We start from the raw sequence: 43,634 nt of genomic DNA, 5'->3' as shown, positions 1-43,634 counted from the left end.
ATCCCCCCGAAGGGTTCGGATGACTTCCTGCGCTCGACTTGCATGTATTAGGCACGCCGCCAGCGTTCGTCCTGAGCCAGGATCAAACTCTCCAAAGAATTTGATATAGCTCTTGAAATGACGAAGCTTGCGCTTCATTCAAAAATTGTAAAACTTTTTTTGCCTCATCGTTCAGTTTTCAAAGTTCGTCTGTCGCTCATTGGCGACTCTTAAAATAATACAAGTCATCGACACAGTTGTCAACCACTTTTTTATTTCTTTCCGCTGCCATCAGCGGCAACGTTTATTAACTTACCGTATGTCGAACTGAAAGGCAAGTGTTTTTCAAAAACTTTTTAAAAATAATTTTAAAACGGATAAAAACACCCCCGGCCAGTCAAGCTGGGACGGGGGCAAAGCCACGTGAAGTCGGCATTTATTGCTGGTGACGCATTGTTGGGAAGAGTAAGACGTCACGAATTGATGGTGCATCTGTGAGCAACATGACAAGACGGTCAATTCCGATTCCGAGACCGCCAGTCGGTGGCATGCCATATTCGAGCGCCTCTAGGAAATCGTTATCGAGTTCGTGTGCTTCATCATTCCCCGCTTCTTTCTCAAGCAACTGTGCTTCGAAACGCTCACGTTGATCGATCGGGTCGTTCAACTCCGTGAACGCGTTCGCGTGTTCACGACGGACGATGAACAACTCAAAGCGGTCCGTGAAGCGTGGGTCTTGATCATTCTTTTTCGCAAGTGGTGACACTTCGACCGGATGGCCAGTGACGAAAGTCGGTTGAAGCAACGTCTCTTCTACTTTTTGTTCAAAGAATTCATTGACGATATGACCGAACGTCATATGATCTTGAACTTCGACACCGTGCTCTTTCGCAAGTGCGCGTGCTTCTTCATCCGACATCTGTTGCCAGAAGTCGACACCTGTCTCCTCTTTCACCAAGTCGACCATGTGGGCACGTTTCCAACCGATTCCGAGATGAATCGTATCTTCACCGTACTGGACATCTGTCGTGCCTAGCACTTCTTTCGCGACGTGCGCAACCAATTCTTCCGTCAAATCCATGATGTCGTTATAATCCGCATATGCTTCATATAGCTCAATCATCGTGAACTCTGGGTTGTGACGTGTCGAGATTCCTTCGTTACGGAAGACGCGTCCGATTTCATAGACGCGCTCAAGTCCACCGACGATGAGGCGCTTCAAGTGGAGCTCAATCGCAATTCGCATATATAGTTCCATATCGAGTGCATTGTGATGCGTCAAGAACGGACGGGCCGCTGCACCACCGGCAATCGTATGAAGCATCGGCGTTTCCACTTCAAGGTAACCGCGTTGATTTAAGAAAGTACGGATTTCCGAGATGATTCGGCTACGCAAAATAAACGTCTGACGTGAATCATTGTTTGTGATTAAGTCGAGATAACGTTGGCGATAACGTTGTTCGACATCTTTAAGTCCGTGGTATTTATCCGGAAGCGGTCGCAACGCTTTCGTCAACAGTTCAAACGCTTCAACGTGAATCGACAATTCTCCCACGTTCGTTTTGAACAATTTCCCTTTCACACCGACGATGTCACCAAGGTCAGACGATTTAAACAAATCGAACGCCTCGTCACCGACATCATTCTTGCGAACATAAATTTGAATCTGGCCAGTGACGTCTTGGATGTGGGCAAAGAAGACTTTCCCTTTCCCACGCTTCGTCATGATTCGGCCAGCAAGCGTCACGTCGACAGCTTGTTCAGCGAGCGCTTCTTTCTCAATCGCCTCATATTGTTCGTGCAATTCACCGGCATGGGCCGAGCGTTCGAACCGCTGACCGAACGGGTCTAAGCCGCGTTCGCGCATTTCCGTCATCTTTTCAAAACGCACCTGCATTTGGTCGTTCATTTCCAACTCGTGACTCACTACTCCATTCACTCCTCTATACGTATTGGGTTTCTCTCTAATAAAAAACTGTCGACCCGATGGCCAACAGCACAGCCTGAGCCGTTCGCTCATTGCGTAGCGCTTTTTCGCCAAACAAGCTTACCATAAATCACTTTTTTACACTAGTTCACACTTCTTGCATCTGTCGTTCGAGTTGCTCGACGAAATGGTACAAAATGATCCCGAACGTATCACGTGATTCAGCCTCATTGATTTGCTTGCGAACCGGGCCGCTCCCTTTCAATCCTTTCAAGTACCAGGCCGCGTGTTGACGCATTTCCCGCACTGCCGTCAGCTCGCCTTTGATGGCAATCAATCGATCGAGGTGAAGCATGCATATATCAATCTTCTCCCGCGCTGCCGGTTCTGGCGGGAGTTCACCTGTCTCTAAATATTGAACCGTCTGGTAAAGCATCCACGGGTTCCCTAAAGCGGCCCGGCCGATCATGACGGCATCGACGCCGTAATGGTCGATCGCGTGTTTCGCTTCTTGCGGTGTCGAGATATCGCCATTCCCGATAATCGGAACGGTCGCAATCTTTTTCGCTTCGCCAATCCATTCCCAATTCGCCGTACCTTCATATTGTTGGGAACGGGTCCGCCCGTGGATCGCAATCGCCGAGGCGCCACCCGACTGGGCCGCTCGGACGTTATCGAGAATGTAGATGTGATCCTCGTCCCAACCGAGACGCATTTTGACGGTGACCGGTTTTTCGACCGCATTCGAGACGGCATTTACCATCTCATACACTTTCTCCGGGTCGAGTAACCACTTCGCGCCCGCCTCACACTTCGTCACTTTTGGGACCGGGCAACCCATGTTGATGTCGATAATGTCCGCATTCGTATTTTGGTCGACGTACCTCGCCGCCTGTACGAGCGTCTCTTTCGACCCGCCAAAGATTTGAAGACTGAGTGGTTTTTCTCGCTCATCGACGTACAGCATCCGTAGCGTCCGCGCGTTCTCTAACAAAATCCCTTTATCGCTCACCATCTCGGCACAGACGAGCCCGGCACCGAACTCTTTCGCGATGAGACGAAATGCCGGATTCGTGACGCCGGCCATCGGGGCGAGCACGGCCCGATTCTTAATGTCCACGTTTCCAATCTTAAAACCTGACATAGCTCCACTTCCTTTTATAGACGTTAAACCGATTCAACGAGCGACTGTAACGATTCAAGCCGGACTACATCGCGCCGTTCCGCTTCCGGTAGCGCGAGGAGCAGGTCGTGAACCGTCTGGCCTCTCACCACGAGCGTCGGAGCGATTTCCGCGAGCGGGGCGAGGACAAAAGCGCGTTCATGCATCCGCGGATGCGGTACAGACAAGTGCTTCGATTGTATATCTTCGCCGTTATAAACCAAGATGTCAAGGTCGATTGTACGGGGGCCGTTCTTAAAGAGACGTTCCCGCCCAAGCTGTCGCTCGATGTGTTGTAACCGGTCGAGGACGTCTTCGGCCGAACGTGCCGTGACGACTGCAACGACCATATTATAGAACGAAGGCTGGTCCGTATATCCGACCGGTGCCGTCTCATAGACGGACGACCGACTCGTGACACGAAGCCCTTCCGCCTCCATCGCTTCAATCGCCTCGTGTAAGTAACGGGCCCGCTCACCGATGTTTGAACCGAGTGCGATATACATCATCCGTTTCGCCTCCGCGTCATCTCGATGGCGACCGAGTCGTAGTGTCCCGGAATCGGCGGGTCCGGTTTGATCACTTTGACGGTCACGCTTTGAATCTTATCGCTGTGGGCGAGCACGGCTTGCGTGATCCGTTCGCCGAGCGTCTCGAGCAGGTTGACCGGTTCGCCCGTGACGATCGCTTCTGTCACTTGATACAAACCGGCGTAGCTGACCCCGTCATCTAAATCATCCGAAAATCCGGCCGGTGCCAGGTCGAGTTCACACATCAAATCGATATTAAATCGCTGCCCGAGTCGATTTTCTTCTTCAAACACACCGTGATACCCGTAAAAGCGCATCCCGTTCACAAACATTTTATCCATGTTGTCCGCCTCCTAACATCACGTCCATCATCCGCGCGGCCCGTTTATTCGCACGTACGTCATGCACCCTTACCCAAGCGCAACCTTTCATAATGCCGAGACACGTCGTCGCAATCGTCCCTTCTAGACGTTCCTCGGTCGGTAAGTCGAGCGCCTGTCCGATAAACGACTTCCGGGACGTCCCGAGCAGAACCGGGTACCCGAGGTTCGTGATGACATCAAGCCGGTTCATCAGTTCAAGGTTCTGTGCATAGTCTTTCGCGAAACCGATGCCCGGGTCGAGCCAAATCAACTCGTCCGACAAACCTGCCTCGTGCGCGAGCTCAATCGATTCTTGAATGTCGCCGACGACTTCTTCGATGAAATGTCCGTAATTCCGATTGTCCCGGTTGTGCATCAAAATAATTGGGACGCCATACGCGTTGGCCACCTGCACCATCGAGCGGTCGCCCCATTTCGATCCCCAGACATCGTTGATGATATCCGCCCCGGCTTCGACGGCCGCTCGCGCGACTTCCGGCTTGTACGTGTCAATCGAAACCAACACGTCGAGCTCTGCTTTTAATCGGCGAATGACCGGGACGACCCGTTCAATCTCTTCTTCAGCTGATACGAACTGCGCCCCTGGCCGTGTCGACTCGCCGCCGACATCAATCGCATCGGCCCCATCCTCGACGAGTTGCCTCGCATGCGCAATCGCATCGTCAAGCACCGTATAGCGGCCACCATCCGAGAATGAATCCGGTGTCACATTCAAAATCCCCATCACGTTCGTCATGTCGCACTCTCCTTTTCAATCGTCTTCAATACACGTTGCCACACCTCCGTGAAGCGCGCTCCTTCTTTACCAGGGAAACGACGGCCAGAAAAATCGGTCACCGGCGCAATTTGTTGAATCGAGTTCGTCAGCCAAATCTCTTCGGCCTCGGCCAACTCTTCAAACGTGACAGCCCGCTCCGATACGTAAAACGTCTCCATCACCCATTTTCGGGTCACACCGGCGAGCGCGCCCGATGAGAGCGGTGTCGTAAAGAGACGACCGTCCCGTTCCGTCCAAAACACGTTCGAGACGAGCCCTTCTACGACACTTCCACTCTCATCCGCAAACAACCCTTCGGCCTCACGGTCAATCAAGGCACGTTTCCCGAGAATATTGTTCATATAATGATGCGACTTCAAACGAAACGCGGCTTCAGGTCGGCTTCGCGGAAACGGCAACGCCTCGAGTCGCTTTTCAACCGGTGCGAACGCTTCGGCGAGCGGCTTGACGAGGAGCGTCACGTTCGGCCGCCCATACCGTCCGTCGTGAAGCCCGAGTGGTGCGACGCCCGCCGATACGTTGAGGCGAATGTAAAGGTTTGGGGCATCGTTTTGTCGAACGACGTCTTGAATCGCTTGTTCGATGTCTCGCTTTCGATAAGGCAAGTCGATCCACAGCGCGTCTAAACTGTCAGTGAGTCTCTCCCAATGCGCATCGAACAAGAACGGCTTCCCGTCAAACGTCCGAAACGTTTCAAACAACCCCATTCCGTACAGGAAACCGTGATCGGACACGGGGATGCACACTTCATCGCTTCCACGTAACTCGCCGTTATGCCATAGCCACATGACGATACACCTCGATAAAGTTTCGAATCATCTCTTTGCCATGCTCCGTCAAAATCGCCTCCGGATGATATTGCACCCCTTCAATCGGCAACGTCTTGTGGCGGAGCGCCATAATCTCACCTTCCCGCGTCTCGGCCGTCACGTCGAGACAGTCCGGGAGCGACGCACGGTCAACGGCGAGCGAATGATATCGCGTGACGACCGTATCTTGGGGGACGTCTTGAAAGAGCGTCTTGCCGTCATGCCGAATGTTCGACGTCTTCCCGTGCATGAGCCGCTCGGCATGGACGACTTCGCCACCGAACGCTTGCGCGATCGCTTGATGACCAAGGCAGACGCCAAGAATCGGAACTTTCCCGGCAAACGTACGAATCGCCTCCACACTGATGCCGGCCTCATTCGGGGTACATGGTCCCGGCGAGATGACGAGATAGCTCGGAGCCAGCGCCTCGATTTCCTCGAGCGTGATGTCGTCGTTCCGGCGGACGACGAGTTGTTCGCCGAGCTCACCGAAATATTGCACCAAGTTATATGTGAATGAATCATAGTTGTCGATGAGTAAAATCATGTTGTCTCCTCCGCTTTCGCTTTCGCCGCCCAGAGCGCTTTCGCCTTTGACAACGATTCTTCATATTCGGCGACCGGGTCCGAGTCGATGACGATGCCCGCGCCGGCTTGAACGTGTGCCACCCCGTCTTTGACGACCATCGTCCGAATCGTAATGTTGAAGACGAGGTCGTCGGCCCAACTGAGCCAACCGTACGAGCCGGTATAAATGCCGCGCCGAACCGGTTCGAGTTCCTCGATAATCTCCATCGTCCGAATTTTCGGCGCCCCTGTAATCGTTCCGCCCGGGAACATCGCCCCGAGCGCTTCAGCACCGGAAACATCGTCCCGAATCAGACCGCGGACGTTTGAGACGATATGTTGGACGTGCGAGTACTTTTCGATGACCATCAACTCGTCGACGTGGACGGTGCCGTACGCCGCCACTTTCCCAAGATCGTTTCGTTCCAAATCGACGAGCATGACATGTTCGGCCCGCTCTTTCTCGTTATCTAACAACGTTCGGGCCAGTTCCATGTCTTCCGCCTCGTCACGTCCCCGCGGCCGCGTCCCGGCGATCGGGCGTGTCGAGATGGCAGAACCGTGCTTCTCAATTAACAGCTCGGGCGACGCCGATACCATCGTCAAAAAATCGTCTTTGAAGTAACCCATATACGGTGACGGGTTCATCTCACGAAGCGTGTCATAGACGTGGCGCGGGTCGGCGAGGAGCGGCTCGGATTGTCTGACGCTCAAGTTGACTTGGAACACGTCGCCTTCCACGATATATGCTTGAATCGTCTGCACCGCCGCGACGAACTGTGCTTGCGATAGGGACCGCGCCCGCTCCACGTCACGATCGACGACGGGTGCGAAAGCGTAATGTGTCTCCGTCTGCCAAAGTGCCGCGAACCGATCAAGCCTTGCCTCGACATTTCCTTCTGCCGTGACCATGACGTACAAGAGCGACTCGGCTTCATCGAAGACGGCCACTTCATCGAACAACAAGAACGAAACGTCCGGCGTCGCCAAGTCATCGGCCGCTTCACGTGGCAACCGCTCGAGCGTCCGCGCGACGTCATAGCTCACATAGCCGATCATGCCGCCAAAGAACGGGGGTGCCCCGTCCGGACGTTCGACCGCATAACGCGAACGGACCGCTTCGACGATGTCGAGCGGGCGACCGTTTAACGTTTCAAGCCCTGCTTCCGTCCTCAACGTCCCGATGTGATCTTTCACGTGAAGCGTCCCGAACGGCTCGACGCCCGCCATCGTGTACCGACCGGCCCGGCCGCTCTCGAGCCACGCATGGTGGGACTTCCCTTCTGTCAACGTTAAGTATGTGTCGTACATCTTCTGTTTTGTCATATGGATTGTTTTGAACGCTGTCGTCCGCACATCCGATTCCCCCGTTCCTCTAGTTCATGCCTCTAATTGTACACAAGAAAAGGCAGTTCCCGAAAGAAGTTGTCTTCTAGGAACTGCCTCATACATTATGAACGGACACTGTCCGATTCTTCGTCGAATTGGTAGAGCGGCGTGCTCAAGTAGCGTTCTCCGTTTGATGGGATGATCGCAAGCACGTTTTTGCCTTTGCCGAGTTGTTTCGCCGTATCGACCGCTGCTGCGATGGCCGCGCCTGACGAGATGCCACCGAGGACCCCGTTCGTCCGTGCCGCGAGTCGAGCGTATTCGAACGCTTGGTCCGTCGTGATTTGCAGGACACCTTCATAAATCTCCGTATCGAGAATCGATGGGACGAACCCTGCGCCGATGCCTTGGATTTTATGCGGCCCCGGCTTTCCGCCTGAAAGGACCGGCGAATCAACAGGTTCAACTGCCAAGATTTTCACGTCCGGATATTTCGCCTTCAATACTTTACCGGCACCTGTAATCGTGCCACCCGTTCCAACACCAGCGATGAACGCATCGACGTCCAATCCTGAGGCCTCGAACGCGTCGACAATCTCAGGTCCCGTCGTCATCTCATGGACGTTTGGGTTGGCCGCATTGTTGAATTGTTGAGGCAGGAAGTATCCGTTCGCTTCCGCTTCTTCGGTCGCGCGACGAATCGCGCCGCCCATTCCTTCAGGACCTGGCGTCAAGATGAGCTCCGCCCCGTAACCGCGAAGCAAGTTGCGACGCTCCATGCTCATCGTCTCCGGCATGACGAGAATCGCTTTATAGCCTTTCGCTGCGCTGACCATCGCGAGTCCGATCCCCGTGTTGCCACTTGTCGGTTCGATGATGGTATCGCCCGGCTTCAAGATGCCTTCTTTTTCAGCTGCCTCGATCATGGCAAGTGCAATCCGGTCTTTTACACTCGAGCCCGGATTCATGTACTCCAACTTCATATAAACCGTTGCATCTTCCGGACCTGTCAGCCCGTTCAACTTCACAATCGGTGTCTTCCCAATCAAGTCTGTCACTGAATCTACGATACGCATGTTACTTCCTCCTCATAATTCCGACTATTCCGATAATGTAATCATACCCTATCGAATTGAAAATATGCAATTTGGAACGAAGCCGTTTAACGCGCTTGTTGTTTCATTGCCTCGAGCTGTTCTGCCGAGAAGTGATACTTTTCACCACAGAAGTGACAAACCGCTTCCGCGCCGCCGTCTTCTTCAATCATTTGACGAATCTCTTCGGCGCCGAGCCCGATAATCGCACTTTCCATGCGGTCACGGCTACACGTGCAGTTAAATTGGACCGGTTTTTGGTCAAGTAGTTCTAGACTATCGCCAAGAAGCATCTCGAGCATCTCTTCCGGTGTCTTTTCTTCTCCGATTAACACCGATACCGGCGGGAACGTCTTCAATGCGGTTTCGAGTTTTTGAATCGTCTCTTCTGACGCGTTTGGCATCAATTGAACGATGATGCCACCTGCTGCGAGAATCGACTCGTCTTCAGGAAGAACGAGAACGCCGGCACCGACGACTGACGGCACTTGTTCCGAAGTGGCGAAGTAGTACGTGAAGTCTTCACTGATTTCACCCGTTTGAATTTCAGATGACCCACCGACGTAATCTTTTAAACCGAGGTCTTTAATGACCGAAATTGTCCCACGTCCGACCGCTTCGCCGACTTTGAGCTTTGTAAGGCCATGGTCGTTGACGAACGTGCCACCTTCGACACGCGGATGCGAGACGTATCCACGCACATCTCCGGCCGTGTCGGCATCGACGATGATTTTACCAATCGGTCCGTCGCCTTCGACTTTGAGCGTGACGCGGGCGGCGCCTTTTTGCATCGCCCCGATCATCGTCCCAATCGTCATCGTCCGACCGAGCGCCGCCGAGGCGACAGGTGTCGTCTGATGGCGGAGCTGCGTCTCAAAAATCGTCTTCGTCGTGCGGACGGCGAAGGCGCGGACTTCCCCGTTGAACCCGAGGGCACGAACGAGGTAATCGGCTTTCATTTGGTCAAGTAATGCTTGTTGTTCTGGTTGAATCATATCGTGTAACTCCTTTATGGTCATTTCTGGTTGCGTTCATAGATGAGGCGAAGCCCGTCGAGCGTCAAGAACGAATCAACGGCATCGATCGTCTCCGCGTGTTCGCTAATCAAACGCGCGAGTCCGCCCGTGGCGATGACGGTCGCTTCCCCGACTTCGCGCTTGATGCGGCTGACGATGCCATCGACTTGGGCGACGTACCCGTAGTACGTCCCGGACTGCATCGCTTGAATCGTGTTCTTTCCGACGACAGTCGGCGGGGTCGCGAGTTCGATGCGCGGCAACTTCGCCGCACGTTGATAGAGCGCCTCGACCGAAATCATGATGCCCGGCGAGATGATGCCGCCGTGATAGCGTCGGTTCGCATCGATGTAACAGTACGTCGTCGCCGTCCCAAAATCAACGATAATGAGCGGTCCGTCGTATTTGGCAATCCCGGCGACCGCATTGACGATGCGGTCCGCACCGACTTCCCGTGGATTGTCGACGTGGATGTCGAGGCCCGTCTTCACACCGGGACCGACGACAATCGGGCGGACGTTGAAGTAGCGTTGTGACATCTGTTCGAGTGGAAAGATGACCGGCGGGACGACGGACGAGAGAATCACGCCATCAACTTGGTCGAACGAGACGTTCGAATGATCAAACAGTGACTTGATGAGCATTCCATACTCATCGGTCGTTTTTGTGCGGTCCGTCGAGATGCGCCAATGGTGGACGAGCGTCTCACCGTCATACATCCCAAGAACAATATTTGTATTCCCAACATCAATCACTAAAATCATGATAGCGTTCCTCACTTTGTTGTCAATTACAGTTCGCTCGAATTATAACACGAAAAAAGACGAATGCCTCATGAAGGGCATTCGTCTCTAACACTTACCGTGAATCGTTGTTCGGGCGTTCTGTCGGTGTCGCTTCAGGCTTATCGCCTTCTGGGACGACGTCCGGCTTCACTTCTTGAACCGACTCCGGCTGGTCGATGACTTGTCCGTGCTTGACGGCCGCCTCATCTTTTTTCGCCTCGTCTGAATCATCCGTTGCATCCGTCGGCTCTGCCGGCTCGTGCGGGAGATATTCGCGTGTTTCAATCAAGTGACGAATCTGCTTCGAGTCGAGCGTCTCGACTTCAAGCAGCGTTTTCGCAACGAGTTCAAGATCGTCGCGACGATCGGTCAACACTTGCTTCGCTTTCGCGTAACAACGATTGATGATTTCGCGAATCTCAAGATCGATTTCTTGCGCGATGGCATCCGAGTAGTTCTGTTCTGTTTGGAAGTCACGGCCCAAGAACACTTGGCCACCATGATTTGAGCCGAGCTGGAGCGGTCCGAGCTTGTCGCTCATCCCGTAATCCATGACCATCTTCCGTGCGATTCCAGTCGCGCGTTGGAAGTCATTGCTCGCGCCCGTCGACACTTCCCCGAAGATGATGTCTTCGGCGACGCGACCGCCGAGGAGTCCGACAATCTTATCCTCAAGCTCAGGTTTCGTCATGAAGTAGCGATCTTCTTTTGGAAGCATGACGACGTATCCGCCCGCATTACCGCGTGGGACAATCGTCACTTTATGCACTTCATCGGCGTTCTCAAGTTCAATCCCGATAATCGTATGACCCGCCTCATGGTAGGCCACGATGTTTCGTTCTTTCTCCGAGATGACGCGACTCTTCTTCGAAGGGCCAGCGATGACACGGTCAATCGCCTCTTCCACATCGACAATCGAAACAGCCGCACGGTTCGAGCGGGCTGCGACGAGCGCCGCCTCGTTGAGCAAGTTCTCCAAGTCCGCACCTGAGAAACCAGGTGTCCGCTGCGCGATCGACTTCAAGTCGACCGTCGAATCGAGCGGCTTGTTGCGTGCATGGACTTTTAAGACTTCTTCACGGCCTTTCACGTCAGGGCGGTCGACCGTGATTTGACGGTCAAAACGTCCCGGACGGAGAAGGGCCGGGTCAAGAATGTCCGGACGGTTCGTCGCGGCAATCATGATGATGCCTTCGTTATCACTGAATCCATCCATTTCAACAAGGAGTTGGTTAAGCGTCTGCTCACGCTCATCGTGGCCGCCACCGAGACCGGCACCACGTTGGCGTCCGACCGCATCGATCTCATCGATGAAGATGATACACGGTGCGTTCTTCTTCGCGTTCTCGAACAAGTCACGGACACGTGATGCCCCGACCCCGACGAACATCTCGACGAAATCAGAACCTGAAATCGAGAAGAACGGTACGCCGGCTTCACCCGCCGCTGCACGAGCGAGGAGTGTCTTACCTGTCCCTGGAGGACCGACAAGAAGGACACCTTTTGGAATCCGTGCGCCTAGTTTCGAGAACTTGCGCGGGTCTTTCAAGAACTCAACGACTTCAATCAGTTCTTGCTTCTCTTCGTCCGCTCCGGCAACGTCTTGGAACGTCACACGGCGCTTCTCTTGGTCGTACAGTTTCGCCTTCGATTTCCCGAAGTTCATCACACGACCGCCACCGCCGCCACCTTGGGCTTGGTTGAGCAAGAAGAAGAACAAGATGAAGATGATGATGAACGGTAAGATCGCAAATACGATACTGAACCAGTTCCCGCTCGACTCCGCTTCTTCGACACTAATGTTCGTATTCGCACGAAGTGACGAGAGCACTTCGGCATATTCGGCCTCGTTGGCCGGGATGTTCGTTTCAAAACGCTGGTCGTCATCTCCTGTTAAATCACCTGTAATCGAGATGGCACCCGGAATTTCTTGCACGGTCGCCGTTTCAATCCGACCTTCTTCCACATATTCCAAGAACTCCGAGTACGTGAGCGTCTCGCTCTGGCTACTCGGGTTTTGTAAATATTGAAGGAACAAGATCAAGGCTAGGAAAATCACACCGAAAACTAAGGTGTTTTTCACTGCACGATTCATTCTCTGCCTCCTATTCCGAGAAACGATGTTCTCGCCCATTCAGTATATGTGTATACTTTGGGTATTTCTTTTATCTTACCACGTCACATTTTCAAAAGAAAAACGTTAGCCCCCGTAAACGCTCGGCTTGAGCACACCGACGTAAGGGAGGTTGCGATATTTCTCTTCATAGTCGAGACCGTAGCCGACAACGAATTCGTGCGGGATAACGAAACCGCTATAATCTGCGGACAATCCGTTTTTACGGCCTGTCGGCTTGTCGAGTAACGTGACGATCTTCACCGACTTGGCTTTACGATACTTAAGGAGGTCGACGAGATAGGCGAGCGTGAGCCCGCTATCAATGATATCTTCTACAATCAAGATGTCACGACCTTCTACAGACGTATTTAAATCTTTCTCAATTTTCACTTCACCTGTCGATGACGTCCCGCCGTGGTACGTCGATACGTCCATGAAGTCCATCTCAAGATGAATGTCCATCTCTTTTACGAGGTCTGACATGAACGGCATCGCGCCTTTCAATACACAGACGAGAAGCGGAAACTCTTCTTTATATTCTTCGCTGAGTGTTGCCGCGAGTTCTTTCACTTTTTCTTGAATCTGTTCGCTCGAAATGAGCACCTTTTCCATATCGTTCTTTAATGACATCTTGAAATCCTCCTCTTTCTAATCCGACACAATCATCATTTTACCATTAATCGTGGGCATCTCGCATCCGACTTCTCCGGAAAATCGGAAACTCTTATTCCTACTATAGCGATAATTCGGCCAGTTGCGTCAACTAATAACGGGATGAGCGGTCGTTTTTCCTTCGGGACTTTTGCATCGATGAATACGCGAGCGACTTTCTTCGTTCCGACCGAGAGGCTGATTCGGTCACCCGGGCGCGGGGCGCGAACGTATAAGGGCCACTCGAGTGCATCGAGCGGGAAACCGCGACCACCATCCGTCACCTCGAGCGAAACGACGTGTTCACCAAACGTCACGCGTTCCGGGAGCGTCTCGACTCGTTGCGGCGACGGGATTGACAGTCGCCCCCGTTCCGTCAGAGCGAGGCTACCGTCACGCTTCTCTAAACGAAAATCCCCGCCCACATCGTAAACACCCGTCCCTCGCTTACTTCGCATGAGTCGCGTCATGCCTTCCGCTACCTGTACCCCAAAACGCTGTGATAAAAGCCGGCCGAGCACATGCCGCTCTTCTTCCGACAAGGTCGCAAGCGTCGGAAGTTTCACATGAAACGCTTTCATTTCAAACCGGACGTGACGCGCCATCCAGTCGGCCATGGCCACATACCGTCGCTGCCAAATTTCACGGTTCAGACGCGCCGCTGTGCATACATCTTGCACAAGCGTCGGCCATTCAGCTTGTAGCTCCGGAATGATCAGATGACGCATTTCATTGCGTAAATAATCGGTCTTCGCGTTCGTGGCATCTTCCCGCCATTCCAAGTTGTGGTGCTCCGCATACTCGATGAGCCGTTGTTTCGTCTCGTCTAACAACGGTCGGACGAGTGTTCCGCTACCGAACGGGCGACGTTCCGGGATGCCCGTCACTTCGATGACGTTACGGTGTAACTGAATGAGTACCGTCTCGACGACATCGTCGGCGTGATGGGCCGTCATCAACTCCCGATAGCCATGTTCACGCATGACCGTCTCGAAAAAGGCGTAGCGCGCTTCCCGAAAAGCGGATTGCGAGGCGGCTTCAAGTTCCAATCGCGTGCCGTGAAACGGGACGCCGTACGCGCACGCGAGTCGTTCCACGAATCGATATTCTTCATCGGATGCACGGCGCTGCCCGTGATGAACGTGCGCAATCGCGACGTCATGACCCTGCTGCACCATCCGATGAAGCAACACGACTGAATCCAATCCACCCGATACGGCAACCAATACGTTCGGCATCGTTCTTCCTCCTCGAGATAACAAAAAAAGCCACCTCAGATGAGATGACTTGTTCGCTTAGGTAAGTGACCCGTACGGGATTCGAACCCGTGTTACCGCCGTGAAAGGGCGGTGTCTTAACCGCTTGACCAACGGGCCTAAATAAAATGGTAGCGGCGGAGGGAGTCGAACCCACGACCTCACGGGTATGAACCGTACGCTCTAGCCAGCTGAGCTACACCGCCATGTTATTGTTGTGTCCTAAGCACATTTTCTATAATAACCAGTCACCACATTTGTGTCAATTCTTTTTTAAAAGTTTTTTATTAAAAAGAATCGTGCATAGTGTCGTCTTTCCCACTATACACGATTTCCTGTTCATTTTACATCATGCTTCTGCTGTCACGCCTCGATATTTTTTCTTCCACGCAATTCTAAAATAACTCCATAGAAGTCCAAAACAAGCAAGTGAGGCGAAGGCTAGATAAGTTGTTGCCGACTGTAAATATTGAATGCCGTCATTCGAGATAATCTCTTTGTATCCCGCGACCGTATATGTCATCGGCAAGAGCGTGTTAAATGGTTGAAGTGCGCTTGGAATCAACTCAAGCGGGAACGTTCCGGCCGACGTCGTCAATTGCAAAATGAGCAAGACGATGGCGACGAAACGACCCGGATTGCCAAGTGTCGTCACGAGTAATTGCACGATCAACAAGAACGTGATGCTGACGAGCCAACTGAACCCGAAGAAGCGAAGCGGTGCGTCCACCTCTACACCAAGGAGTTGAATCATCGCGACGTTCAAGACGAGCGCTTGGACGAACCCGACGACAACGAGCACACCGGATTTCGAGAGCAGCCAAGAGAGGCTGCGCTTCGGTTTTCCGGCTGGATCGTATAACGGGTACACGATGGACAATAAGAGCGCCCCGACGAATAGGCCGAGGGACATGAAGTACGGCGCAAAGCCGGTCCCATAGTTCGGTACGTGATGAATCGATGCGTCGACAACCTTGACCGGGCCGGCCATCATGTCGATGTTCTCGTCTCCAAGCTCGATGGACGCTTGCTCCGCACCTTCGGCCAACGCGTCACGTAGCGTGACGTTTCCCGATTCCAGTTCAGACAAGCCGTCTCTCAATTCACTGCTTCCTGACGCGACCGTCTTCCCGCCGTCGGCGAGTTGCATCGCCCCTTCAGTCAGCGTGCGTGTACCAGTCTCTGCGTCTTTTGCACCGGCAGCGAGCTGTTTACTTCCTTCTGTCAACGTGCCTGTCGCTTCCGTCAAACGTGTACTGCCGGATGCCAGTTCAGACGTCCCATCTCTCAACTGCCCCACACCCGCATTCAACGCCGTACTCGCTGATGCAAGCTCCCCCGAACTCGTCATAGCCGTTTTGGCACCTTGCTCGAGCCGTCCCGAACCCGTTGCGAGCGCCGCGGCCCCATCCGCTAACTCGGTTTGTCCTGAATCGAGTTCGGCCAGACCGGAAGCAAGTGCGTTCGCTCCCGCTTCTGCTTTCGTCAAGCCCGCACCAAGTTCGGTTTGTCCGTCTCGAATGCGTTCCGCACCTATCGTGAGCTCATCAAATCCGGCCGTTGTCGCCTGTTTACCTTCCTCAAGTCGACTGACCACTTGTTGAAGCACGTCTGGTGGAATCGGCTGACCGGATGCTACCAACGCCGAAAGCTGTTGCATCAACTCGTCTTGACTGGCGAGTAGCGTCGTCTTCATTTGATCGATCCCGTCAATCAGTTCAGCCTCCCCTGCCAAAAGTGCAGCATTGCCTTGTTTGGCGTTCGTCATCCCGTTCGCCAATTCGTTCGAACCGGCGACGAGCTGTGCACTTCCAGCCTTCGCCTGCTCGACTCCCGCCGCCAAAGTCTGTACACCATCGTCAAGCGACTTCGCACCCGCGTACAGTTCCTCCAGTTTCGAGGCGAACGTGGTCGTCCCTTCGACGAGTCGATTCGTCCCGTCTGAGAGGGCGGACGCTCCTTCGTCCACACGTCGTGCCCCGTCTGAGAGGGCCGCACTTCCTTCATACACTTGTTGACTTCCATCCGCCAAGTCGGTCGAACCGGTTGCAAGTTGGGACACACCCTCACCTAACTGCCCTGCTCCGTCTGCCAACTCTTGTTGTTTCGAAGCGAGAAGTGCAGTGCCATCGGCAAGTTCAGTCGCACCTTTCTCGGCCGTCTTGGATCCGTCGGCGAGTTTAGCTGCCCCATCTGCCGCATCTTCAAGACCAGCTGCTGCATCTTGGATGCCATCTCGCATGGCGCTGACGTACTGTTTGGCGACCTCGGTCGATAACTCCCCTTTTACTTGCTCCATCGCCGAGCCGCCGATTTGAGCCGCTAGAAAATTATATGACTCATTCGCAATATATTCGAGCTCGAGCTGTTCAGGATTGTCCTCGAGTGCTGTCGTCGCTTTTTTTGAAAAATCTTTCGGGATTTCAATCGCCATGTAATAATCATGGTCGTTTAATCCCGATTCAGCCTCAGCTCGAGTCGTCTCGATGAAATCGAACGCCTCCGAGGTGAGCAGCTTGTCGACGAGTTCGTCTCCGACAGCGAGCGAATCCTCATTGAACGTCGCCCCTTCGTCCTCGTTGACAATTGCGACAGGGAGATCCTTCATCTGACCATACGGATCCCAAAACGCCCATAAAAACATGCCCGCGTACATGAGCGGTACGAGTGCCACCGCCAAAATCGGAATCAAGACGCGAGGGTTTTTCGCGATGTTCCGCCACTCCGCTTTCCAAAGTTTCCATCCATTCATTTGTTTCTCCACCTTCACTTATAAAACATAACTATTTTTTCATGTTTCCTATTTTGCTCGCTCTTCATGAAAAAATCAACCCTTTTTAGTTATTTTTCATAACTTTAAACTAAAAAAACCACAGACGATGTTCGTCTGTGGTTCGTGCCTCTCCTACAGGAAGAGCTTAATATAATGAGTAGAAGCGAATTGGTGTTACGAAGGGTTACCCGCGCTTGGCGCCACGTCCACCGCGTTTTGAGTCGGTTTGACGTTTCAACGTTGTGAGACGCTCATCACTATCTTTCAAGAATTTGCTCATCAACGTGTCAAACGTTTCTGGTTCGCGTCGCACTTCACGACGTCCGCCACCACGTGGACCGCCGCCGCGTGGGCCACCGCCGCCGCGTGGACCGCCTTGGCCTTGACCCGGGCCGCCTGGACGAGGACCGCGAGAGAAACGCTCACCGGCTGGGCGTTCAGGGCGTTCGCTCACAGGGCGATCGACCGCTTTCTTGATGGACAACCCGATTTTGCCATCGTTTTCGACGTTCAAGATTTTGACTGTGACTTCCTGGCCGACTGTGAGGACTTCGTTGATGTCTTTGACGTAAGAATCCGCCACTTCACTGATGTGGACCAAACCTGTCTTCCCGTTTGGAAGTTCTACGAACGCTCCGAAATGCGTAATCCCTGTAACCTTACCTTGTACTTTGCTTCCTACTTCAATTGACATAAAATAATGTACTCCTTTTTTGATTGATTCCCTACAATTATACGAGTCGTTTCGTCAACGGTCAACGAACCGACTTATTCCTCTGGGGAGAAGTAAAAAATAATCTCGCCATCTTTCGAGAACAACAACTCATTGCGCGCGAGGTTGGCGATATATTCTTCATCTTGTAAACGTTCGACCTGCTCCTTCAACTCCGCTTGCTCACCTTTTACTTCATTTAACTCGATTTGCGCTTCGTTTTGTTTGCGCTCTTGCTCTGAGACATAACCGACTTTCGAGAAGTAACTTTGACCGATGAGCACGATCATCAACAAAAAGAGAAGGGAAGCCGCAGCCAGGCGGCGTCGAAGATGGATACGTCGCCGGCTCTGATCTTTTTCCAGCTGTTCTCTCCGTTCATCGAGAGCCCGAATTCGCTGCTTTCGCTCTGTCGGGGTACGTCCCTTCATCGAATCACCTTCCTCCTGTTCTGATACGTTCAGTATACCTTTTTTTACGCTTCCGTACCACTGTTGACCTTTTCTTCTTTAATCAGGCGATACATTTCTTTCGCGTCTTCTTTACGGGCATGTTCTGCAATCGAATCGATGACGACCGTGACGATTTTGTTCCCGAAACGGATTTTCAGCTCGTCCCCGACTTTAACGTCGGTACTCGCTTTTGCGACTTGTCCGTTCAATTCGATTCGACCTTGATCCGCTACTTCTTTCGCTAACGTCCGGCGTTTGATTAACCGAGACACTTTCAAAAATTTATCCAACCTCATAGCCCTTGCTCCTTCGCTTCATTCCAGAGTCGATCCATCTGCTCGAGCGTCATGTCCTCCACGGAACCGTTCGCCTCGATATATGCAAACCGTCTCTTGAATTTTTGATTCGTTCGTTCGAGCGCTTGCTCGGCGTTCAATTTATAATATCTAGCGACGTTGACGATTGAAAATAATACGTCCCCGAGCTCAGTCTCATCTTCCGGGTGTTCTCTCCACTCGCTTACTTCTTCTTCAAGTTTCGCGAACGCACCGCTCACATCATCCCATTCGAATCCAACGTGTGCAGCTTTTTTCTGCAGCTGTTCGGCTCGCATCAAACCTGGTTGTGTCATAAGTACGCCGTCTAGTTGCGATTTTCTCTTTTCCCCTTTTTCGGCCTTCTTAATCGCATTCCAGTTCGAAATCACATCATCGGCATCCGCGACCGTCACATTCCCGAAAACGTGCGGGTGTCGACGCACCATTTTCTCACTGATGGACCCGATGACGTCCCGGATATCGAAATAGCCCTCGTCCGCACCGATTTGTGCGTGAAGCATGACTTGAAGCAACACGTCCCCGAGCTCTTCGATGATGGCATCGTCGTCTTGTTCGTCAATCGCTTCAATCAATTCGTACGCTTCTTCAAGCAAATATTTGCGAAGCGACTCATGCGTCTGCTTCCGGTCCCACGGACATCCGTTTGGACCTCGGAGTGTTGCGATGATGTGGTGAAGCGTCGCAAACTCGCGAGCTAAATACGCTTCATCGGTCAACGGCGGCACGTATAGCGTCGTCAAGTTGTCGACTTCGGCGACCCGATCCATCTCATAGAGCGGCACTTCTCGAATCTGCTCGTGTTTCGTCCCGGCCGCCGTGACGAGCTTCACGACGTGTTCATCGGGATAGCGTTCCATCAATTGAACTTTCACGTCCCCGGCGACGAAGCCGTCGTACACTTGTCCGATGAGGACGTGTTGCGTCACTTGCAACCGTTCGATATCGAGCGCGGTCGCATCGAGCAACTGGAAGCCATTAATCGGATCGATGCGAAGCGCCTGAAACATCGCGTCCAGAAAGCTCTGTCCACCGAGAAACGTGACATCCGCGCCTCGTTCAACGAGCAACTCGACCGTCCGTTCGGCTACGAACGGATGACCCGGGACAGCATACGTAATAGCGAGCTCGTCACTTTTCTCGATGAGAGATGCGACGATTTGTTCGTAGACGTCTTCAAACGTTTCCGACGTCTCGTAGACCGAATCGAACGACTCGAAGTGCATTCCTTCCGCCTCGAGTTCGTCGACGACCGGATGGTTCTTTGTCCGTAACCAGACGAGCGGCTGTCGTTTCAAATGACGATATACGCCGAGCGGCAGTTGTTCAAGTTCGCCGGACCCGAGTCCGACGACGGTAATTCCAAAGCTCATATCAGTTCTCCTTTTTATCCATCAAATTGACGAAACGGTTGCCGAGCGGAATCATCTCCCACTCTCCGATTGAGAGGACGCGCTCGCGCCAAAGCCGCCACGCGTATAGGCCGGCCCCGATCAACACCATCCCCCCGAGCCAGACGAAGGCATCGAGGCGGTGCGTCATCCAATCGAGCGCGAGCACGTTCAAACCGAAGAGGACAAGACCCATCGGCGTGACCGTTTTGACGAGTAATCCATAATGTTTGAAGCGTAGCATGCCGAGCGGGATGACTCGGTCGAGCCGATTAAAGTTAAAGGCGGCCATCCCTAAAAAGGCGACAGACGTCCCAATGGCCGCCCCTTCAATCCCGTAGTTTGGAACGAGCATGAGATTGACCACGAGTTTCATTCCAATCGCGACAAGCATCCCGAACGCGGCCGTCCGCTCCCGGTCAATCGCCTGCAGACACGTCATGCTCGCGACGGCGAGGGACGCGGGGAACGTACTCGTCGAAAGGAGGACGAGCGCGAACGTCCCGTCCGCATTCTCGAACAACGCCACGTTCAGCGGGAGCATCACACCCATGAGTCCAATCGTTGCCGCGGCCGCGACAGCGGTCGTCACCCGAATCATCGAGCGAAGACCGCTCGCCGTCGCTTCAATCTGCCGGGCCCGGTAATGTCGTACAAGGCTCGGCACGTTTGCCATCCCGAGCGCGGTCGTGAACAGAATCGCGAATTGGACGAGCGGATAACCACGGTCGAACACGCCTTTACTCACTTTCGCCTCGAAATCGCCCCCCATCAAGTTGACGATCGTGAACGAGTCGACGAGTTGCATCCATAGAATGCCGAGTGAGGCGAAGCCGACCGCAAACCCAGTCGTCACGATGACACGAAATGCGGCCTGGAGCGTCACCTTTTGGACCGGGACGAGCCGTAGTCGCAAGCCTTTCGCCCACACGCTGAGGACGACGATTGCTACGATTCCGCCGACGAGCGTCGCCGCGTAAGCGTAGCGGCTCAAGGCGTAAGCATCGAGTCCGAGGTGCACGCCGATGACGAGTACGGCAAGTAGGACCGTGACGCGTACGAGGTTCTCTAGCACTTGCGACAAGGCACTCGGTTTTAAGTCGTCAATCGATTGGAATGATCCTCTCAGCACTGCGAGCGCCGGCATGAGCAAATAACTCAGGCTGATCACACGAAGTGTCGAGGAGAGGTTTGGGTCGCCGAGCCAGCCCGCAAGGAGCGGCGCGAGCGACCACATCCCTATGACAAGTACGACGGCGAGTCCGAGCAAAATATAAAAGCTCCCCCACAACACTTCGAGTTTCCGCTTCGGCCCGTTCGCCCCGACACCAATCTTTGCGATGACGACGGGCATCGCGTACATGCCGAGCGATGCGACGATTGCTGCGAACGGATAGACCGTCTGATAAGCATACAAACCGAAGTCTCCCGCAATGTTCTGGTACGGGACACGATACGCGAAGCTGATGACTTTCGTGATATAGCCCGCGAGAGCGAACAAGACGACGCCTGTCGCAAACTTACTTGACGGCCGCATGCGCCAACCTCTTCGTCAACTCTTCGAGGACCGTATCGGCATCATTCAACAGTTCGACGACCGGCATGCGTCCGCTAAGCGACAGCTTGAGTGCGCCGTTGTCTTGACCGACGCCGAGTTTACGGCCGAGCGGCATCGTCCACTCCATGAAGGATGGGACGTCAAGCGCTGTCGTCGACTCCATCGTCAAGACGATCTCGACGCGGCCTGGCACTTGTTTAATCCGCGCTACTCGCGCCATCTCGCCGTAAATCCGGAGGCGTGTCAATTGAATCAATAGCGCGACCGGTTCCGGGAACTCCCCGAACCGCTCAATCAACTCGTCTTGGAGCGCGAACAACGCTTCCGGTGTATCGACGTATTTGAAACGTTTATACATCTCGATTTTCAGTTCGCTATCCGACAAGTAATCGTCCGGGATGTACGCATCGGCTTGGAACGAGATTTCTGGTTTAAAGACGACTTGTTTGGCCTGTCCGCGCATGCGGTCCTTCCGCTCTTCGATCGCTTCAGACAACATTTGCGAGTACAAGTCGAAACCGACCGAGTCAATGAATCCGGACTGTTGAGCCCCGAGCAGGTTACCGGCACCGCGAATCGACAAGTCACGCATCGCGATCTTGAAGCCGCTTCCGAGCTCGGTAAATTCTTTAATCGCCTGTAATCGGCTCTCTGCCACTTCCGTCAACCGTTTGTCTTTCCGGTACGTGAAGTATGCGTAGGCAATCCGATTTGAACGTCCGACACGGCCGCGGAGCTGATACAGTTGCGACAGCCCCATCTTATCCGCATCGTGGACGATGAGCGTGTTGACGTTCGGGATGTCGATGCCCGTCTCGATAATCGTCGTCGAGACGAGAATATCGGCCTCGCCTTCTAAGAAACTGATGAGCTGACTTTCAAGCTCTGTCTCGGTCATCCGTCCGTGCGCTGTCGCGATGCGCGCTTCCGGCAATAGTGCCCGAATCTCTTCGGCTTTGCGCTCGATGCCTTCGACACGGTTATAGAGGAAGAACGCTTGACCACCTCGGGCGAGTTCGCGCTCGAGCGCCTCGCGGAGCACAATCCCATCGTACTCCATGACGTATGTCTGGACGGGGTAGCGGTTCTCCGGCGGTGTCTCGAGTACGGATAAGTCGCGAATGCCGATCATCGACATGTGGAGCGTCCGTGGAATCGGGGTCGCCGTCAGCGTCAACACGTCGATGTTCGTCTTCAACTGTTTGAGTCGCTCTTTATGCTTCACCCCGAAGCGCTGCTCTTCATCGATGATGACGAGACCGAGGTCGGCGAACGTGACGTCTTTTGACAAGACACGGTGCGTCCCGACGACGACGTCAATCGTTCCTTCCTTCAAGCCTTTTTTCGTCGCCGCCATCTCGCTCTTGGAGCGGAAACGGCTCATGACCGAGACGTTAATCGGGAACTCGCTGAAACGCTCGAGCATCGTCTCGTAATGCTGCTGGGCGAGGACGGTCGTCGGCACGAGGAACGCGACTTGCTTCCCAGCGAGCACTGCTTTGAACGCAGCTCGAATCGCCACTTCCGTCTTCCCGTATCCGACGTCCCCACAAAGAAGGCGGTCCATCGGGCGCGAACGCTCCATGTCCGCTTTGATTTCTGCGATCGAGCGGACTTGGTCTTCGGTCTCGGCGTATGGGAACGACGACTCGAACTGACTCATCTCTTCGTCATCGCCCGGGAACGCATAACCGACGGACGCTTCCCGTGCCGCATACAATTTAATCAACTCGTCGGCGATATCTTCGACTGATTTCGCGACTTTTGATTTTACTTTCTTCCACTCCGTGCCACCGAGCTTATAAATTTTTGGTTCTTTACCTTCGGCGCCGACGTACTTTTGGACGAGGTCGATTTGATCGACCGGTACGTACAACGCATCGTCGCCGGCATAGACGAGATGCAAATAGTCCTGATGGATGCCGCCGACTTCAATCGTCTTGATGCCGAGATACTTCCCAATCCCGTGATGGATATGGACGACGTGGTCGTTCGGTTTCAGCTCTTGGTAACTCTTGATTCGTTCGGCGTTCGTCAAATTCTTCGTCTGACGTTTTCGCTTCGCCACCCGTTTGAACAGTTCTTCTTCCGAGACGACGACGAGTCGGCTCGTCGAGAGTTCGAACCCACCTTCGATTTGACCGATCATGACGTGGGCGTGACGTGGTAACAGTTCCCCGTCCACGTTCGTAAACGTAGAAGGGATGCCGTAATCTTCAAGTAGCGTCGCGACTTTGTCCGCCCGGTCCTTGTCTCCGGCGAGGAAGACGATGCGGTGGTCACTTTGCTGCCAACGCTCGACTTCTTGCTTCAACAAATGCATCTGGCCATGGAACGCCGGAAGTGGGCGACAACTGAGGTGAACCGTGTTCGCCTCCGGGATGCCCGAACGGCGTGACGGCAATAGCGAGAAGGCGACTTGTTTCAAGTCACGGAACACTTTATGCATCGGCACGGCGAGCGTATAGTTGGAGACCGACTCTCCCCGTTCGATTAACGACGAGAACCATTCGGCTTCTTCACGGTCTTGCACATCGGCCGCATCTTCGATTCGCGCGACTTCGTCTAAAATGAGCACCGCTTCCGCACCGACGTAATCGAGGAGCGTCACTTTATAGAGGAGCGGCGTGAATTTCCCGATTTGACTCGGCACGTCCCCTCGCCGAAGCGTCTCAATGTCACCGGCAATCCCGTCTTCAAGCGCCTGACGAATCGTCTCCGTTTCGATGAGCGACAACGTCCGCTCATATTGTCGATTTAACGCGTCTCCAGCTTTTTTCAATTGATCCGCCGACGCCACGAACTCCGTCGCTGGTGGGATGACGGCTTCTTTTGCCACACCGAGCGAACGCTGTGTCTCGGCGTCGAACGTGAAGACCGAATCTACTTCCGTATCGAATAAGTCGATACGGAACGGTCGGGCCTCCGTCAGCGGATAGACATCGAGGATGCTACCACGGACCGAGAATTCACCCGGTGCCGTCACGGTCGCGGTCCGTTCATAACCGAGTGTGACAAGTCGTTCCGCGAACGGCTTCAACTCTAACTCTTGTCCTGGTCGAAGGACGTGATGACTCGCTTGCCAATCGTCCGGGCTTGGGATGAAACGACGCAAGCCGCCGAGCGGCACGACAACGACGCCTCCTTGTTCATGAAGGAGACGCGTCCTGGCCTCGATTCGGGTCGCTAAAAGCTCTGGGCTCGACGTTAACGACAGTTCGCCCGCGAGCGTCTCATCGATTGGATAGAGCAACGCTTTGTCCGGTCCAATCAACGCCTCGAGTTGGTCGTACATTTTTTGGGCCTGATACATGTTGTGGGTGACGACGACGAGACGTCGTGACGTCTCTTTGGCGAGCCCTGCCAAAACGAGCGCCTTCGCACTCGTCGTCAATCCCGTCACGAGCTGACGGTCCAGTTTCGGCAACCTGTCGCGAATGGTTTTCGTTTCAGGCAACGCCACCATAAATCTCTCTAGAGCGTTCATTTGTTTTCCTCCACCTCATATGACAAAAAAGGGTACGGCGACCCTTTAGTTATATCGATTCATGAGCGCGATCCATTCGGTATCCACGAAATCGGTTGCCGCGGATACGGCTTGATCGAGCGTATCATTCAATTCTGGCATGTCTTCTTTTCGATAATTCATGAGCACCCAGTCGACGACTTTCACCGGATGGGGCGGACGACCGATGCCGAGCTTCAAGCGTTTAAAGTCTTGCGTGCCCAGGTGCTGAATTAACGACTTGATTCCGTTATGGCCTCCCGCGCTCCCTTTCGGACGGAACCGTAGTTTGCCGGGTACCATGTCGAGGTCGTCATAGATGACGAGCAAGTCGTCGAGGTCAATCTTATAATAGTCTAAAATCGGGCGAACCGACTCACCCGATAAATTCATGTACGTGAGCGGCTTGACGAGCACGACACGTTCTCCATTGATTCTTCCCGTTCCCATGAGCGCCTTAAACTTCGCTTCATCCAATTGAATCCCGTGTTTCTCGGCGAGACGGTCAATCGCCAAAAAGCCAACGTTGTGACGGGTCATCTCATATTTTTTGCCTGGATTCCCAAGGCCGACGATGCATTTCATCCGTTTCCTCCTGAACAAAAAAGCCCAAAGGCGGACGCCTTCGGGCCTCGTTTTTTAATCGAATAACGTGCTCACCGATTTGTGCTCGTGGACACGCATAATTGCTTCCCCAAGCAAACGGGCGACCGACATTTGCTTGATTTTGTTTGAACATTCGCGACCTTGTAAATCGATCGTGTTCAAGACAACAAGTTCTTTGATTGACGAGTTGTCGATACGCTCCATTGCCGGGCCAGACAAGACTGGGTGCGTACATGACGCGTACACTTCTTTCGCACCTGCTTGAACGATGGCATCCGCTGCGAGCGTGATCGTACCGGCCGTGTCGATGATGTCATCGATTAAGATCGCCGTCTTGCCTTCGACGCTGCCGACGATGTTCATCACTTCTGCCACGTTCGCTTCCGGGCGACGCTTGTCGATGATGGCGATCGGCGCTTTCAAGCGCTCCGCCAACTTACGGGCGCGTGTGACACCACCGTGGTCCGGTGACACGACGACGATATCTTTCGACTTGAATTCTTCTGTCTCGAAGTACGTCGAGATGAGGGGAACTCCTAACAATTGGTCTACTGGAATGTTGAAGAAACCTTGAATTTGAGCGGCGTGCAAGTCCATTGTGATCAATCGAGTCGCACCAGCTACTGTAAGAAGGTCAGCCACAAGTTTTGCCGTGATCGGTTCACGCGAGCGCGCCTTGCGGTCTTGGCGTGCGTAGCCGTAATACGGCATGACGACGTTAATCGTACGGACCGATGCGCGTTTCAACGCGTCGATCATGACGAGCAACTCCATGAGCGTCTCGTTGACCGGCGAGCTCGTCGATTGGATGATGTACACATCGTCTCCGCGTACGCTTTCCTCGATGTTGATGTAAAGTTCTCCATCGCTGAACCGCTTCACTTGGCAGTCGCTGAGTGGGATTCCGATTTCTTTTGAAATCTCTTCAGCGAGCGGGCGGTTGGAATTTAAGCTAAATAGGCGAATTTCACGTTCATATACAGTAGACATGTTTAGGATTCTCCTCCATCGTGTTCAATAGTAATTGGCAGCAACTTATCGTTTCGTGTAACCTTCTTTATTCGTTTGACGCTCACGGGCGATCGCAAGCGCTTCTTCCGGAACATTGTCCGTGATTGTCGAGCCGGCGGCGACAATCGCCCCTTTTCCGACCGTGACCGGTGCGATCAAGTTGACATTACAACCGACGAACGCATCTGCTTCGACGATTGTCTCGAACTTGTTCGTCCCATCGTAGTTGACCGTGATCGATCCGCAACCGAGGTTGACGCGGTCACCGATTGACGCGTCACCGATGTAGCTGAGGTGCGAGGCCTTCGCCCCGTCCCCGAACGTCGACTTCTTAATTTCAACGAAGTTGCCGACACGTGTGTTCGCGCCGAGTACAGCTTGTTGACGAAGGTGAGCGAACGGACCAACTTGCGCGTTGCTACCGACACGGCTATCGCTCAAGACGGATTGACGTACCGTTGCACCGTCTTCAATCACACTGTCGCGGATATCCGAGTTCGGTCCGATGATACATTCCGAACCGATGACCGTCTTCCCGAGAATGACCGTCCCTGGGTAGATGATCGTGTCCGAGCCGATGACCGCATCCGGTGAGATGTATGTCGACGCTGGGTCCATGAACGTGACGCCTTCACGCATCAAGCGTTCATTCGTCCGTTTACGCATAATCGTCTCAGCTTGCGAGAGCGCGACTCGGTCATTGACACCGATCGTCTCGTCAAATGTCGGAGCCGTGTGTGCGGCCACGACTTCGCCTGCCTCTTTCGCGATCGCGATGACGTCTGGCAAGTAGTACTCGCCTTGTGCATTGTCGTTGCCGACTTGACGGAGCGCCTCAAACAACAACTCGTTGTCGAAGACGTACGTACCCGTGTTGATTTCACGAATTTCAAGTTCGGCTTCAGATGCGTCTTTATGCTCGACGACTTTCGTCACGTTGCCGTCTGCACCACGAATGACGCGGCCATATCCGGTCGCATCGTCCGCGATTGCCGTAAGCACCGTCACTTTCGCCTGTTGCGCTTCGTGATGCGCGAGTAACGCTTCTAGCGTCTCCGCTGTCAAAAGCGGTGTGTCGCCGCAGACGACGAGCGTCGCGCCAGCCTTCCCGGCGAGCTCCGCCTCTGCCATCTGGACGGCATGGCCCGTTCCGAGTTGCTCTTCTTGAACCGCGTAGTCGACACGAGATCCGAGTGTGTCTTGTACCGCTTCAGCCCCATGGCCGACGATGACGATTTGACGACTGACCCCGATTTTGTCGAGTTGGTCGACGACGTGCTCGACCATTGGTTTGCCAAGGACCGGATGAAGTACTTTATATAGCTTCGACTTCATGCGCGTCCCTTTCCCTGCTGCCAAAATGACTGCAAAACGATCCATTCTTGATTCGCTCCTATCTCAATCGACTGTGATTTTATAGCTATAGTTCGGTTTTTCTGCATATAAATCCTATTTACACCGTTTCTACTATATCGAAACAGCGACCTCGTTTCAACCGTTGTACTGATTCGTAACCAAACGCACGCAAAAAAGCAGCGGAACGATATGTCGTCCCGCTGACTTATTAGGATTCTTGCATCCCGTTCATCATCTCTTCTGCCTCGTATGAGGTAACGTCAATCTCAGCGTACGCTTCTAGCACGGCCGCTTCGACTTTTTGACGCATATCGCCGTTAATCGGATGCGCGATATCACGAAAGATGCCTTCTGGTGTCCGTTTGCTCGGCATGGCGACGAACAGGCCGGTGCTCCCTTCGATGATCCGAAGGTCGTGGACCACGAACTCGTGATCGAGCGTGATCGAGGCGAGCGCCTTCATTCTACCTTCTGTTGCCACTTTGCGAATTTTTACGTCTGTGATCTGCATGTTTCGCATCCCCTTTTCATCGTTGTCTGTACCAAGGTGTCCTTTATAAAAGGTAAAGGTGACTTCTAGCGAACGTAACTGATTCCGTATGACTTCTATACCCTTTCATCATAAAACGAAATCAAATTTTTGCCAATCACTTTAAGAACTGTTCGACGTTTCCGCGTGAAATTGTGACGAGCCCTTCATCTGAATCGACGTTCGTCAACTTCATCAAACTGACGTATTCGCTGACCATCTTCTTCTCGGCACCTTCGGCTTCCATGAGCACACCGACACCAGCAAGGTTGGCTTCGAACTCGTTCAACAAACTCATCATGCCGCGAATCGTACCTCCGGCTTTCATGAAGTCGTCAATGAGTAAGACGTTCGCACCGCGCGGCAGACTACGACGTGCGAGTGCCATCGTCCGAATCGCTTTTGAAGAGCCGGACACGTAGTTGATACTGACCGTCGATCCTTCCGTCACCCGGCTGTCCGAACGAACGATGACGAACGGGACGCCGAGCTGTTCGGCGACCGCGTACGCGAGCGGAATCCCTTTCGTCGCAATCGTCATGACGACGTCGACTTTTCGGTCAGCAAAGACCGAGGCGAACACTTGCCCCATCGGCTTCACTTGGCGCGGGTTACCGAGCACGTCCGTCAAATAGAGGTACCCTCCCGGAAGCAGACGCTCCGGCTTCGACAGTTGGTCGCATAAACCGTCAATCATCGACAGCGATTTGTCTTTGCTCCAACCTGGGATAAACATGACGCCACCGGCCGCCCCAGGGACAGTGACGAGCTTGCCGGTACCATCGTGGGCGAGCATCTCACTGACGATGACCAAGTCTTCGCTGATGGACGACTTGGCGGCTTTATAGCGGCTCGAAAACATCGACAACGAGACGAGCTGATGCGGATGATCGAGTAAATAACGGGTCATATCGACGAGACGACCACTTCTACGGATTTTCATACGGATTCCCCTTCACTTTTCCAATAATAGACGAATGTTCTAAACAGAATATATCAGACTCATTCGTCTTTGTTCAATGTTTTTTCCCGAGAATCCGAACGACGAACACTTCTGGACAGAATCCTTTCAGCCCGTTATAGACGCGATGGGCTTTTTGTTCGTGTTCGATGAGCGCAAATACGGTCGGGCCGCTCCCGCTCATAAGCACCCCGTCCGCGCCGCAGTGGAGCATCGTCTCTTTGATTTGACGAACCTCTGGATGCATCTCGAGCGTGACCGCCTCAAGCGCGTTGCCGAGGTTGTCACAAATCGTGTGAAAGTCCCGTTCGTGAATCGCTTTGACCATCGCTTCCGTATTCGGATGAATCATCTGATCCATGTCGACAGCCCGATAGACGTCAGCCGTCGAGACCCCAATCTTCGGTTTCGCCAAGACGACGTAGCACGGTGGAGGTGACGGAATGAGTTCTAACTTCTCGCCGCGACCGCGCGCGATGGCCGTGCCACCCATGACACAAAACGAGACGTCGGAACCGACCTCCGCCCCGAGCTCAGCCAATTGTTCGAGCGACAGCCCAAGGTCAAACAGTTCGTTCATCCCGCGGAGCGTGGCCGCCGCGTCACTCGAACCTCCAGCCAGTCCGGCCGCCACCGGAATGTGTTTATCCAAAACGATTTCGACGCCTTTTGTGATGCCGAACCGCTTCCGCAACAAGTCGGCCGCCCGATACGCCAAGTTCCGATGATCGCTCGGGACGTAGGCGTGCTCCGATTGAATCCGAATCTCATCGGTATCGAGGACCGTAAGTTCTAGACGATCAGACAAGTCGACCGTCGTCATGACCATTTCTACTTCATGATAGCCGTCCGTTCGCTTCCCGAGAACGTCGAGCGTCAAATTGATTTTTGCCGGCGCTTTCACACTAATCGTGCGCATATCGTTCACCCTTCCCATGTATCTCCTGTTCGCCATTGTACCGTAAACGAGCGCACAAAAAAAGAAGCAGCTGCCAATGCATCCGCCCCTCATTTATCGTTCAATTGCTGAATTCAATTTTAACTGTATCCGTTAGGACATCAGCGTAGCTATATGAGACACGTTCCACGTTATGATGGTCTTCATCCAATTTAACGACGAACACCGCGGGATACGTCTCAACGAGCGTTCCAAACCGAGTAACGACTTTCTTACGACCGCCGTTTGCTTTCAACGTCAATCGTTCTCCAACATGCGATTCGAGTTTTTGTCTGATTTCTTGTAACGTCTTTGGCATACGCTTCACCTCACTGTTACAAGTATAACACATTCAAAAAAGAAAATAAAGATTAAATATTATAGCGACTCATAATCCGGTCGTCAACTATTTTTAAGTGGTAAAATTGTGTCGGCAAGGCGTGCAAACTCCTCGAGTGACAGCGTTTCGCCTCGGCGCTTCGGATCGATTCCCGCTTCGTTTAACAGGCGCTCGAGTTCGACTTTTTTATCTTTGCCGAGATGATTCGTCAAGTTATTCAAGATGGTTTTGCGCCGTTGCGCGAAACTGGCTCGCGCGATTTCGAAGAAGAACGCTTCGTCTTTTACTTCGACGGCAGGCTGCGGGCGCATCTTCAACGTGATGACGGCGGAATCGACGTTTGGTGCCGGCATGAAGACGTTTTTCGGGACGATAAAGCTCACGTCGGCCTCGGCATAATATTGAATCGCGATCGAGAGCGAGCCATACGCCTTCGTTCCCGGCTTCGCCCCGATGCGTTCCGCCACTTCTTTTTGAATCATCATGACGAGCGAACGAAACGGAACTTGACTCTCGAGCAAACGCATGATGATTGGCGTCGTCACGTAATACGGTAAGTTGGCGACGACCGAGATGTCGTCAATCCCTTCGTTCAAAAACTCACGCTCGACGATAGCCGGAAGATCGAGCTCGAGCGCATCTCCGTGAATGACGTGGACGTGCGGATAAGGCGCCATCGTGTCCTCTAGAATCGGCAACAAGCGTTGGTCGATTTCGAGCGCGACGACTTTTTTCGCACGTTTCGCAGACTGCTCTGTCAGCGATCCGATGCCTGGTCCAATCTCGAGCACGCCGCTCGCTTCACCGAGTTCGGCCGCGTCGACGATTTTATTTAAGATGTTCAAGTCGATCAAAAAGTTTTGACCGAGTGACTTTTTGAACGAGAACCCATGCCGTTCTAAAATGGCTTTCGTCCGATGAATGGTTGCAATGTCTTTCAATGATTTTCCTCCTCTAACTGCTTGAGCGCCCGTTCCCACTCCTCGGTCGTGACGCGCATCGCCTCGACTCGTTTCACGAACTGTTTCGCGTTCGGTTCGCCGATGCGAAGCAACACACCGAGACGTTTTCGTCGTCTCGACGCCTCGGCCCCACCAATCAAATCGGCGTCGAGCACCATTTTTCGCGTGACGAGTGGCAAGTCGGTCTCGACTCGGTCTTCGTACACGGCCTCGAGCACACGGCGAATCGTGTCCGGTGTCGCATGTTCAACGCCGATTTTCCCGCGCTTGTCTTTCGCCTCGGCCCGGGGCAAGTAGGCGTGCTTACAGCCGGGAACGTATTCATCGACGATGGCGCGAATGCGGTCGCCCGGATAGTCCGGGTCCGTCAAAATAATCACGCCGCGCGTCTCTTGGGCGCGCCTCACCCGTTCAAGCGTCTGTTTCGAGACGGCCGACCCGTTCGTCTCAATCGTGTCGACGTCATACACTTCTTGGAGCCGGGTCGTATCGTCCCGTCCCTCGACGACAATCACTTCTTGTATTTTTTCACGCATCTTCGCTTCCTTCTTTCTCTTCTTGCTTCGGGATGACCCAAATCGTGAGCGGCTTCCGTCCGAACGTGACCGCTTCTTCTTTCGTGTCCATCAGGATGTCGATGATATTCCCTTTGATAGCACTGCCGGTATCGAGGGCGATGGCCATACCGAACCCTTCGACATACACACGTGTCCCGAGCGGAATGATTGACGGGTCGACCGCGATGATTCGCATCCCTTCGTACAGAATCGTATCGGTCACGTCATAGCCGCTACGCGTCAAGACGCGTCCGTCAAACGTGATCGTATCTTCGGGGTTATTCGTGTAGGCGGTCGCCTCAACGAGAAGTTGTTTGGCCGCTGAAAAATCGAGCACATCCTCAGGCAGAGGTGTCTCTTCGATTTTGATTTCGGCCTCTTCACGGAATGGACTCTCAGATTCTGTCGGAACCGGCGTCGCTTCTTCGGCCGGCTCTGGCACCGGTTTTGTCCCAATCTTAATGATTTGCGGACGCACGGTTTGCAACGTTTCAACACTTGTCTCGGTCCGATTTGTAATTGTACCATTTTCGACCGTCACTGCATACCGCGTCCGCTCTAGCCCGGGTACTCCGACTTGGGCGACCTCGGTTTGACCGATTTCAAGCGTATCATCGTCTTCTTTCACGATCTCAAACGGGATAAGCCGATTCTCGTATTGCACGACGTCCCGACTCGTATTGACGGTAATCGTCATGCCTTCTCGAAGCGTTGTCGACAGCGCCGGTGCGATCGTATCGCGCTCTGACACGCTGATTCCGGCTTCGCGCAACACTTGCTCGACCGTCTTCGCCATCGTATTCAACGTCTTCGCCTCATCCTCGACGATCAGATTAACCGCGAGCACCGGTTGATACCGAATCGTCATCCCCGATGTGACGGGTGTGCGCACGTCCGGATAGACGTCGTCTCCGTCGCGCACCGTCACCCCGTATCGAAGCAACACGTCGCGGACGGTCCGTTCTCGCGTCTCAATCGTCTCCGTCTGCCCATAACCGATTTGAAGTGAGACCGTATTCGCGCGTTCGATGTAAATCATGCGTTCGGCAGACAGTTCCGCACTGAGTGCCGGCGTCACGTAATCGGCGTCTTCGACCGTGATGCCGGTCTCTTCGAGCACCTCGAACACGGACGTCGCCCGCGTCTCATGCTCGATTCGGTTTGTGCCGTCGATGATCGTCACCGTCTCCGGTTGCGTCAACGTATAGGCGAGTACCGCTGTCACGAGTACGACAGCACTGAGCGCGATTCGTTTCACCATCACGGTAGACGGAAGAGCCGCTTCGCGTTCGCGGTCGTCGCTTCAGCAAGTTCCTCAAGCGAGATACCTCGTAGCGCGGCGATTTCTTCGGCAACATAGGTGACATAGGCCGGTTCGTTCCGTTTACCGCGGAACGGGGTCGGCGTCAAATACGGGCAGTCCGTCTCGACCAACAGGCGATCGAGCGGGACTTGTTTCGCCACTTCTTTCGGGACTTTCGCGTTCTTGAACGTGACCGGGCCACCGAGTGAGATATAGAAGTTCATGCGCAGGCAACGCTCAAGTAGTTCGACCGACATGCTGTAGCTGTGGAAGACGCCACCAATCTCTTCGGCGTGCTCTTCTTCTAACAGATCGAGCACGTCTGCCGTCGCATCGCGGTTGTGGATGACGATTGGCATGTTCGTGCGCCTCGCGATGGCAATTTGTTCACGGAACAGACGTTGCTGTACGTCTTTCGGAGATTTGTCCCAATGATAGTCGAGTCCAATCTCACCGAGCGCCATCACTTTTGGATGCCCCATCAGCGCCTCGATTCGTTCCAAGTCCGTTGGTGTGCAGTCGATTGCATCGACCGGGTGCCAGCCGACAATCGCGTAAATGTCTTCGTACGTCTCGGCGAGTTCGATCGCGCGCGAGATCGTCTCATCATCGAAGCCGACGACGAGCATCGGGGACACCCCCGCCTCACGTGCCCGTCTAATCGTTTCATCGACGTCATCTTTGAAGTGATCGGCGTTAATGTGTGTGTGCGTGTCAATCAACATCGTGCATCCTCCTTTTTAAACAAACAGAGGGAGACCGAAGTCTCCCTCAAAAATTATTTGACGATGGCCCCGTTCGGCATATTCTCAGATACGGTTGCAAGTTCTAACTTACCATCTTTATCGGCTGCCAAAATCATTCCTTGAGACAACTCGCCCCGGAGCTTGACCGGCTTCAAGTTGGCGACGACGATGACTTTTTTGCCGACCAACTCTTCCGGTGCATACCATTCGGCGATGCCCGAGACGATTTGGCGCGTCTCGCTACCGAGATCGACTTGAAGTTTCAACAGTTTTTTCGCTTTTTTGATTTTATCGGCTTCGACGATTTGCCCGACCCGGAACTCGACTTGGTCAAAGACGTCGATTGTGATTTCAGGACGGACGTCTTCATCCGCTGCCTCTTCCTCTGCTTCCTCTTCGACACGTGCTTTCGAGGCTTGACGCATCATTTCTTGAATCGCATCTACCTCTTCTTTCACATCGCGACGTGGGAAGATTGGCGTGCCGTCCGTGACGACCGCTCCGTCAAAGGCCGCAAACGTATCGAGCGCTTCCCATGACATGTCTTGTCCTTCGAGTCCGAGTTGACGGAACATCTCTTTCGGTGCCCGTGTCATGAACGGTTGAATCATGACAGCGACGTGGCGCAAGACGCCAGCCAAGTGGGTCATGACCGACGCGAGTTCGTCTCGTTTCGCTTCATCTTTCGCGAGCACCCATGGTTGCGTCTCATCGATATACTTGTTCGCTCGGCTGACGAGCTGCCAGATGTTTGTGAGCGCGACCGAGAACTCCATATGCTCCATCGCCGCTTCCGTCTTCGACGTCGTTTCTTCGACGACGCGAAGCAAGTCGGCGTCGAACGCCGTCACGTTCCCCGCATACGCTGGTACGTTCCCGTCGAAGTACTTCTTAATCATCGCGACGGTCCGGTTCAGCAGGTTGCCGAGATCGTTGGCGAGGTCGAAGTTCAACCGGTCGACGAAAGCTTCTGGTGTGAACGTGCCGTCCGCGCCGAACGGGACTTCACGCAACAAGTAGTAACGAAGCGAGTCGAGGCCGTAGCGATCGATGAGCGGAATTGGGTCGACGACGTTCCCTTTTGACTTGGACATCTTGCCGTCTTTCATGAGGAGCCAACCGTGCGCAAATACTTGTTTTGGCAACGGAAGGTCAAGCGCCATGAGGAGAGCTGGCCAGATGATTGTATGGAAACGGACGATCTCTTTTCCGACCAAATGCACGTCAGCCGGCCAGTAACGGTTGAACAACTCGTCGTTGTCCGTCCCGTAGCCGAGTGACGAGATATAGTTCGTGAGCGCATCGACCCATACGTAGACGACATGCTTCGGGTTCGACGGGACTTGGACACCCCAGTCGAACGTTGTTCGGGAGACCGCCAAATCTTGAAGACCTGGCTTCAAGAAGTTGTTGATCATCTCGGTCTTTCGCGATTCTGGCAAGATAAAGTCCGGATGCGACTCGAAATATTCGATGAGGCGGTCCGCATACTTGCTGAGACGGAAGAAGTAACACTCTTCCCGCACGAGTTCGACTGGATGTCCGCTGTCGGGGCTCTTGCCGTCGACAAGTTGCGACTCGGTGTAATACGTCTCGTCCGACACCGAATACCAGCCTTCATATTCACCGAGGTAAATGTCTCCGTTCTTAAGAAGCGTCTCAAAGACGTGTTCGACGACAGCCTTATGACGGCCTTCCGTCGTTCGAATATAATCGTCGTACGAGATCTCGAGGCGATCCCATAATACTTTGATATCTTTCACGACTTCGTCGACGAACGCCTGTGGGGTGACGCCGGCTTCTTTCGCCTTCTCTTGAATCTTTTGTCCGTGCTCGTCAGTGCCCGTCAAATAACGGACGTCAAATCCTTTCAATCGCTTATAGCGGGCAATCGCGTCACCTGCCACGGTCGTATAGGCGTGACCGATGTGCAACTTCGCGCTCGGGTAATAGATTGGGGTCGTAATATAAAAAGTAGGCTTCGCCATAGTTGTTCTCCATCCTTTCGACATTTGCAATTTCCATTATACACGGTTCGACAAACCTTTTTCCAAACCAATTGTTTGGAATTAATTTGTTGCCTATTCAAATAAATGTTCCAAAAAAACCCTTTCTTTGTTTAAAGCTCTACGTTACGGGGAAATTTAGGTGTATATCGTTCCTTTATCGTCATTTTTCGAAAAAACATAATTCCAATAGTAAGCAGTTGACTGCAATTGGAAAGTTTAGTATGCTTTTTGCTGTAGCCACATTGTCGAATTTTGACGATTCATGTCACCAAGAGATTTCGACATCATCGGAGGAGGAAACACAAAATGAAATCAACAGGTATCGTACGGAAAGTGGACGAGCTCGGTCGGGTCGTTATTCCAATCGAATTGCGCCGCACACTCGGAATTGCTGAGAAAGACGCACTTGAAATTTACGTCGACAACGAGCAAATCGTTTTGAAAAAATATAAGCCGAACATGACTTGCCAAGTAACAGGCGAAGTATCAGACGATAACTTCAAGTTGGCGGACGGAAAGTTGATTCTTTCACCAGAAGGCGCACAACGTGTTCTCGTCGAGTTGAAAAACATGCTTGAGAATTACTACAACGAAGAGTAAGCAAGGGACTCCTTGCTTACTCTTTTTTGTCGACTCCGTGATACGCGTCATAGACGTCGTTGCGTGAGAGACCACGCTCTTTCGCCACTTGTTTAATCGCTGCGTTCGGCTTTAGCCCGTCCTCGATATAACGATCGACGTGTTCGAGCGGCGAGAGCGTCTCCCACCAATCTTGCGTCGGAGCCGACTCGGTCGACCCGCCCACCAACACGACGAACTCTCCGCGGACTTCACCTTCACACCAAGCGAGCGCCTCATCGACCGTTCCTCGCAAAAACTCCTCGAACGTCTTCGTCAATTCCCGCCCAAGTACGACGTCACGATTGCCGAGCACAGCTTTCACCCCTTGTAGCATCTCTTTTAAGCGATGCGGGGCTTCGTAGAAGACGAGCGTCCCTGGCTCATATTGAAGCGACGCTAGCACGTCGACCCGTTCTTTCTTTTTGCGTGGCAAAAACCCGTAATATAAAAAGCGTTCTGTCGGCAGTCCGGACGCGACGAGCGCTGTGAGCGCTGCATTTGCCCCTGGCAAGACGACGACCGGTACCTTCGCTTGAATCGCGAGCCGAACGAGGTCACTACCGGGGTCAGAGATGCCAGGCATCCCGGCGTCGGATACGACAGCCACCGATTTTCCATTCTCGATATCTTCAATCAGCCGTGGCCCGCTCACTTGTTTATTATGTTCATGGTAACTGACAAGCTTCGTATCGATTTCAAAGTGACGGCACAGTTTCATCGTCTGGCGTGTATCTTCGGCCGCAATCAAGTCCACCTCGCGCAACGTACGCACGGCGCGATATGTCATGTCTTCTAGGTTACCGATCGGGGTCGGCACGATGTAAAGCGTCGGTCCGTCAGTCTGGTAACTTTTCTGTGAGTTCATTGCTCGTCCCCTCCATCAACGTTTGTTTTTGGGCGCGGGTCAATTGCTTGATTGACCACTCATAACGCATGGCTTCTCGTTTCGTCTCAAACGATTTCACGTAACAGAGCGTTACAGGTAAACGTGCTCGCGTGTATTTGGCACCTTTTCCAGCGTTATGGGTACGAAGCCGCTTGTCGAGGTCGTTCGTATAACCCGTGTAATACGTGTGGTCTTGGCACTCCAAAATATATACGTAGTGCTTACGCATCGAGGATGTCTCGCATCGTTTTCGTATACGTGTCATCATCTTCATAGACGATAAGCGGTGGTAAAATCGTGAGCCCAGCTTTTCCATCTTTTGACCCCTCTATCAATAATGTATTCGCCGCTCGTCCCGCTTTTGGATAGACGAGCTGCATCCGCTTCGGCTCGATTCGATATGTCCGCATGAGCGTGACGATATCGAGTAGCCGCTCCGGACGGTGGACGAACGCCACTTTTCCGCCTGATTTGACGAGCTGACTCGCCGATTGGATACAATCCTCGAGTGTACAGAGCACTTCATGGCGCGCAATCGTATGGTGTTCGTTTTGATTGCGGAGCGACGTCTCGTTTGCCAGAAAATACGGTGGATTACACGTGACGACATCGTAACGGGCGTGGCCTAGCCGTGTCGCCGCTTCTTTGACGTCGCCTTCTATAATCTGCAGTCGATGCTCGAGACGGTTCACCGCGATGCTGCGGTTCGCCATATCGACGAGTCTCGGTTGAATCTCGATGCCTGTGACGCTCCCCTTTGTCCGATACGATAAGAAGAGCGGAATCGCACCCGTTCCGGCACACAAATCGACTAGGTTTCCTTTTTGGATGGGTACCCAGACGAACTCAGCGAGTAGCACCGCATCTAACGAGAACGAAAACACATCGTCGCTTTGAATAATTTTTCCGGGGCGTCCGAGCAAATCATCGAGCCGCTCCCCTTGTTTTACAGTCACGCTTCGTTCCCTCCTACATAACGACAAAGGCGACGGACGGGTGACTTCCCCGTCTATCGCCCCAATGTATTAGTGTTTATTTAACATCGACATGCAGAAAAGACAATCGCCGTCTTTTCGTACTTGTCCATAGTGCAAATTACAAATGTGGAACCCTTCTTGATACAAGGCGGCCAAATTGTTTTGCCCTTTGCCCGACAATGCGATTTGCGCATCGCCATCCGTCGTCTCCACTTCTGCAAGTTGCTCGACTTTTTCACGCAAGTGATGATTCTCGAGATACATATGCTGGTTTTCTTCGAGCAAATAGGCCAACTGCTCTTTCAGTACACCTAGATGCTCCGTCAACAGCTGCATTTGTTGCTCGATGGCATCGACGCGCATCATAACTTCCTTTTTATCCATTCGTTCCACTGCTCAGCACCCCATCACTGTTTCGACGGTTTTCGTTTGATCGCACCGACCTCAACGAGTTCGTCAATCGTATACGTCACAACACGGGTCCGGTCGCTCAACTCGACTTGAATCAGTTGATCCAAAATGTTGAGGCCGATGACACGTCCGTCACCTTCAGGAATCTTGATTCGTTTCCCAACGTCCGGCAAGTCACGCTTCAACTCTTCATACGTATCATTCTCATACTTCAAGCAACACATGAGACGGCCGCACACACCGGAAATTTTATTCGGGTTCAAGGAAAGGTTTTGATCTTTCGCCATCTTGATCGAAACCGGTTCAAACTCTCCTAAGAAGGAAGAACAACATAAGACACGGCCACATGGACCGATCCCACTGAGTAGTTTCGCTTCATCCCGGACACCGATTTGACGGAGTTCGATGCGCGTGCGGAAGACGCTCGCCAAATCTTTGACGAGTTCTCGAAAATCGACCCGACCTTCTGCCGTGAAATAAAAGATGACTTTGTTGCGATCAAATGTATATTCAACATCGACGAGTTTCATCTCCAGTCGATGTTCACGTATTTTTTCTTCACAGACGGCGTGAGCGTCAAAAGCTGCCAATCGATTTTCTTGGACGATTTGAGCATCTTTTTGATCAGCGACACGAAGAATCGTTTTTAGAGGTAAAACGACTTCATCTTCCCAAAGTTGTTTCCCGACTTGGACGATTTCCCCGTATTCAATCCCACGCACCGTCTCGACGATGACATGGTCCCCACGTTCAAGCGTTGCTTCGCCTGGTGAAAAGTAATAGATTTTTCCCGCTTCTTTAAAGCGGACTCCGACTACTTCAAGCACGCTCTCTTATCCTTTCTGTAAATCGAACGTTAACCGTTCGAACGTTAATTGAGGATTGACGTTTGCCTCGAGTCGTCGAATCGCCTCATGGACGTGTTCAATCGCATGGACAATCTTATGCGCCGAACGATTACTGATGAACGCCTGATACAACGCCTGTTCGCGAGTGAACAGTTGCGGCGTGTAATCCGTCCGGACTTTGAACCGGAGCGACTCTTCTAACCAGCTTTCAAACAATTCGAGGCCCACTCGTAACTCATTGCGCCCTTTAAAATGGCCGAGCCACTTCTCTTGGGCGAATAGGAGTAACTCCTGTGGTCGTTTAGTCAATACTTCAACTAATTGTACCACTAGCCCATACGACTGTACAAACCACTCGTTGTGAAGCACTTCACGGGCGTCATCCCATTTCGGATAAACAGCGAGCGCCAAGCGAGCCAAATCCGTCGTACATGCGACGTCCGCAGACAACTTATCCGCCAACTCATTCCGATCAATCGGTCGAAAGACGAGCTGCTGGGCTCGTGAGCGAATTGTCGGCAACAACAGTTGCGGCTGTGTTGTCACAAGAATCGCGAGTTTCCCGACGCCTGGCTCTTCAAAAAACTTAAGCAGACTATTCGCCGCCTGCGTCGTCATTTTATGGGCCTGATGAATCACATACACTTGCCGATCCCCTTCGGCTCCGCGTAACGACAAATCACTGAGCAGTTGTTGAATCTGTTCTTTTTTTATACTTGCCCCGTCCGGCTCCATCTCGAGATAATCGACTAGGTTTCCTGAATCCATCCGCCGACAATTCCGACAATCTCCACAAGGTTCTACCCCATCTGGCGCCTCACAAAAGAGTGACTTGGCAAACAGTTGAGCGGTCTCAATCAAGTAAGGTTCATAATCGCCCGAAAAGATATAGGCGTGCCCGACTTTATCAGTCCGAATCGAGTTCTCCATCACTTTGGCGACAACGGTCTGAGACGCGGCCAATTGTTCAAAACGCATCTGTCCCACTCCCATTAAAACTGATGGAATCCTTCAATCGGCAAGACGAATACCGTAGCGCCGCCTACCTGTACTTCTACGGGATAGGGGATATACGAATCGGCGTGGCCACCCATCGGAGAAATCGGTGTGATCATCTGATCACGGCTCGAGCAATTTGATTTGATGAGCGAAAGCAAATCCTCGAGTCGTTCTTTCGGTACACCGATCATGAACGTCGTGTTTCCTTCTTTTAAGAACCCACCAGTCGTCGCAAGTTTCGTCGCTCGAAAGTCCTCTTCAATCAAAGCGTCAGATAAACGGGCGCTATCTTTATCATGTACAATCGCAATTACCATCTTCATGCTTTGTTCACTCCTTTTTCGTTTAATCGCTCACATGTAATATCTAGTACTTCATCTTGTATCGATTCAATCGTCTCATTCGCATCGATTCGTACCATCCGATCAGGGTGCTGCGCAAGCAATGTTTGAAAACCGTCATAGACGCGTTGGTGGAACGCTTCGTCCCGGCTCTCGATTCGGTCCAATTGCCCGCGTTCCCGCATACGGTTACTTGCTTCACTTGGTGTCAAATCGAAAAGAAACGTTAAGTCTGGGGTTAAGCCGCCTGTTGCCCACTCATTTAATGATAGGACGTGTTCTAAATCGTATCCTAATCCGAAACCTTGATAGGCGACCGAAGCATCGATGAAACGGTCACAGACGACAATCGCGCCTCGTGTCAAGGCAGGTCGAATCACTTGTTCTACGTTTTGGGCTCGCGAGGCTGCATATAACATCATCTCTACCCTAGCCGTCATCTCATCGTGTTCAGGTGATAACAAAATCTCGCGGATGCTGTTTCCGACTTTCGTTCCCCCCGGCTCACGTGTGGTGACGACTTCATACCCTTGAGCGCTTAAAGCTTGCTCTAGTAATTTCAATTGTGTCGTTTTTCCAGAGCCATCTGGCCCTTCCACTGTAATAAACATCCCATTCACACTTAAAACTCCTCTACGATAACATCGATTTGTTTCATCATAACATGTCTGCTCGCTTGAAGCTTCCGCCCGAGAGAAATCCACTCGACCAACACGCGAACTTTTTCCTCTGTCACCATTTCCCCTTTTAAGATCCACGGAATACCTGGAGGATAAGAGATAATCGTTTCCGCTGCAATTTGACCGACTGCGTCTTGAAAAGAAAGCCTCACCGTTTTCACGACGTCATGAAGCACAGTTAATTTCGAGACTTGCTCCGTAGAAGGGTAAGGATAAATCGTTTCATCGTCCTCAATCAGCGGCACATGTTTCGATGCATTTTGAATCAGTTTCACCCAATGATGAATCTCTTCCATCTTTATTTCCCGTAACGGCAAACAGAGTAACACATGATCTTCAGCGGCAAGCTCGATATCTATGCCAATCGATGCTAAGTGGCGACTAAAGATCAAACCGTTTTTCGGATACGTCAGAATCGTGACTTTTGTAAAATCGTCTCCGACTTTAACGGCAAATCCTGCGCGCTTCAATTCCATGACAAAAGCGAAATGACTTGTTTGAATACTTGACCAGTCTCGCTCCGTCAAGTGTTCAAGATAAGTCCGCGCATGGTCTAACGACGCCATAATCAAGTAAGACGGACTAGACGTTTGAAATGAAGACAGGGCATGAAACAATCGGTTCTCATCGACATTCTCTTTGTAATGTAACCAAGCGCCCATCGTAAAAGCAGGCAACGTTTTATGAGCCGACTGAACAACCGCGCTCGCCCCTTCAAAAATCGCTGAACGTCTTGGCAATCCGTCGTAAATCAAGTGCGCACCGTGCGCTTCATCAACGAGCAACGGGATCATATGTTGGTTTAAATACGTACTGATTGCTTGAATATCAGCCATATCGCCATAATACGTCGGTGATGTGAGAAGCAGTGCTTTACCACCTGGATAGCGCTCGACCGCTTCTTGAACCGTAGCTAAATTGACGACCGTAGGAATACCGCTTCCCCGTTCCAATTCAGGTGACAATAAAATCGGTTCTAAGCCTAACCACTCAATCGCATTCCACACGGACTTATGTGAATTTCGTTGTACATACACACGTTCCCCACGTTTTACAGTCGCAGCTAGCATGCTCCAATTTCCCGCGGTCGAACCATTGACCAACCATTTACTTTTACTTTTATAGAGCGTCCCAAGCGCCTCCTCACCTTGCTGGATGATTCCCTCTGCCTGATGTAAATCATCCAAGTGCTCGAGCTCGGTTAAATCATACGGCATGATTTTATGGAACGCTGTCGGTAAACTTGGATCGTGAACAGTACCGTTATGGTGGCCAGGGACATGAAAGGATACACGACTTTCCCGCACATGTTGTTCTAAAACTTCCATGAATGTGAAAGGGTTCTTTTTAGATCGGCGTGTCATCAAAAAACCTCCTTAATCGTTTTGCATATAGACAAAAAAGAGACGACCAAGCAGATGCTTGATCGTCTCATGTTGCCTGGCA

General features: G+C 52.7%; 43 protein-coding genes, 2 tRNA genes and 1 rRNA gene. 1 reads left to right on the top strand and 45 read right to left on the bottom strand.

Features of this window, described 5'->3' with window-relative positions:
• The 36 genes from DI14_RS00410 to metG form a co-directional block, all read right to left on the bottom strand.
• Positions 1 to 98, bottom strand: a 16S ribosomal RNA gene (locus tag DI14_RS00410); the annotation flags it as partial.
• Positions 99 to 415: 317 nt separating this feature from the next.
• On the bottom strand, positions 416 to 1,906 hold the full coding sequence (lysS, locus tag DI14_RS00405) for a lysine--tRNA ligase (RefSeq protein ID WP_034803763.1): 1,491 nt from the start codon (positions 1,904 to 1,906) through the stop codon (positions 416 to 418).
• Between the two features lie 148 nt (positions 1,907 to 2,054).
• Positions 2,055 to 3,050, bottom strand: coding sequence for a tRNA dihydrouridine synthase DusB (gene dusB, locus DI14_RS00400; protein ID WP_034803760.1), 996 nt, complete (start codon positions 3,048 to 3,050; stop codon positions 2,055 to 2,057).
• 23 nt (positions 3,051 to 3,073) lie between these two features.
• A complete protein-coding gene (gene folK / locus DI14_RS00395) occupies positions 3,074 to 3,577 on the bottom strand; it encodes a 2-amino-4-hydroxy-6-hydroxymethyldihydropteridine diphosphokinase (RefSeq protein WP_034803757.1) in 504 nt (167 codons plus the stop codon).
• Positions 3,574 to 3,939, bottom strand: a complete 366-nt coding sequence (folB, locus tag DI14_RS00390) for a dihydroneopterin aldolase (RefSeq protein WP_034803755.1) — start codon at positions 3,937 to 3,939, stop codon at positions 3,574 to 3,576. The genes folK and folB overlap by 4 nt, the downstream gene beginning before the upstream one ends.
• Entirely contained in the window at positions 3,932 to 4,717 is a 786-nt protein-coding gene (gene folP, locus DI14_RS00385; RefSeq protein WP_034803753.1) for a dihydropteroate synthase, read from the bottom strand. Before folP ends, folB begins: the two co-directional genes overlap by 8 nt.
• Positions 4,714 to 5,547, bottom strand: coding sequence for an aminotransferase class IV (locus DI14_RS00380; protein WP_034803750.1), 834 nt, complete (start codon positions 5,545 to 5,547; stop codon positions 4,714 to 4,716). The genes folP and DI14_RS00380 overlap by 4 nt, the downstream gene beginning before the upstream one ends.
• Positions 5,531 to 6,115, bottom strand: coding sequence for an aminodeoxychorismate/anthranilate synthase component II (gene pabA / locus DI14_RS00375; protein ID WP_034803748.1), 585 nt, complete (start codon positions 6,113 to 6,115; stop codon positions 5,531 to 5,533). Before pabA ends, DI14_RS00380 begins: the two co-directional genes overlap by 17 nt.
• Complete coding sequence (locus DI14_RS00370) at positions 6,112 to 7,491, bottom strand: anthranilate synthase component I family protein (protein WP_200871091.1); 1,380 nt, start codon at positions 7,489 to 7,491, stop codon at positions 6,112 to 6,114. The genes pabA and DI14_RS00370 overlap by 4 nt, the downstream gene beginning before the upstream one ends.
• A 95-nt stretch (positions 7,492 to 7,586) precedes the next feature.
• Positions 7,587 to 8,540: a cysteine synthase A gene (gene cysK, locus DI14_RS00365; RefSeq protein ID WP_034803744.1), complete on the bottom strand. Its 954-nt coding sequence runs from the start codon at positions 8,538 to 8,540 to the stop codon at positions 7,587 to 7,589.
• Between the two features lie 86 nt (positions 8,541 to 8,626).
• Positions 8,627 to 9,553 carry an Hsp33 family molecular chaperone HslO gene (gene hslO, locus DI14_RS00360; protein ID WP_051622478.1) on the bottom strand — a complete coding sequence of 309 codons (927 nt, stop codon included), beginning with the start codon at positions 9,551 to 9,553 and terminating at the stop codon, positions 8,627 to 8,629.
• Between the two features lie 20 nt (positions 9,554 to 9,573).
• Positions 9,574 to 10,338: a type III pantothenate kinase gene (locus DI14_RS00355; protein ID WP_034803743.1), complete on the bottom strand. Its 765-nt coding sequence runs from the start codon at positions 10,336 to 10,338 to the stop codon at positions 9,574 to 9,576.
• Between the two features lie 94 nt (positions 10,339 to 10,432).
• Positions 10,433 to 12,454 (bottom strand): ATP-dependent zinc metalloprotease FtsH, encoded by a 2,022-nt coding sequence (gene ftsH / locus DI14_RS00350; protein WP_034803739.1) that lies wholly within the window; start codon positions 12,452 to 12,454, stop codon positions 10,433 to 10,435.
• A gap of 105 nt (positions 12,455 to 12,559) precedes the next feature.
• On the bottom strand, positions 12,560 to 13,105 hold the full coding sequence (hpt, locus tag DI14_RS00345) for a hypoxanthine phosphoribosyltransferase (protein WP_034803736.1): 546 nt from the start codon (positions 13,103 to 13,105) through the stop codon (positions 12,560 to 12,562).
• A 35-nt stretch (positions 13,106 to 13,140) separates the two neighbouring features.
• Entirely contained in the window at positions 13,141 to 14,364 is a 1,224-nt protein-coding gene (gene tilS / locus DI14_RS00340) for a tRNA lysidine(34) synthetase TilS (protein ID WP_034803734.1), read from the bottom strand.
• 66 nt (positions 14,365 to 14,430) lie between these two features.
• Positions 14,431 to 14,502: transfer RNA gene (locus tag DI14_RS00335), tRNA-Glu, on the bottom strand.
• A gap of 9 nt (positions 14,503 to 14,511) precedes the next feature.
• Positions 14,512 to 14,588: transfer RNA gene (locus DI14_RS00330), tRNA-Met, on the bottom strand.
• A 143-nt stretch (positions 14,589 to 14,731) separates the two neighbouring features.
• On the bottom strand, positions 14,732 to 17,134 hold the full coding sequence (locus tag DI14_RS00325) for a YhgE/Pip family protein (protein WP_034803731.1): 2,403 nt from the start codon (positions 17,132 to 17,134) through the stop codon (positions 14,732 to 14,734).
• Between the two features lie 205 nt (positions 17,135 to 17,339).
• Positions 17,340 to 17,849 carry a S1 domain-containing RNA-binding protein gene (locus DI14_RS00320; protein ID WP_034803728.1) on the bottom strand — a complete coding sequence of 170 codons (510 nt, stop codon included), beginning with the start codon at positions 17,847 to 17,849 and terminating at the stop codon, positions 17,340 to 17,342.
• Positions 17,850 to 17,923: 74 nt separating this feature from the next.
• The gene (locus DI14_RS00315; protein ID WP_034803725.1) at positions 17,924 to 18,298 is read right to left on the bottom strand and encodes a septum formation initiator family protein; all 375 of its coding nucleotides are present in this window, start codon (positions 18,296 to 18,298) and stop codon (positions 17,924 to 17,926) included.
• Positions 18,299 to 18,342: 44 nt separating this feature from the next.
• Positions 18,343 to 18,615 carry an RNA-binding S4 domain-containing protein gene (locus DI14_RS00310; protein WP_034803723.1) on the bottom strand — a complete coding sequence of 91 codons (273 nt, stop codon included), beginning with the start codon at positions 18,613 to 18,615 and terminating at the stop codon, positions 18,343 to 18,345.
• On the bottom strand, positions 18,612 to 20,027 hold the full coding sequence (mazG, locus tag DI14_RS00305; protein ID WP_034803720.1) for a nucleoside triphosphate pyrophosphohydrolase: 1,416 nt from the start codon (positions 20,025 to 20,027) through the stop codon (positions 18,612 to 18,614). Before mazG ends, DI14_RS00310 begins: the two co-directional genes overlap by 4 nt.
• A gap of 1 nt (position 20,028) precedes the next feature.
• Positions 20,029 to 21,582 (bottom strand): polysaccharide biosynthesis protein, encoded by a 1,554-nt coding sequence (locus tag DI14_RS00300; protein WP_034803718.1) that lies wholly within the window; start codon positions 21,580 to 21,582, stop codon positions 20,029 to 20,031.
• Positions 21,566 to 25,090 (bottom strand): transcription-repair coupling factor, encoded by a 3,525-nt coding sequence (gene mfd, locus DI14_RS00295; protein WP_034803715.1) that lies wholly within the window; start codon positions 25,088 to 25,090, stop codon positions 21,566 to 21,568. Before mfd ends, DI14_RS00300 begins: the two co-directional genes overlap by 17 nt.
• 45 nt (positions 25,091 to 25,135) lie before the next feature.
• Positions 25,136 to 25,693, bottom strand: a complete 558-nt coding sequence (gene pth, locus DI14_RS00290; RefSeq protein ID WP_034803713.1) for an aminoacyl-tRNA hydrolase — start codon at positions 25,691 to 25,693, stop codon at positions 25,136 to 25,138.
• 54 nt (positions 25,694 to 25,747) lie between these two features.
• Positions 25,748 to 26,704, bottom strand: a complete 957-nt coding sequence (locus DI14_RS00285) for a ribose-phosphate diphosphokinase (protein WP_034803710.1) — start codon at positions 26,702 to 26,704, stop codon at positions 25,748 to 25,750.
• A gap of 45 nt (positions 26,705 to 26,749) precedes the next feature.
• Positions 26,750 to 28,105: a bifunctional UDP-N-acetylglucosamine diphosphorylase/glucosamine-1-phosphate N-acetyltransferase GlmU gene (gene glmU / locus DI14_RS00280; RefSeq protein ID WP_034803708.1), complete on the bottom strand. Its 1,356-nt coding sequence runs from the start codon at positions 28,103 to 28,105 to the stop codon at positions 26,750 to 26,752.
• A 184-nt stretch (positions 28,106 to 28,289) separates the two neighbouring features.
• Positions 28,290 to 28,592: a septation regulator SpoVG gene (gene spoVG / locus DI14_RS00275; protein WP_034803706.1), complete on the bottom strand. Its 303-nt coding sequence runs from the start codon at positions 28,590 to 28,592 to the stop codon at positions 28,290 to 28,292.
• Positions 28,593 to 28,728: 136 nt separating this feature from the next.
• On the bottom strand, positions 28,729 to 29,553 hold the full coding sequence (gene purR, locus DI14_RS00270) for a pur operon repressor (protein WP_034803704.1): 825 nt from the start codon (positions 29,551 to 29,553) through the stop codon (positions 28,729 to 28,731).
• A gap of 73 nt (positions 29,554 to 29,626) precedes the next feature.
• The gene (ispE, locus tag DI14_RS00265; RefSeq protein ID WP_034803702.1) at positions 29,627 to 30,490 is read right to left on the bottom strand and encodes a 4-(cytidine 5'-diphospho)-2-C-methyl-D-erythritol kinase; all 864 of its coding nucleotides are present in this window, start codon (positions 30,488 to 30,490) and stop codon (positions 29,627 to 29,629) included.
• A 100-nt stretch (positions 30,491 to 30,590) separates the two neighbouring features.
• Positions 30,591 to 30,827: a Veg family protein gene (locus DI14_RS00260; RefSeq protein WP_021065751.1), complete on the bottom strand. Its 237-nt coding sequence runs from the start codon at positions 30,825 to 30,827 to the stop codon at positions 30,591 to 30,593.
• An 83-nt stretch (positions 30,828 to 30,910) separates the two neighbouring features.
• Positions 30,911 to 31,789 carry a 16S rRNA (adenine(1518)-N(6)/adenine(1519)-N(6))-dimethyltransferase RsmA gene (rsmA, locus tag DI14_RS00255; RefSeq protein ID WP_034803700.1) on the bottom strand — a complete coding sequence of 293 codons (879 nt, stop codon included), beginning with the start codon at positions 31,787 to 31,789 and terminating at the stop codon, positions 30,911 to 30,913.
• Positions 31,786 to 32,346 carry a ribonuclease M5 gene (gene rnmV / locus DI14_RS00250; protein ID WP_034803698.1) on the bottom strand — a complete coding sequence of 187 codons (561 nt, stop codon included), beginning with the start codon at positions 32,344 to 32,346 and terminating at the stop codon, positions 31,786 to 31,788. Before rnmV ends, rsmA begins: the two co-directional genes overlap by 4 nt.
• On the bottom strand, positions 32,339 to 33,628 hold the full coding sequence (locus DI14_RS00245) for a 3D domain-containing protein (protein WP_034803696.1): 1,290 nt from the start codon (positions 33,626 to 33,628) through the stop codon (positions 32,339 to 32,341). Before DI14_RS00245 ends, rnmV begins: the two co-directional genes overlap by 8 nt.
• Positions 33,628 to 34,395 carry a TatD family hydrolase gene (locus tag DI14_RS00240; RefSeq protein ID WP_034803693.1) on the bottom strand — a complete coding sequence of 256 codons (768 nt, stop codon included), beginning with the start codon at positions 34,393 to 34,395 and terminating at the stop codon, positions 33,628 to 33,630. Before DI14_RS00240 ends, DI14_RS00245 begins: the two co-directional genes overlap by 1 nt.
• Before the next feature lie 53 nt (positions 34,396 to 34,448).
• Positions 34,449 to 36,404, bottom strand: a complete 1,956-nt coding sequence (gene metG, locus DI14_RS00235; RefSeq protein WP_034803690.1) for a methionine--tRNA ligase — start codon at positions 36,402 to 36,404, stop codon at positions 34,449 to 34,451.
• A gap of 327 nt (positions 36,405 to 36,731) precedes the next feature.
• Here metG and DI14_RS00230 point away from each other — a divergent pair, with 327 nt between their 5' ends.
• Positions 36,732 to 37,025: an AbrB/MazE/SpoVT family DNA-binding domain-containing protein gene (locus tag DI14_RS00230; protein WP_034803687.1), complete on the top strand. Its 294-nt coding sequence runs from the start codon at positions 36,732 to 36,734 to the stop codon at positions 37,023 to 37,025.
• A gap of 16 nt (positions 37,026 to 37,041) precedes the next feature.
• Here the strand turns inward: DI14_RS00230 and rsmI are convergent, their stop codons facing one another.
• From rsmI to DI14_RS00185, 9 genes are all read right to left on the bottom strand, one after another.
• Complete coding sequence (gene rsmI / locus DI14_RS00225; protein ID WP_034803684.1) at positions 37,042 to 37,911, bottom strand: 16S rRNA (cytidine(1402)-2'-O)-methyltransferase; 870 nt, start codon at positions 37,909 to 37,911, stop codon at positions 37,042 to 37,044.
• A complete protein-coding gene (locus tag DI14_RS00220; protein WP_034803681.1) occupies positions 37,883 to 38,161 on the bottom strand; it encodes a GIY-YIG nuclease family protein in 279 nt (92 codons plus the stop codon). The genes rsmI and DI14_RS00220 overlap by 29 nt, the downstream gene beginning before the upstream one ends.
• A complete protein-coding gene (locus tag DI14_RS00215) occupies positions 38,154 to 38,888 on the bottom strand; it encodes a tRNA1(Val) (adenine(37)-N6)-methyltransferase (RefSeq protein ID WP_034803678.1) in 735 nt (244 codons plus the stop codon). Before DI14_RS00215 ends, DI14_RS00220 begins: the two co-directional genes overlap by 8 nt.
• A 69-nt stretch (positions 38,889 to 38,957) precedes the next feature.
• Positions 38,958 to 39,293, bottom strand: coding sequence for a DNA replication initiation control protein YabA (gene yabA / locus DI14_RS00210; RefSeq protein ID WP_034803771.1), 336 nt, complete (start codon positions 39,291 to 39,293; stop codon positions 38,958 to 38,960).
• 23 nt (positions 39,294 to 39,316) lie between these two features.
• Positions 39,317 to 40,147: a stage 0 sporulation family protein gene (locus DI14_RS00205; RefSeq protein ID WP_034803676.1), complete on the bottom strand. Its 831-nt coding sequence runs from the start codon at positions 40,145 to 40,147 to the stop codon at positions 39,317 to 39,319.
• Positions 40,148 to 40,153: 6 nt separating this feature from the next.
• Positions 40,154 to 41,146 carry a DNA polymerase gene (locus DI14_RS00200; protein WP_051622477.1) on the bottom strand — a complete coding sequence of 331 codons (993 nt, stop codon included), beginning with the start codon at positions 41,144 to 41,146 and terminating at the stop codon, positions 40,154 to 40,156.
• A 14-nt stretch (positions 41,147 to 41,160) separates the two neighbouring features.
• Complete coding sequence (locus DI14_RS00195; RefSeq protein ID WP_034803672.1) at positions 41,161 to 41,490, bottom strand: cyclic-di-AMP receptor; 330 nt, start codon at positions 41,488 to 41,490, stop codon at positions 41,161 to 41,163.
• Positions 41,487 to 42,128, bottom strand: coding sequence for a dTMP kinase (tmk, locus tag DI14_RS00190; protein WP_051622476.1), 642 nt, complete (start codon positions 42,126 to 42,128; stop codon positions 41,487 to 41,489). Before tmk ends, DI14_RS00195 begins: the two co-directional genes overlap by 4 nt.
• A gap of 2 nt (positions 42,129 to 42,130) precedes the next feature.
• Complete coding sequence (locus DI14_RS00185; RefSeq protein ID WP_235193358.1) at positions 42,131 to 43,552, bottom strand: aminotransferase class I/II-fold pyridoxal phosphate-dependent enzyme; 1,422 nt, start codon at positions 43,550 to 43,552, stop codon at positions 42,131 to 42,133.
• Positions 43,553 to 43,634: the final 82 nt, after the last annotated feature.

This window comes from Exiguobacterium sp. AB2, from assembly GCF_000696055.1.
Taxonomy (GTDB): Bacteria; Bacillota; Bacilli; order Exiguobacteriales; family Exiguobacteriaceae; genus Exiguobacterium; species Exiguobacterium alkaliphilum.
This window is presented reverse-complemented; position numbering and strand designations above follow the sequence as displayed.

What these genes read in the sequence shown, in the direction of transcription:
- metG (WP_034803690.1), bottom strand. Translation starts at nt 36,404, where the DNA reads ATGGCGAAGCCTACTTTTTATATTACGACCCCAATCTATTACCCGAGC.
- DI14_RS00240 (WP_034803693.1), bottom strand. Translation starts at nt 34,395, where the DNA reads ATGTTGATTGACACGCACACACACATTAACGCCGATCACTTCAAAGAT.
- DI14_RS00220 (WP_034803681.1), bottom strand. Translation starts at nt 38,161, where the DNA reads ATGCGTAAGCACTACGTATATATTTTGGAGTGCCAAGACCACACGTAT.
- dusB (WP_034803760.1), bottom strand. Translation starts at nt 3,050, where the DNA reads ATGTCAGGTTTTAAGATTGGAAACGTGGACATTAAGAATCGGGCCGTG.
- DI14_RS00325 (WP_034803731.1), bottom strand. Translation starts at nt 17,134, where the DNA reads ATGAATGGATGGAAACTTTGGAAAGCGGAGTGGCGGAACATCGCGAAA.
- DI14_RS00260 (WP_021065751.1), bottom strand. Translation starts at nt 30,827, where the DNA reads ATGCCAAAGACGTTACAAGAAATCAGACAAAAACTCGAATCGCATGTT.
- glmU (WP_034803708.1), bottom strand. Translation starts at nt 28,105, where the DNA reads ATGGATCGTTTTGCAGTCATTTTGGCAGCAGGGAAAGGGACGCGCATG.
- DI14_RS00245 (WP_034803696.1), bottom strand. Translation starts at nt 33,628, where the DNA reads ATGGTGAAACGAATCGCGCTCAGTGCTGTCGTACTCGTGACAGCGGTA.
- tilS (WP_034803734.1), bottom strand. Translation starts at nt 14,364, where the DNA reads ATGCCGAACGTATTGGTTGCCGTATCGGGTGGATTGGATTCAGTCGTG.
- hpt (WP_034803736.1), bottom strand. Translation starts at nt 13,105, where the DNA reads ATGTCATTAAAGAACGATATGGAAAAGGTGCTCATTTCGAGCGAACAG.
- DI14_RS00315 (WP_034803725.1), bottom strand. Translation starts at nt 18,298, where the DNA reads ATGAAGGGACGTACCCCGACAGAGCGAAAGCAGCGAATTCGGGCTCTC.
- DI14_RS00300 (WP_034803718.1), bottom strand. Translation starts at nt 21,582, where the DNA reads ATGCGGCCGTCAAGTAAGTTTGCGACAGGCGTCGTCTTGTTCGCTCTC.
- pabA (WP_034803748.1), bottom strand. Translation starts at nt 6,115, where the DNA reads ATGATTTTACTCATCGACAACTATGATTCATTCACATATAACTTGGTG.
- DI14_RS00380 (WP_034803750.1), bottom strand. Translation starts at nt 5,547, where the DNA reads ATGTGGCTATGGCATAACGGCGAGTTACGTGGAAGCGATGAAGTGTGC.
- DI14_RS00310 (WP_034803723.1), bottom strand. Translation starts at nt 18,615, where the DNA reads ATGAGGTTGGATAAATTTTTGAAAGTGTCTCGGTTAATCAAACGCCGG.
- hslO (WP_051622478.1), bottom strand. Translation starts at nt 9,553, where the DNA reads ATGATTCAACCAGAACAACAAGCATTACTTGACCAAATGAAAGCCGAT.
- DI14_RS00285 (WP_034803710.1), bottom strand. Translation starts at nt 26,704, where the DNA reads ATGTCTACTGTATATGAACGTGAAATTCGCCTATTTAGCTTAAATTCC.
- cysK (WP_034803744.1), bottom strand. Translation starts at nt 8,540, where the DNA reads ATGCGTATCGTAGATTCAGTGACAGACTTGATTGGGAAGACACCGATT.
- ispE (WP_034803702.1), bottom strand. Translation starts at nt 30,490, where the DNA reads ATGCGCACGATTAGTGTGAAAGCGCCGGCAAAAATCAATTTGACGCTC.
- mfd (WP_034803715.1), bottom strand. Translation starts at nt 25,090, where the DNA reads ATGAACGCTCTAGAGAGATTTATGGTGGCGTTGCCTGAAACGAAAACC.
- purR (WP_034803704.1), bottom strand. Translation starts at nt 29,553, where the DNA reads ATGAAAATCCGTAGAAGTGGTCGTCTCGTCGATATGACCCGTTATTTA.
- folK (WP_034803757.1), bottom strand. Translation starts at nt 3,577, where the DNA reads ATGATGTATATCGCACTCGGTTCAAACATCGGTGAGCGGGCCCGTTAC.
- ftsH (WP_034803739.1), bottom strand. Translation starts at nt 12,454, where the DNA reads ATGAATCGTGCAGTGAAAAACACCTTAGTTTTCGGTGTGATTTTCCTA.
- rnmV (WP_034803698.1), bottom strand. Translation starts at nt 32,346, where the DNA reads ATGCGTGAAAAAATACAAGAAGTGATTGTCGTCGAGGGACGGGACGAT.
- folP (WP_034803753.1), bottom strand. Translation starts at nt 4,717, where the DNA reads ATGACGAACGTGATGGGGATTTTGAATGTGACACCGGATTCATTCTCG.
- yabA (WP_034803771.1), bottom strand. Translation starts at nt 39,293, where the DNA reads ATGGATAAAAAGGAAGTTATGATGCGCGTCGATGCCATCGAGCAACAA.
- mazG (WP_034803720.1), bottom strand. Translation starts at nt 20,027, where the DNA reads ATGAGCTTTGGAATTACCGTCGTCGGACTCGGGTCCGGCGAACTTGAA.
- DI14_RS00355 (WP_034803743.1), bottom strand. Translation starts at nt 10,338, where the DNA reads ATGATTTTAGTGATTGATGTTGGGAATACAAATATTGTTCTTGGGATG.
- spoVG (WP_034803706.1), bottom strand. Translation starts at nt 28,592, where the DNA reads ATGCAGATCACAGACGTAAAAATTCGCAAAGTGGCAACAGAAGGTAGA.
- DI14_RS00320 (WP_034803728.1), bottom strand. Translation starts at nt 17,849, where the DNA reads ATGTCAATTGAAGTAGGAAGCAAAGTACAAGGTAAGGTTACAGGGATT.
- DI14_RS00195 (WP_034803672.1), bottom strand. Translation starts at nt 41,490, where the DNA reads ATGAAGATGGTAATTGCGATTGTACATGATAAAGATAGCGCCCGTTTA.
- pth (WP_034803713.1), bottom strand. Translation starts at nt 25,693, where the DNA reads ATGAAATGCATCGTCGGCCTTGGGAATCCAGGCAAAAAATATGAGATG.
- DI14_RS00185 (WP_235193358.1), bottom strand. Translation starts at nt 43,552, where the DNA reads ATGACACGCCGATCTAAAAAGAACCCTTTCACATTCATGGAAGTTTTA.
- DI14_RS00230 (WP_034803687.1), top strand. Translation starts at nt 36,732, where the DNA reads ATGAAATCAACAGGTATCGTACGGAAAGTGGACGAGCTCGGTCGGGTC.
- rsmI (WP_034803684.1), bottom strand. Translation starts at nt 37,911, where the DNA reads ATGAACTCACAGAAAAGTTACCAGACTGACGGACCGACGCTTTACATC.
- DI14_RS00200 (WP_051622477.1), bottom strand. Translation starts at nt 41,146, where the DNA reads ATGCGTTTTGAACAATTGGCCGCGTCTCAGACCGTTGTCGCCAAAGTG.
- folB (WP_034803755.1), bottom strand. Translation starts at nt 3,939, where the DNA reads ATGGATAAAATGTTTGTGAACGGGATGCGCTTTTACGGGTATCACGGT.